General features: G+C 65.8%; 49 protein-coding genes and 3 pseudogenes (1 of these 52 cut by a window edge). 34 read left to right on the top strand and 18 right to left on the bottom strand.

What is annotated here, in order from left to right; genetic code table 11:
- Positions 1–105: 105 nt before the first annotated feature.
- The 3 genes from alr to LXE91_RS16530 all read left to right on the top strand — a co-directional run bounded on the left by alr (position 106) and on the right by LXE91_RS16530 (position 2977).
- Positions 106–1176 (top strand): alanine racemase, encoded by a 1071-nt coding sequence (alr, locus tag LXE91_RS16540; RefSeq protein ID WP_039342660.1) that lies wholly within the window; start codon positions 106–108, stop codon positions 1174–1176.
- Between the two features lie 11 nt (positions 1177–1187).
- Positions 1188–2564, top strand: coding sequence for a DNA repair protein RadA (gene radA / locus LXE91_RS16535; protein ID WP_039342661.1), 1377 nt, complete (start codon positions 1188–1190; stop codon positions 2562–2564).
- A 146-nt stretch (positions 2565–2710) separates the two neighbouring features.
- Positions 2711–2977 carry a DUF2866 domain-containing protein gene (locus LXE91_RS16530; RefSeq protein WP_039342663.1) on the top strand — a complete coding sequence of 89 codons (267 nt, stop codon included), beginning with the start codon at positions 2711–2713 and terminating at the stop codon, positions 2975–2977.
- Between the two features lie 198 nt (positions 2978–3175).
- Here the strand turns inward: LXE91_RS16530 and LXE91_RS16525 are convergent, their stop codons facing one another.
- A complete protein-coding gene (locus LXE91_RS16525) occupies positions 3176–5113 on the bottom strand; it encodes an ATP-binding cassette domain-containing protein (protein ID WP_039342666.1) in 1938 nt (645 codons plus the stop codon).
- Positions 5114–5249: 136 nt separating this feature from the next.
- On the opposite strand from LXE91_RS16525, the gene LXE91_RS16520 reads away from it, so the two are divergent.
- Positions 5250–5729, top strand: coding sequence for a glutathione peroxidase (locus LXE91_RS16520; RefSeq protein WP_039342668.1), 480 nt, complete (start codon positions 5250–5252; stop codon positions 5727–5729).
- Positions 5730–5789: 60 nt separating this feature from the next.
- Here LXE91_RS16520 and cls read toward each other — a convergent pair whose 3' ends face one another.
- The 6 genes from cls to dapC form a co-directional block, all read right to left on the bottom strand.
- Positions 5790–7229, bottom strand: coding sequence for a cardiolipin synthase (gene cls, locus LXE91_RS16515; RefSeq protein ID WP_039342669.1), 1440 nt, complete (start codon positions 7227–7229; stop codon positions 5790–5792).
- A gap of 108 nt (positions 7230–7337) precedes the next feature.
- Positions 7338–8246, bottom strand: coding sequence for a 50S ribosomal protein L3 N(5)-glutamine methyltransferase (prmB, locus tag LXE91_RS16510; protein ID WP_039342673.1), 909 nt, complete (start codon positions 8244–8246; stop codon positions 7338–7340).
- A gap of 11 nt (positions 8247–8257) precedes the next feature.
- On the bottom strand, positions 8258–9397 hold the full coding sequence (gene dapE, locus LXE91_RS16505; protein WP_039342677.1) for a succinyl-diaminopimelate desuccinylase: 1140 nt from the start codon (positions 9395–9397) through the stop codon (positions 8258–8260).
- Between the two features lie 90 nt (positions 9398–9487).
- Positions 9488–9856 carry an ArsC family reductase gene (locus LXE91_RS16500; RefSeq protein WP_039342680.1) on the bottom strand — a complete coding sequence of 123 codons (369 nt, stop codon included), beginning with the start codon at positions 9854–9856 and terminating at the stop codon, positions 9488–9490.
- On the bottom strand, positions 9856–10683 hold the full coding sequence (gene dapD / locus LXE91_RS16495) for a 2,3,4,5-tetrahydropyridine-2,6-dicarboxylate N-succinyltransferase (RefSeq protein WP_006478479.1): 828 nt from the start codon (positions 10681–10683) through the stop codon (positions 9856–9858). The genes LXE91_RS16500 and dapD overlap by 1 nt, the downstream gene beginning before the upstream one ends.
- A 43-nt stretch (positions 10684–10726) precedes the next feature.
- Complete coding sequence (gene dapC / locus LXE91_RS16490; RefSeq protein ID WP_039342690.1) at positions 10727–11959, bottom strand: succinyldiaminopimelate transaminase; 1233 nt, start codon at positions 11957–11959, stop codon at positions 10727–10729.
- Positions 11960–12118: 159 nt separating this feature from the next.
- On the opposite strand from dapC, the gene LXE91_RS16485 reads away from it, so the two are divergent.
- The 5 genes from LXE91_RS16485 (at position 12119) to def (ending at position 20830) form a co-directional block, all read left to right on the top strand.
- Complete coding sequence (locus tag LXE91_RS16485; RefSeq protein WP_039342693.1) at positions 12119–13060, top strand: DMT family transporter; 942 nt, start codon at positions 12119–12121, stop codon at positions 13058–13060.
- A 139-nt stretch (positions 13061–13199) separates the two neighbouring features.
- Complete coding sequence (smc, locus tag LXE91_RS16480) at positions 13200–16712, top strand: chromosome segregation protein SMC (RefSeq protein ID WP_039342887.1); 3513 nt, start codon at positions 13200–13202, stop codon at positions 16710–16712.
- Between the two features lie 85 nt (positions 16713–16797).
- On the top strand, positions 16798–18081 hold the full coding sequence (locus LXE91_RS16475) for a cell division protein ZipA C-terminal FtsZ-binding domain-containing protein (RefSeq protein ID WP_039342696.1): 1284 nt from the start codon (positions 16798–16800) through the stop codon (positions 18079–18081).
- Positions 18082–18224: 143 nt separating this feature from the next.
- Positions 18225–20300 carry an NAD-dependent DNA ligase LigA gene (ligA, locus tag LXE91_RS16470; RefSeq protein WP_039342699.1) on the top strand — a complete coding sequence of 692 codons (2076 nt, stop codon included), beginning with the start codon at positions 18225–18227 and terminating at the stop codon, positions 20298–20300.
- Positions 20297–20830, top strand: coding sequence for a peptide deformylase (gene def / locus LXE91_RS16465; RefSeq protein ID WP_039342702.1), 534 nt, complete (start codon positions 20297–20299; stop codon positions 20828–20830). Before ligA ends, def begins: the two co-directional genes overlap by 4 nt.
- An 81-nt stretch (positions 20831–20911) precedes the next feature.
- On the opposite strand, the gene LXE91_RS16460 is transcribed toward def, so the two are convergent.
- From LXE91_RS16460 to LXE91_RS16450, 3 genes and pseudogenes are all read right to left on the bottom strand, one after another.
- Positions 20912–22912: a pseudouridine synthase gene (locus tag LXE91_RS16460; protein ID WP_076841621.1), complete on the bottom strand. Its 2001-nt coding sequence runs from the start codon at positions 22910–22912 to the stop codon at positions 20912–20914.
- Between the two features lie 16 nt (positions 22913–22928).
- Positions 22929–23771 (bottom strand): annotated as a pseudogene (locus LXE91_RS16455) ([protein-PII] uridylyltransferase); the annotation flags it as partial.
- Positions 23772–23800: 29 nt separating this feature from the next.
- Positions 23801–24520: an enhanced green fluorescent protein gene (locus tag LXE91_RS16450; RefSeq protein WP_031943942.1), complete on the bottom strand. Its 720-nt coding sequence runs from the start codon at positions 24518–24520 to the stop codon at positions 23801–23803.
- Between the two features lie 286 nt (positions 24521–24806).
- Between LXE91_RS16450 and rhaS the strand changes: the two genes are divergently transcribed.
- Together rhaS and rhaR are read left to right on the top strand one after the other, a co-directional pair.
- The gene (gene rhaS, locus LXE91_RS16445) at positions 24807–25643 is read left to right on the top strand and encodes an HTH-type transcriptional activator RhaS (protein WP_000217137.1); all 837 of its coding nucleotides are present in this window, start codon (positions 24807–24809) and stop codon (positions 25641–25643) included.
- Entirely contained in the window at positions 25627–26565 is a 939-nt protein-coding gene (gene rhaR / locus LXE91_RS16440; RefSeq protein WP_000863142.1) for an HTH-type transcriptional activator RhaR, read from the top strand. Before rhaS ends, rhaR begins: the two co-directional genes overlap by 17 nt.
- A gap of 458 nt (positions 26566–27023) precedes the next feature.
- On the opposite strand, the gene LXE91_RS16435 is transcribed toward rhaR, so the two are convergent.
- The gene (locus LXE91_RS16435) at positions 27024–27227 is read right to left on the bottom strand and encodes a hypothetical protein (RefSeq protein ID WP_481622968.1); all 204 of its coding nucleotides are present in this window, start codon (positions 27225–27227) and stop codon (positions 27024–27026) included.
- A gap of 238 nt (positions 27228–27465) precedes the next feature.
- Between LXE91_RS16435 and LXE91_RS16430 the strand changes: the two genes are divergently transcribed.
- Entirely contained in the window at positions 27466–27702 is a 237-nt protein-coding gene (locus LXE91_RS16430) for a trimethoprim-resistant dihydrofolate reductase DfrB2 (RefSeq protein WP_015060228.1), read from the top strand.
- 60 nt (positions 27703–27762) lie between these two features.
- Here the strand turns inward: LXE91_RS16430 and LXE91_RS16425 are convergent.
- Positions 27763–29508: pseudogene (locus LXE91_RS16425) on the bottom strand ([protein-PII] uridylyltransferase); the annotation flags it as partial.
- A 46-nt stretch (positions 29509–29554) separates the two neighbouring features.
- A complete protein-coding gene (map, locus tag LXE91_RS16420; RefSeq protein ID WP_012328760.1) occupies positions 29555–30370 on the bottom strand; it encodes a type I methionyl aminopeptidase in 816 nt (271 codons plus the stop codon).
- 378 nt (positions 30371–30748) lie between these two features.
- On the opposite strand from map, the gene rpsB reads away from it, so the two are divergent.
- From rpsB to LXE91_RS16340, 16 genes are all read left to right on the top strand, one after another.
- Positions 30749–31489: a 30S ribosomal protein S2 gene (gene rpsB, locus LXE91_RS16415; RefSeq protein WP_006752149.1), complete on the top strand. Its 741-nt coding sequence runs from the start codon at positions 30749–30751 to the stop codon at positions 31487–31489.
- A 162-nt stretch (positions 31490–31651) separates the two neighbouring features.
- Positions 31652–32533, top strand: a complete 882-nt coding sequence (gene tsf, locus LXE91_RS16410) for a translation elongation factor Ts (protein WP_039342713.1) — start codon at positions 31652–31654, stop codon at positions 32531–32533.
- A gap of 163 nt (positions 32534–32696) precedes the next feature.
- Positions 32697–33410, top strand: coding sequence for a UMP kinase (gene pyrH / locus LXE91_RS16405; protein WP_011352459.1), 714 nt, complete (start codon positions 32697–32699; stop codon positions 33408–33410).
- Between the two features lie 91 nt (positions 33411–33501).
- A complete protein-coding gene (gene frr / locus LXE91_RS16400) occupies positions 33502–34062 on the top strand; it encodes a ribosome recycling factor (RefSeq protein WP_039342717.1) in 561 nt (186 codons plus the stop codon).
- A 49-nt stretch (positions 34063–34111) separates the two neighbouring features.
- Positions 34112–34894, top strand: coding sequence for a polyprenyl diphosphate synthase (uppS, locus tag LXE91_RS16395; RefSeq protein WP_006478494.1), 783 nt, complete (start codon positions 34112–34114; stop codon positions 34892–34894).
- On the top strand, positions 34888–35709 hold the full coding sequence (locus tag LXE91_RS16390; RefSeq protein ID WP_039342721.1) for a phosphatidate cytidylyltransferase: 822 nt from the start codon (positions 34888–34890) through the stop codon (positions 35707–35709). The genes uppS and LXE91_RS16390 overlap by 7 nt, the downstream gene beginning before the upstream one ends.
- Before the next feature lie 15 nt (positions 35710–35724).
- The gene (locus LXE91_RS16385; RefSeq protein WP_039342723.1) at positions 35725–36921 is read left to right on the top strand and encodes a 1-deoxy-D-xylulose-5-phosphate reductoisomerase; all 1197 of its coding nucleotides are present in this window, start codon (positions 35725–35727) and stop codon (positions 36919–36921) included.
- An 11-nt stretch (positions 36922–36932) separates the two neighbouring features.
- Positions 36933–38303 (top strand): RIP metalloprotease RseP, encoded by a 1371-nt coding sequence (gene rseP / locus LXE91_RS16380; protein WP_039342725.1) that lies wholly within the window; start codon positions 36933–36935, stop codon positions 38301–38303.
- Positions 38304–38364: 61 nt separating this feature from the next.
- Complete coding sequence (gene bamA, locus LXE91_RS16375; RefSeq protein WP_039342727.1) at positions 38365–40674, top strand: outer membrane protein assembly factor BamA; 2310 nt, start codon at positions 38365–38367, stop codon at positions 40672–40674.
- A 64-nt stretch (positions 40675–40738) separates the two neighbouring features.
- Positions 40739–41236: an OmpH/Skp family outer membrane protein gene (locus tag LXE91_RS16370; protein ID WP_039342730.1), complete on the top strand. Its 498-nt coding sequence runs from the start codon at positions 40739–40741 to the stop codon at positions 41234–41236.
- A gap of 16 nt (positions 41237–41252) precedes the next feature.
- Complete coding sequence (gene lpxD / locus LXE91_RS16365; protein ID WP_039342733.1) at positions 41253–42332, top strand: UDP-3-O-(3-hydroxymyristoyl)glucosamine N-acyltransferase; 1080 nt, start codon at positions 41253–41255, stop codon at positions 42330–42332.
- 129 nt (positions 42333–42461) lie between these two features.
- The gene (gene fabZ / locus LXE91_RS16360) at positions 42462–42929 is read left to right on the top strand and encodes a 3-hydroxyacyl-ACP dehydratase FabZ (protein WP_011352450.1); all 468 of its coding nucleotides are present in this window, start codon (positions 42462–42464) and stop codon (positions 42927–42929) included.
- A gap of 58 nt (positions 42930–42987) precedes the next feature.
- On the top strand, positions 42988–43776 hold the full coding sequence (gene lpxA, locus LXE91_RS16355; RefSeq protein WP_039342737.1) for an acyl-ACP--UDP-N-acetylglucosamine O-acyltransferase: 789 nt from the start codon (positions 42988–42990) through the stop codon (positions 43774–43776).
- Positions 43777–43779: 3 nt separating this feature from the next.
- Positions 43780–44949, top strand: a complete 1170-nt coding sequence (gene lpxB, locus LXE91_RS16350; RefSeq protein ID WP_039342739.1) for a lipid-A-disaccharide synthase — start codon at positions 43780–43782, stop codon at positions 44947–44949.
- Positions 44946–45590 carry a ribonuclease HII gene (rnhB, locus tag LXE91_RS16345; protein ID WP_039342741.1) on the top strand — a complete coding sequence of 215 codons (645 nt, stop codon included), beginning with the start codon at positions 44946–44948 and terminating at the stop codon, positions 45588–45590. The genes lpxB and rnhB overlap by 4 nt, the downstream gene beginning before the upstream one ends.
- Complete coding sequence (locus LXE91_RS16340; protein WP_039342745.1) at positions 45587–46369, top strand: TrmH family RNA methyltransferase; 783 nt, start codon at positions 45587–45589, stop codon at positions 46367–46369. The genes rnhB and LXE91_RS16340 overlap by 4 nt, the downstream gene beginning before the upstream one ends.
- A 105-nt stretch (positions 46370–46474) precedes the next feature.
- Here the strand turns inward: LXE91_RS16340 and ppsR are convergent, their stop codons facing one another.
- Positions 46475–47290 (bottom strand): posphoenolpyruvate synthetase regulatory kinase/phosphorylase PpsR, encoded by an 816-nt coding sequence (gene ppsR, locus LXE91_RS16335; RefSeq protein WP_006483812.1) that lies wholly within the window; start codon positions 47288–47290, stop codon positions 46475–46477.
- 376 nt (positions 47291–47666) lie between these two features.
- Between ppsR and ppsA the strand changes: the two genes are divergently transcribed.
- The 3 genes and pseudogenes from ppsA to LXE91_RS16320 all read left to right on the top strand — a co-directional run bounded on the left by ppsA (position 47667) and on the right by LXE91_RS16320 (position 51722).
- The gene (gene ppsA, locus LXE91_RS16330; RefSeq protein WP_039342751.1) at positions 47667–50066 is read left to right on the top strand and encodes a phosphoenolpyruvate synthase; all 2400 of its coding nucleotides are present in this window, start codon (positions 47667–47669) and stop codon (positions 50064–50066) included.
- A gap of 253 nt (positions 50067–50319) precedes the next feature.
- A pseudogene (locus tag LXE91_RS16325) lies at positions 50320–50753 on the top strand (NfeD family protein).
- 33 nt (positions 50754–50786) lie between these two features.
- Positions 50787–51722, top strand: coding sequence for an SPFH domain-containing protein (locus tag LXE91_RS16320; RefSeq protein ID WP_039342757.1), 936 nt, complete (start codon positions 50787–50789; stop codon positions 51720–51722).
- A 251-nt stretch (positions 51723–51973) separates the two neighbouring features.
- Here LXE91_RS16320 and smpB read toward each other — a convergent pair whose 3' ends face one another.
- Entirely contained in the window at positions 51974–52420 is a 447-nt protein-coding gene (smpB, locus tag LXE91_RS16315) for an SsrA-binding protein SmpB (RefSeq protein ID WP_039342760.1), read from the bottom strand.
- A gap of 98 nt (positions 52421–52518) precedes the next feature.
- Here smpB and LXE91_RS16310 point away from each other — a divergent pair, with 98 nt between their 5' ends.
- Positions 52519–52956 (top strand): type II toxin-antitoxin system RatA family toxin, encoded by a 438-nt coding sequence (locus LXE91_RS16310; RefSeq protein ID WP_039342762.1) that lies wholly within the window; start codon positions 52519–52521, stop codon positions 52954–52956.
- A gap of 4 nt (positions 52957–52960) precedes the next feature.
- Positions 52961–53284 (top strand): RnfH family protein, encoded by a 324-nt coding sequence (locus tag LXE91_RS16305; protein ID WP_039342764.1) that lies wholly within the window; start codon positions 52961–52963, stop codon positions 53282–53284.
- Positions 53285–53336: 52 nt separating this feature from the next.
- On the opposite strand, the gene LXE91_RS16300 is transcribed toward LXE91_RS16305, so the two are convergent.
- From LXE91_RS16300 to LXE91_RS16290, 3 genes are all read right to left on the bottom strand, one after another.
- Positions 53337–54320, bottom strand: a complete 984-nt coding sequence (locus LXE91_RS16300; RefSeq protein WP_039342766.1) for a DMT family transporter — start codon at positions 54318–54320, stop codon at positions 53337–53339.
- A gap of 136 nt (positions 54321–54456) precedes the next feature.
- The gene (locus LXE91_RS16295; protein ID WP_039342892.1) at positions 54457–55143 is read right to left on the bottom strand and encodes a Vgb family protein; all 687 of its coding nucleotides are present in this window, start codon (positions 55141–55143) and stop codon (positions 54457–54459) included.
- A gap of 31 nt (positions 55144–55174) precedes the next feature.
- Positions 55175–56395 carry a DNA-binding protein gene (locus LXE91_RS16290; protein ID WP_039342768.1) on the bottom strand — a complete coding sequence of 407 codons (1221 nt, stop codon included), beginning with the start codon at positions 56393–56395 and terminating at the stop codon, positions 55175–55177.
- A 114-nt stretch (positions 56396–56509) separates the two neighbouring features.
- Between LXE91_RS16290 and LXE91_RS16285 the strand changes: the two genes are divergently transcribed.
- A protein-coding gene (locus LXE91_RS16285) for a DUF899 domain-containing protein (protein ID WP_039342770.1) crosses the window boundary here: on the top strand, positions 56510–57259 show its 5' portion. 15 nt of this gene lie beyond the right edge of the window; the window shows 750 of its 765 coding nt (coding positions 1–750); it begins with the start codon at positions 56510–56512; its stop codon lies off the right edge, out of view.

Here is a 57259-nt window from a genome sequence, read left to right as displayed (position 1 = left end):
AATTCGGACTAGCAAGATTCCCCGATCGTTCCGCAAATTGTCGGCTTCAGTGCTCAAAAGGCGCGGTAAGCTGATGATTCGCAAGCGTCTTTACGTAAATTTCCCATGCCGCGCCCGATCTCCGCCACCATCCATACCGCCGCTCTCGCGAACAATCTCTCCGTCGTCCGCCGCTTTGCCGGCCCGTCCAAGGTCTGGGCGGTCGTCAAGGCCAACGCGTACGGTCACGGTCTCGCGCGTGTGTTTCCCGGCCTGCGCGGCACTGACGGCTTCGGCCTGCTGGACCTCGACGAGGCCGTCAAGCTGCGCGAGCTCGGCTGGGCCGGCCCGATCCTGCTGCTCGAAGGGTTCTTCCGCTCGACCGACATCGACGTGATCGACCGCTATAGCCTGACGACGACCGTCCACAACGACGAGCAGATGCGGATGCTGGAAACGGCGCGGCTGTCGAAGCCCGTCAACGTGCAGCTCAAGATGAACAGCGGGATGAACCGGCTCGGCTACGTGCCGGAGAAATACCGTGCCGCGTGGGAGCGCGCCCGTGCGTGCCCCGGCATCGGCCAGATCACGTTGATGACCCATTTTTCGGATGCGGACAACGAGCGCGGCGTCGCCGAGCAGCTCGCGACGTTCGAGCGCGGCGCGGAAAGCATCGCCGGCGCGCGCAGCCTCGCGAACTCCGCGGCCGTGCTGTGGCATCCGGATACCCACTTCGACTGGGTGCGCCCGGGGATCATCCTGTACGGCGCGTCGCCGTCCGGGCTGTCGTCCGACATCGCCGATACCGGGCTGAAGCCCGCGATGACGCTCGCGTCCGAGCTGATCGCGGTGCAGACGATCGGGAAGGGCCAGGCCATCGGCTATGGCTCGACGTTCTCCGCGCAGGCGCCGATGCGGATCGGCGTGGTCGCGTGCGGTTACGCGGACGGCTATCCGCGGGTCGCGCCCGAAGGCACGCCCGTGATCGTCGACGGCATCCGCACGCGGATCGTCGGTCGCGTATCGATGGACATGATCACCGTCGACCTGACCCCGTGCCCGCAGGCCGGTGTCGGCGCGCGCGTCGAGCTGTGGGGGAACGCGCTGCCGATCGACGACGTCGCCCGCCATTGCGGCACGATCGGCTACGAGCTGATGTGCGCGGTCGCCGGCCGCGTGCCCGTGCGCGCGGAATAAGGGCGTCGCGCGTGGCCAAACAGAAAACCGTATACGTCTGCAGCGAGTGCGGCGGACAGACCCCGAAGTGGCAGGGCCAATGCCCGTCGTGCCAGGCCTGGAACACGCTGGTTGAATCGGTCGCCGAATCGCCCGCTGCCCATCGTTTCCAGTCGCTCGCGAAGCGGGCGCCCGTCCAGCGTCTCGTCGACATCGAAGCGGCCGACGTGCCGCGCTTCTCGACCGGCATCGGCGAATTCGACCGCGTGCTCGGCGGCGGGCTGGTCCCGGGCGGCGTCGTGCTGATCGGCGGCGATCCGGGCATCGGCAAGTCGACGCTGCTGCTGCAGTCGCTCGCGGACATCGCGAGCGCGCGGCGCGCACTCTATATCAGCGGCGAGGAATCGGCCGCGCAGATCGCGTTGCGCGCGCAACGGCTTGCGCTGCTCGACGGCGGTGCGCCGGCGGATGAGCTGAAGCTGCTCGCCGAGATCCAGCTCGAGAAGATCCAGGCCGCGATCGACGCGGAACGGCCGGACGTGGCCGTGATCGACTCGATCCAGACCGTCTATTCGGAAGCGCTCACGTCGGCGCCGGGCTCGGTCGCGCAGGTGCGCGAGTGCGCGGCGCAGCTCACGCGCATCGCGAAGCAGTCGGGCACCGCGATCATCATGGTCGGGCACGTGACGAAGGAGGGCAACCTGGCCGGCCCGCGCGTGCTCGAGCACATCGTCGATACCGTGCTGTACTTCGAAGGCGACACGCATTCGTCGTTCCGGCTCGTGCGTGCGTTCAAGAACCGCTTCGGTGCGGTCAACGAACTCGGCGTGTTCGCGATGACCGAGCGCGGTCTGCGCGGCGTCGCGAATCCGTCCGCCCTGTTCCTGTCGCAGCACGAGCAGGTCGTGCCCGGCTCGTGCGTGCTCGTCACGCAGGAAGGCACGCGTCCGCTGCTCGTCGAAATCCAGGCGCTCGTCGATACGGCGCATGTGCCGAACCCGCGCCGGCTCGCGGTCGGCCTCGAGCAGAACCGGCTCGCGATGCTGCTCGCGGTGCTGCACCGGCACGCGGGCATCGCGGCCTTCGACCAGGACGTGTTCCTGAATGCCGTGGGCGGCGTGAAGATCACCGAGCCGGCCGCCGACCTCGCGGTGCTGCTGGCGATCCATTCGTCGATGCGCAACAAGGCGCTGCCGAAGGGGCTGATCGTGTTCGGCGAAGTCGGGCTGGCGGGCGAGATCCGGCCGTCGCCGCGCGGGCAGGAACGGCTGCGCGAGGCGGCGAAGCTCGGTTTTACGTCCGCGCTGATTCCGAAGGCGAATGCGCCGAAGCAGCCGATCGAAGGGCTGAACGTGATGGCCGTCGATCGGCTCGAACAGGCGATCGACCGCGTGCGCGATCTCGAATGAGCGGCCCGGCAGGCGTCCGGGCCATGGGCGCGGGCGATCTGTCGCGTAATTCACTGTAAAGAATATGTAGGGTCATGTAACCCGCCGGACATCGCTTTTCCCTATCCTTTGCCGGATTGTCGAACCGCGCAATGCGAAGGGAACCTATGTTGAAATCGTACGGGGAAGCGCCGAGCGGACGCCTTTACAACCTGCGTGGCTGCCGCGTGTCGGAGCCGATTCGCCAGCCCTGGGGCGGCGGATGCCGGATCGTTGAATGGATCGACGACGAGGGGCGCCTGGCGCGCAAGGTCGTGTCCGAAGACGTGACGGAAGCGGAAGTCGCTGCGGCGATCCGGCGGCCGACCGAAGGGCGCCGGCACCTGATGGGCGACGACGAGCAGATGCCGCGCGACACGTTGCCGCGACGCTGAGCCGGCCGGCGCGGCGAATCGGGTGGCTGCGGCAATGAATGAACAGGCCGGGCCGGTGCGCCCGGCCTTGTCGTATCCGGGCCCGCCGAGGGCCGGATGGTCGGTCGAGGCGCTGCGATGCCCCCCAAGGGCGGCGGCGGGGAGCCAGCCGGCACGGCGGGCCGGCTGGCGTATCGGCCGGCCGCGCCGCGACGGCGGTCAGCCGATCTGCTCGAGCTCTTCCTGCGCGGCGAGCCAGTCGGCCTCGACTGTTTCGAGACGCGTGTTGACGTCCCCGAGCTTGCGGATCGCGTCGGTCAGTTCCGTCTTGCGCTCGGCTTCGTAGCTCGCCGGATCGGCGACGAATGCGTCGAGGCGCGCCTTCTCCGCGTGCAGCGTCTCCATTTCCTTTTCGAGCTTCGTGATGCGCGTCTGCAGCGGCTTCTTCAGCACCGACAGGCGCTGCCGTTCCTCGGCGGCCTGACGCTTCTGGTCCTTGCGGTTGGCCGCGGCACCTGCACCTGCACCCGAAGAAGCCGCGCTGTCGGCCTTCGCGGCCGCGCGCTGCTCGGCCGCGTGCTGCAGCAGCCAGTCGCGGTAGTCGTCGAGGTCGCCGTCGAACGGCTGCAGCCGGTGCTTCGCGACCAGCATGAACTGGTCGGTCGTCGCGCGCAGCAGATGACGGTCGTGCGAGACGAGGATCAGCGTGCCTTCGAACTGCGCGAGCGCCATCGTCAGCGCATGGCGCGTTTCGAGGTCGAGGTGGTTGGTCGGTTCGTCGAGCAGCAGCAGGTTCGGCTTCTGCCAGATGATCAGCGCGAGCGCGAGGCGTGCCTTTTCACCGCCCGAAAACGGCCCGACCGGGGTGGTCGCCATGTCGCCCGAGAAGTTGAAGCCGCCGAGGAAGTCGCGCAGCTCCTGTTCGCGCGTGTCGGGCGCGAGCCGCGCCAGGTGCGCGAGCGGCGAATCGTCCTCGCGCAGCGTTTCGAGCTGGTGCTGCGCGAAATAGCCGATCGTCAGCCCCTTGCCGTCGCGGACATGCCCCGACAGCGGCGCAAGCGTGCCGGCCAGCGTCTTGATCAGCGTCGACTTGCCCTGGCCGTTCGCGCCGAGCAGGCCGATGCGCTGGCCGTTCTGGATCGACAGCGCGACGCGCTCGACGATCGGAATTTCCGCTCCGCCGTCGGCGTGATAACCGCAGCGGACGTCTTCCATCACCATCATCGGATTCGGCGCGGCATCGGGCGTGCGGAATTCGAACGTGAACGGCGATGCGATGTGCGCAGGCGCGATCAGCTCCATCTTCTCGAGCGCCTTCATCCGGCTCTGCGCTTGCTTCGCCTTGGTCGCCTTGGCCTTGAAGCGGTCGACGAAGCTCTGCAGGTGCTCGATCGTCTTCTGCTGCTTTTCGTAGGCGCTTTGCTGCAGCGCCAGTTGCTGCGCGCGCAGCACTTCGAACTGCGAGTAGTTGCCGCCATAGCGCTTCACCTGGCGGTTTTCCAGATGCAGCGTGACGTTGCAGATCGAATCGAGGAATTCGCGGTCGTGCGAAATCACGACGAGCGTGCCGGGGTAGCGGTGCAGCCAGTCTTCGAGCCAGACGATCGCGTCGAGGTCGAGGTGGTTCGTCGGTTCGTCGAGCAGCAGCAGGTCGGAGCGGCACATCAGCGCCTGCGCGAGATTCAGGCGCATGCGCCAGCCGCCGGAGAAGCTGGCGACGGATTCGCGCGTCTGCGCGAGCGTGAAGCCGAGGCCGAGCAGCAGCGCCTCGGCGCGGGCAGGCGCGGTGTAGCCGTCGGCGTCGGCGAACGCCGCGTGCGCGTCGGCTTCGGCAGCGCCGTCATGCGCGGCGGACGCGGCGGCGATGCGGGCCTCGATCTCGCGCAGCGCGGCGTCGCCGTCGAGCGTGTAGTCGAGCGCAGAGCGGTCGACCGCGGGCGTTTCCTGCGACACATGGGCGATCCGCCACGACGGCGGCATCGAGAAATCGCCGCCGTCCGAGTGCAGCTCGCCGCGCAGGACCGAGAACAGGGTCGACTTGCCGGCGCCGTTCGCGCCGATCAGGCCGGCTTTCTCGCCGGGATTGAGCACGAAGGAGGTCGACTCGAACAGCGGCTTGGTGCCGCGCGCAAGGCTGAACTGATTGAAACGGATCACGGCGGAAATGACTGGCCAAAACCGCTATTCTAGACTGCGTGCCGCTCGCGCCGGGCATTGGCCGTTCGGCGGATGTCGCAACGGGGCAATTTCGCCTAGACTCCACGTCGATCCGGTTTCGTAAAAGGAGTGCCCGATGTCCACCCTGTATTCGTTCAGCGCAGAGACGCTTGCCGGCGCGCCGGCCTCGCTCGACGCGTATCGCGGCAAGGTGCTGCTGATCGTCAACACCGCGAGCGAGTGTGGCTTCACGCCGCAGTACGCGGGCCTGCAGAAGCTGTACGACCAGTACGCGGCGCGCGGCTTCTATGTGCTCGGCTTCCCGTGCAACCAGTTCGGCAAGCAGGAGCCCGGCGACGCCACGCAGATCGGTGCGTTCTGCGAGCGCAACTACGGCGTCACGTTCCCGATGTTCGCGAAGATCGACGTGAAGGGCGACCATGCGCATCCGCTGTACCGCTACCTGACCGACGAGGCGCCCGGCATTCTCGGCCTCAAGGCAATCAAGTGGAATTTCACGAAATTCCTGGTCGATCGTGATGGGCGCATCGTCAAGCGCTATGCGCCGTCGACCAAACCGGAAGAAATCGCCGCGGATATCGACAAGCTGCTCTGACGCCGGCCGGCGGCGTTCACCGCGCCGGTGCGGATCGCACGGGCGCCGCCACCTCGGCCGTTAGAGGATCGGTGCGAACAGCCGCGCGACGTGCATCGCGATGCGCCGCCAGGCGGGCGACCGGCGGTATTCGTTCGCATCGACCTCGTACGCCTGCGCGAAATCGGCATCGAGCATCGTCTCGACTTCGTCGGCGAACGTGCGGTCGACGGTCAGCACCATGATCTCGAAATTGAGGCGGAACGAGCGATTGTCCAGATTCGCGCTGCCGATCGCCGCCGCGATGCGGTCGATCAGCACGACCTTCTGGTGCAGGAAGCCGGGCCGGTAGCGGAACACCTTGACGCCCGCATCGACCAGGTCGCGCGCGTACAGCTTCGACGCTTCGAATACCACGTAGTGATCGCGCCGGCTCGGGATCAGGATACGCACGTCGACGCCGCGCATCACGGCGAGCTTCAGTGCGGAAATCACGGCTTCGTCGGGGACGAGGTACGGCGTGGTGATCCAGACCCGCTCGCGCGCGGCGTTGATCGCCTCGACGAAGAACAGCGAGCCCGTCTCCTGCTTGTCGGCAGGCCCCATCGGCACCGCGAGGCAATGCATGCTGTCGCCGGGCTGCGCGGGCGGCGGCAACGCGAGCGGCGGCAGCTTCTGCGTGGCCCAGTGCCAGTCTTCGGCGAACACGTACTGGATGCTCGCGACCACCGGGCCGCGGATCTCGATGTGCGTGTCGCGCCACGGCGACAGGCGCGGCTTCGCGCCGAGATACTCGACGCCGACGTTGTGGCCGCCGACGAACGCGCAATTGCCGTCGACGACGACGATCTTGCGGTGGTTGCGGAAGTTGAGCTGGAAGCGGTTGACGAACTTCCGGTTGGTTGCGAACGGGTGAACCTCGACGCCGCCCCGGCGCAACGTGTCGACGTAGCTGTGCGGCAGGTCGAAGCTGCCGATGCTGTCGTACAGCAGGCAGCAACGCACGCCGGCCGCCGCGCGCGCGAGCAGCGAGTCGCGCAGCATCCGGCCGAGCGCATCGTCGCGCACGATGAAGAACTGCACCACCACGTAGTCACGCGCGGCGTCGATAGCCGCCAGGATCGCCGAGAACGTCGCATCGCCGTTCACGAGCGTGCGCACCGAATTGCCGCCGAGGAACGGCATGCCGCCGAGCCGCGTGAGCGCGAGCACCGCGGCCTGGCCGATCGCGTCGGCGGCCGGCCCGTCGGTGGCGTCGGTCGCGAGCCAGGGCGAGCGCGGTGTGTGCATGCGCAACATTTCCAGCTCGTGGCGCCGGGCGTCGACGTAGCCGGAGAACTTGCTGCGGCCGAGGAACAGGTACGGAACGAGCGTCAGGTACGGCATGGCCGCGAGCGAGACGGCCCACGCGATCGCGCCTTGCGACGTGCGCGTGTTCATGATTGCGTGGAACGCCGCAACAATCCCGAGCACGTGGATGGTCAGGATCAGGGTGCCGAGATGTAGCCAGTCGAGGGTCATGGGCGCGTGACGGACTCCTGAGGTCGCGCGGCCGGGCGGCCGCCTACGCGCATCTTACCCAACCGTGCGGCGCAACGGTGCACCGCACGGTGGGCGAGCCGGAAAGGCTCAGGCCTTGCGGGGCAGGTCCGACGCCTGGATCAGGAACACGGCGTCGTCGCCCGCGCTGGTGGGCAGCCACGTGAGTTCGAGGCCGCCGAACGCGGCTTCGACGTTTTCGCGCTCGTTGCCGATCTCGACGACGAGCACGCCGTCGTCGTGCAGCCAGCGATGGGCCTCGGCGACGATACGTCGCACGATGTCCATCCCGTCATCGCCGCCCGCGAGCGCCATCTCCGGCTCGTGCCGATACTCGGGCGGCAGCGCGGCCATCGACGATGCGTTCACGTACGGCGGGTTCGTCAGGATCACGTCATAGCGCGAGCCCGGATCGGTGCGGAACGCGGGCAGCGGCGCGTAGAGGTCGCCGCGGTGCAGCCCGATACGGTCTTCGAGGCCGTAGTCGCGCACGTTGATCTCGGCGACTTCGAGCGCCTTGTCGGACAGGTCGACCGCGTCGATCTCGGCGTTCGGGAACGCGCTCGCCGCGAGGATCGCGAGGCAGCCGGAGCCCGTGCACAGCTCGAGCACCGCGCCGACCTGCTCGGGATCGGCGACGTACGGCTGCAACCCGTCGTCGAGCAGCTCGCCGATGAACGAGCGCGGCACGATCACGCGTTCGTCGACGTAGAAGCGGTGGCCATGCATCCACGCTTCATGCGTGAGGTACGCGGCCGGCACGCGGTCGGTCGCGCGCCGTTCGATCACGGCGAGCACGGCCGCGATTTCGTCGGGCAGCAACCGCGCGTCGAGGAACGGCTCGAGCGTGTCGAGCGGCAGATCGAGCGTGCGCAGCACGAGGTAGGCCGCTTCGTCGTATGCATTGTCGGAGCCGTGGCCGAACGCGAGCTTGGCCTTCGAGAAGCGCGTGACCGCGTAGCGCAGCAGGTCGCGAACTGTGGCAAAAGGTGTCGTCATGCGAGGCTCCATCAGGCGATCAGTTGTTCGAGCACGCGGCGGTACACGTTCTTCAGCGGGTCGACGAAGCGCACTTCGATGTGCTCGTCGATCTTGTGGATGCTGCCGTTCGGCGGGCCGAACTCGATGACCTGCGGGCAGATGCGCGCGATGAAACGGCCGTCCGACGTGCCGCCCGTGGTCGACAGTTCGGTCGTGATGCCGGTCTCGGCGCGGATCGCGTTTTCCAGCGCGCCCGACAGCTCGCCGCGCGGCGTGAGGAACGGCAGGCCGCTCACCGACCATTTCAGCGTGTATTCGAGGCCGTGCTTGTCGAGGATCGCGTGCACGCGCGCCTGCAGGCCCTCGACCGTGCTGGCGGTCGAGAAGCGGAAGTTGAACAGCAGGTCGGCATGGCCGGGGATCACGTTGGTCGCGCCGGTGCCGGCGTGCAGGTTCGACACCTGCCAGGTGGTCGGCGGGAAGTATTCGTTGCCTTCGTCCCACTGCTCGGCGGCAAGCTCGGCGAGCGCCGGCGCGAGCAGGTGGATCGGGTTCTTCGCGAGGTGCGGATACGCGATGTGGCCCTGCACGCCCTTGACGACCAGTTCGCCCGACATCGAGCCGCGACGGCCGTTCTTCACGACATCGCCGAGCTCGGTGGTCGACGTCGGCTCGCCGACGATGCAGTAGTCCATGCGTTCGCCGCGCGCTTCGAGCAGCTCGACGACCTTCACGGTGCCGTCGGTGGCGGGGCCTTCTTCGTCGCTCGTGATCAGGAACGCGATCGCGCCGCGATGGCCGGGATGCGCTGCGACGAATTCCTCGGACGCGACGACGAACGCCGCGAGCGACGTCTTCATGTCGGCCGCGCCGCGGCCGTACAGCTTGCCGTCGCGATGGGCGGGGATGAACGGCGGCGAGCTCCACTGCTCGAGCGGGCCGGTCGGCACGACGTCGGTGTGGCCCGCGAACGCGAGCAGCTTGCCGTCGCGGCCGTCGGTGCCGCGCTTGACGGCCCACAGGTTGGTCACGCCGTGCGACGCGATGGTCTCGCATTCGAAGCCGAGCGCCGTGAGGCGCTCGGTCATGATCTGCTGGCAATGCTGGTCGTCGGGCGTCACGGACGCGCGGGCGATCAGCTGTTCGGTAAGGGCTAGGGTGGCGGACATGGTTCGGACCACTTTCGATAAAAAATGCCGGCGCGGTGGCCGGCAGCGACAAGACGTCGGGCTGCGCCGACAGGCGCAGCACGGGCAGCCCTATGCGGCAAACAGCGCCGCGTATTGATCGGCCACGAAGCCGAGCGATTTCACGCGGCCGTTGATCACCAGCACGGGGCGCTTGATGACCGACGGCTTGTGGATCATCAGCGCGACCGCGCCGGCCTTCGTTTCGGCGGCCGCCTTCATCGCGTCGTCCAGGCCGCGCCACGTCGTGCCGCGCTTGTTGACGAGCGCGTCGAGCGACACGTCCTTCAGCCAGTCCTCGACGAGCGGTGCGCTGACACCGAGCTTCTTGAAGTCGTGAAACTCGAATTCGACGCCGTGATCGTCGAGCCACACGCGGGCCTTCTTCACGGTGTCGCAGTTCGGAATGCCGTAGACGACCACGGTGTGCGGCTTCGCCATCAGTCGCCTCGCAGCAGCTCGTTCAGGCCGACCTTCGCGCGCGTCTTCGCGTCGACCTTCTTGACGATCACCGCGCAGTACAGGCTGTGCGAGCCGTCCTTCGACGGCAGGTTGCCGGCGACGACGACCGAGCCGGCCGGGATGCGGCCGTAGCTGACTTCGCCCGTCTCGCGGTCGTAGATCTTGGTGCTCTGGCCGAGGTACACGCCCATCGAGATCACCGAGTTTTCCTCGACGATCACGCCTTCGACGACTTCCGAGCGTGCGCCGATGAAGCAGTTGTCTTCGATGATGACCGGGTTCGCCTGCAGCGGCTCGAGCACGCCGCCGATGCCGACGCCGCCCGACAGGTGCACGTTCTTGCCGATCTGTGCGCAGGAGCCGACCGTTGCCCACGTGTCGACCATCGTGCCTTCGTCGACGTATGCGCCGATGTTGGTGTACGACGGCATCAGCACGACGTTCTTCGCGATGAACGAGCCGCGGCGCGCGATGGCCGGCGGAACGACGCGGAAGCCGCCCGCGGCGAAATCTTCAGCGGTGTAGTTCGCGAACTTCGACGGCACCTTGTCGTAGAACTGCGAGTAGCCGCCGGCGGGCATCGGCGCGTTGTCCTCCAGGCGGAACGACAGCAGCACGGCCTTCTTCAGCCACTGGTGCACGGTCCAGTTGCCGTCGATCTTCTCGGCCACGCGCAGCGCGCCTTTGTCGAGCTGCTCGATCGCGTGCGCGACGGCTTCGCGGACGTCGGCCGGTGCGGCCTTCGGCGACAGCTCGGCGCGGTTTTCCCAGGCGGTATCGATGATTTGCTGAAGTTGTTGCGACATGTTCGTTTTCGCAGGAGATGGATGGAATTGATCGGATGAACGATTACCGCGCGAGAGAGCGGCAGAAATCGACGATGCGTTGCGCGCCCTCGACGCATTCGGGGGTGCCCGCGACGAGCGCGATCCGGATGAAATCGCGGCCCGGATTCGTGCCCTGCGCATCACGCGCCAGGTACGAGCCGGGCAGAACCGTCACATTATAGTCGGCGTACAGGCGGCGGGCGAACTCGGTGTCCGACAGGCCGGTGCGCGACACGTTGGCCCACAGATAGAAGGCCGCGTCGGGCAGCTTCACGTCGATCACGTCGGCGAGCATCGGGGTGACGGTATTGAACTTCTGCAGGTACAGCGCGCGGTTCTCGCGCACATGCGCCTCGTCGTTCCACGCGGCGATGCTCGCGTGCTGCCAGACCGGCGAGAGCGCCGCGCCGTGATACGTGCGGTACAGCAGGAATTTCTTCAGCAGTGCCGCGTCGCCGGCGACGAAGCCCGAGCGCATGCCCGGCACGTTCGAGCGCTTCGACAGGCTCGACAGCATCACGAGCCGCTCGAAGCCGCGGCCGAGGCGGTGCGCGGCCTCGAGGCCGCCGAGCGGCGGCGCCGCTTCGTCGAAATAGATTTCCGAATAGCACTCGTCGGACGCGATCACGAAACCGTGGCGGTCGGACAGCGCGAACAGCTCGCGCCAGTCGTCGAGCGTCAGCACGGCGCCGGTCGGGTTGCCCGGCGAGCAGACGTACAGCAGTTGCGTGCGCGCCCAGACTTCGTCGGGCACGGACGCGTAGTCGCACGCGAAGTTGCGGGCCGGGTCGCTGTTCGCGAAATAGGGTTCGGCACCGGCCAGCAGCGCCGCGCCTTCGTAAATTTGATAGAAAGGATTCGGACAGAGTACGATCGCCTTCTCGCCCTGTTCGGTCGGGCGCGCGTCGATCACCGTCTGCGCAAGCGAGAACAGCGCCTCGCGCGACCCCGACACGGGCAGCACCTGCGTGGCCGGATCGATGGCCGGCAGCCCGTAGCGGCGCTCGAGCCAGTGCGCGATCGACGTGCGCAGCGCGTCCGAGCCGGCAGTGGCCGGGTACGACGCGAGACCGTCGAGCGCGGCCACCACGGCGTCGCGGATCAGCGCCGGAGTCGCATGTTTGGGCTCGCCGATGCCGAAGCTGATCGGTTTGAGGGCGCCGGAGGGCGTCACGTCCTTGAACAGGGCGCGCAGCTTTTCGAAGGGATAGGGCTGGAGCGAGTCGAGTCGAGGGTTCACGGGCGAAGCGGCCATCGCGGCCGGTTGGAGCGAAAGAAGCGGCGGGCGCGCCGCGCGGCTGCGAACGGACGCCGATGGCGCGCGGGTCGCAACGGACGATTATAGCGTGACGGAATGCGGTCACGGCCTGCCGGAACGGCGGCCGGGCCGGTCGAATAAGGGGTATTGAACCAAATGAACAACGCGGTACGCGGCAGCCTGCCGACGCTGGCCATCCTGATCGGCGCGTCGGTATGGGGCCTGATCTGGTATCCGCTGCGGATCCTGGCGTCGCTCGGCGTGACGGGCACGCTGGCGAGCGCGCTGACGAGCCTCGTCGCCTTCCTGTTCGTGATCGTTGCGCGACACCGCACGATCTCGACGCTGCGCTGGCACTGGGTGTTGCCCGGCATCGCGGTGACGGCCGGCGTGACGAACCTCGGGTTCGTATGGGGCACGATCCACGGCGAAGTGCTGCGCGTGATGCTGCTGTTCTACCTGACTCCCGCGTGGACCGCGATCTACGCGCACTTCCTGCTGCGCGAGCGGCTGACCTGGGCCGGCGCGGGGCTCGCGGCGCTGTCGATCGGCGGCGCGATGCTGATGCTGTGGTCGCCGGCGCTCGGCCTGCCGCTGCCGGCCACCCCGGCCGAATGGGCCGGGCTCGCGGCCGGGTTGAGCTTCGCGATGAGCAACGTGCTCGTGATCAAGGCGAGCCGCGAGCTGCCGGAGATGCGCGCGGAGATGCGTACTGCGACGCTGTTCGGCGGCGCGGCCGTGTTCGGCGCGATCGCGTCGCTGTTCGAGGGCATACCGGCTGCGCCGGCGGGCGGCCACCTCGGCACGGCCGCGCTGATCATCGTCGCGATCGGCGTGACGATGGCGTCGAACAACCTGCTCGTGCAATACGGGCTGGCGCGCGTGCCGGCGAACCGTGCGTCGATCATCATGCTGTTCGAGATCGTGATCACCGCGCTGTCGGCATGGGTGTTCGCGAACGAGCTGCCGACCGCGCGCGAGTGGGCGGGCGGCGCGTGCATCGTGCTGGCGACGCTGCTGTCGAGCCGGGTCCATCGCGCCGCGCCGGCACCGGACAAACCCGGCGACGGTCGGGACGGCGCACGCGCGATGGTATGATGGAAGCCGTTTGCGGGGCCCAACGCTGTATGCGCGCGGCCCCGCTTTTGAATTCCGGGGCGCATCGCGCGCATGGGCCGTCGGGCCTCGCGCAGTGCGGCTCCGTCCGTTTCACACCTTCTTCACATCCGATACCGCCGTGCGTCTGAGCTCGATCAAACTCGCTGGCTTCAAATCCTTTGTCGATCCCACGCATTTCCAGGTTCCGGGCCAGCTTGTCGGCGTGGTGGGCCCGAACGGGTGCGGCAAGTCCAACATCATCGATGCCGTGCGCTGGGTGCTCGGCGAGTCGCGCGCTTCCGAGCTGCGCGGCGAATCGATGCAGGACGTGATCTTCAACGGCTCGACCGCCCGCAAGCCCGGCAGCCGGGCCAGTGTCGAACTGATCTTCGACAACTCCGACGGCCGCGCGGCCGGCCAGTGGGGCCAGTACGGCGAGATCGCCGTGAAGCGCGTGCTCACGCGCGACGGCACGTCGAGTTACTACATCAACAACCTGCCGGCGCGCCGCCGCGACATCCAGGACATCTTCCTCGGCACCGGCCTCGGGCCGCGTGCGTACGCGATCATCGGGCAGGGCATGATCGCCCGGATCATCGAGGCGAAGCCGGAAGAGCTGCGCGTGTTCCTCGAGGAAGCCGCGGGCGTGTCGAAGTACAAGGAACGCCGCCGCGAAACCGAGAACCGCCTGCACGACACGCGCGAGAACCTGACGCGCGTCGAGGACATCGTCCGCGAACTCGGCGCGAACCTCGAGAAGCTCGAGGCGCAGGCCGTCGTTGCCACCAAGTACAAGGAACTCGTCGCCGACGGCGAGGAGAAGCAGCGCCTGTTGTGGCTGCTGCGCAAGAACGAGGCCGCCGGCGAGCAGCAGAAGCAGCAGCGCGCGATCGAGCAGGCGCAGATCGACCTCGAGGCGCAGACGGCAAAGCTGCGCGAGGTCGAGGCGCAACTCGAGACGCTGCGCGTCGCGCATTACTCGGCAAGCGACGCGATGCAGGGCGCACAGGGTTCGCTCTACGAAGCGAATGCCGAGGTGAGCCGCCTCGAAGCCGAGATCAAGTTCATCGTCGAATCGCGCAATCGCGTGCAGGCGCAGATCGCCGCACTGAATGCACAGCGCGAGCAATGGCGCGCGCAGGCCGAGAAGGCGCAGGACGAGCTCGAGGAAGCCGAGGATGCGCGCGCGATGGCCGACGAGAAGGCCGCGCTCGCCGAAGACAACGCCGCCGCGAAGCACGACGCGCTGCCGGCGCTCGAAGCGAAGTGGCGCGATGCGCAGGCGCAGCTCAACGACGAGCGCGCCCGGATCGCGCAGACCGAACAGTCGCTGAAGCTCGAAGCCGCGCACCAGCGCAACGCCGATCAGCAGCTCCAGCAGCTTCAGCAGCGCCATGAGCGCCTGAAGAGCGAAGCGGGCGGGCTCGACGCGCCGGACGAGGCGCAGCTCGAGGAGCTGCGCATGCAGCTCGCCGAGCAGGAAGAGATCCTGGCCGAAGCGCAGGCGCGCCTCGCCGACGCGCAGGAAACGGTGCCGCGCCTCGATGGCGAGCGCCGTGCCGCGCAGGAGCGCGTGCAGGCCGAGGCCGCGCAGATCCACCAGCTCGAGGCGCGTCTCGCCGCGCTGAAGCAGCTGCAGGAAAACGTGCAGACCGAAGGCAAGGTGCAGCCGTGGCTCGACAAGCACGAGCTCGGCGCGCTGCCGCGTCTGTGGAAGAAGTTGCATGTCGAAGCGGGCTGGGAAGCCGCGCTCGAAGCCGTGCTGCGCGAGCGCCTCGCCGCGCTCGAAGTGTCGAATCTCGACTGGGTGAAGGCTTTTGCCACCGACGCACCGCCTGCCAAGCTCGCGTTCTACGCACCGCCCGCGGCCGGTGAACCGCCGGCGGCCGTGGCCGGCCTGCGTCCGGTGCTGTCGCTCGTGCGCATCGACGATGCGGGCATCCGCGCGGTGCTGAACGATTGGCTCGGCAACGTGTACGTCGCCGACGACGTCGCACAGGCGCTTGCGACGCGCGCGCAGCTGCCGGCAGGCGGCGCGTTCGTCGTCAAGGCCGGCCATATCGTCACGCGTGTCGGCGTGCAGCTGTATGCGGCCGATTCGGAGCAGGCCGGGATGCTGGCCCGCCAGCAGGAAATCGAAAACCTGACGCGCCAGGTGCGTGCGCAGGCGCTGCTCGCCGACGAGGCGCGCACGGCCGCTGTCCGCGCGGAAGCCGCGCACACGCAGGCCACGCAGGCGCTCGGCGACGTGCGGGCGCAGGCCGAGCGCGCGACGCAGCGCGTGCACGCGCTGCAGATGGACGTACTGAAGCTCGCGCAGGCGCACGAACGTTACACGCAGCGCAGCACGCAGATCCGCGAGGAACTCGAGGAAATCGGCGCGCAGATCGAAGAGCAGCGCGCGATGCGCGCGGAGTCGGAAGCGAATTTCGAGCGTTTCGACGGCGAACTTGCCGAACTGCAGGCGCGCTTCGAGGACAACCAGCTCGCCTTCGAAGCACTCGACGAGTCGCTGACGCAAGCACGTCAGGAAGCGCGTGACCTGGAGCGCGGCGCGAACGACGCGCGCTTCGCCGCACGCAATGCCGTGACGCGGATCGACGAACTCAAGCGCAGCATCCAGGTCGCGCACGAGCAGAGCGAGCGCGTCGCCGCGTCGCTCGAAGACGCACGCGCCGAGCTCGAGACGATCAACGAACAGACCGCGCACACGGGCCTGCAGGACGCGCTCGAGATTCGCGCGGTGAAGGAAGAGGCGCTGCAGGCCGCGCGGATCGAACTCGACGACCTGACCGCGAAGCTGCGCGCGTCGGACGAGCAGCGGCTCGTCGCCGAGCGCTCGCTGCAGCCGCTGCGCGACCGCATCACCGAGTTGCAGTTGAAGGAGCAGGCCGCGCGCCTGTCGGTCGAGCAGTTCGCCGAGCAACTGACGACCGCCGAGGTCGACGAGGAAGCGCTGCGCGAGAAGCTCACGCCTGATCTGAAGCCGTCGTACCTGCAGGGCGAGGTCACGCGCCTGAACAACGCGATCAACGCGCTCGGCCCGGTGAACATGGCCGCGCTCGACGAGCTGAAGGCCGCGAGCGAGCGCAAGGTGTTCCTCGACGCGCAGTCGGCCGACCTGATCGACGCGATCACGACGCTCGAGGACGCGATCCACAAGATCGACCAGGAAACCCGCACGCTGCTGCAGGGCACCTTCGACGAGGTCAACCGTCACTTCAGCGACCTGTTCCCGCGCCTGTTCGGCGGTGGCCAGGCGAAGCTGATCATGACGGGCGACGAAATCCTCGACGCCGGCGTGCAGGTGATGGCGCAGCCGCCGGGCAAGAAGAACGCGACGATCCACCTGCTGTCGGGTGGCGAGAAGGCGCTGACCGCGACCGCACTGGTGTTCGCGATGTTCCAGCTGAACCCGGCGCCGTTCTGTCTGCTCGACGAGGTCGACGCGCCGCTCGACGACGCGAACACCGAGCGTTTCGCGAATCTCGTGCGCGCGATGTCCGACAAGACGCAGTTCCTGTTCATCTCGCACAACAAGATCGCGATGGAAATGGCGCAGCAGCTGATCGGCGTGACGATGCAGGAGCAGGGCGTGTCGCGGATCGTTGCGGTGGACATGGAAACCGCCGCGGGTTTTGCCCAGAATTGACGTTTGACGAAACCGGACCGCGTTCGCGCGGCGCATGGGCGCCCGTTCGCGGTTCCGACGAACAAGAATTGCTGATGGAGCGTGCATGGACGAGTTGACACTCGGTTTGATCGGCGCGGGCGCCGTCGTGGTGGGCGGCGTCGTGGTCTACAACGCATGGCAGGGCGCGAAGGTGCGGCGCAGGATGCCGCGCCCGATGCCGGAGGAGGCGGCCGAGGCGATGAACCGCCCCGAACGCGAGGAAGAATTGCCGTTCATCGAGCCGGTGCGCCAGCCGGTGCGGCGCGAGCCCGCGGCACCGACCCCGGCGGCCGCCACGGGCGGCACGCCGGCCGAAGTCGCGCGCGTCGAGCCGACGTTCGGTGGAGCGGCACCTGCCGACACGCCGGCCGATCTGCAGGCCGAGGCGACCGGCGTCGATGCACCGGCCGAGTCGGTCGCGCCGGTTGCCGGCGAAGCAGCTGCGCCGGCTTCCGCGCACGACACGCACGCTGAACCGGCCGAGCCGGCCGAACCCGTGCTGCCGGCCGCCACGACGATCTCGTCGGCCCCGCCGGCGATCGTCGACCGCCGGATCGACTGCATCGTGCCGATCCGCCTCGGCGGGTTGCTGCCGGGCGACAAGATCCTGCCGGCCGCGCAGCGGCTGCGCCGCGCGGGCAGCAAGCCCGTGCACATCGAAGGCAAGCCGGAAGGCGGCCAGTGGGAGTTGCTGCAGAACGGCGTGCGCTACGAGGAACTGCGCGCGGCCGCGCAGCTCGCGAACCGCAGCGGTGCGCTGAACGAACTCGAGTTCTCCGAATTCGTGACGGGTGTCCAGCAGTTCGCCGACGCGATCGACGGCGCGCCGGAATTCCCGGACATGATGGAAACGGTCGCGATGGCGCGCGAGCTCGACGCGTTTGCCGCGCAATGCGACGCGCAGCTGTCGATCAACGTGATGTCGGACGGCGCGCCGTGGTCGGCGAACTACGTGCAGGCGGTCGCGTCGCAGGACGGGCTGCTGCTGTCGCGCGACGGCACGCGTTTCGTGAAGCTCGACGCGAAGCAGAATCCCGTGTTCATGCTGCAGTTCGGCGACACGAACTTCCTGCGCGACGACCTCACGTACAAGGGCGGCAACATGATCACGCTGGTGCTCGACGTGCCGGTCGCCGAAGAGGACATCCTGCCGTTCCGGCTGATGTGCGACTACGCGAAATCGCTGTCCGAGCGGATCGGCGCGCGGGTCGTCGACGATTCGCGGCGGCCGCTGCCGGAATCGACGCTGGTCGCGATCGATCAGCAACTGATGAAGCTGTACGCGAAGCTCGAGGAAGCCGGCATCCCGGCCGGTTCGCCGGTCACGCGCCGCCTCTTCAGCCAGTAACGCGCGCTCGGCGGGCGGCGGCTTTCGGCGCCGTGCTTGTGTGCGCTGCAGCGGGCCCGCGCGGCATGCATCGTGTGCCCCCGCTGCGGCGTCAAACTGAGATAATCGGAAATCCGATTTTTCAGAACGACTCTGCCGCCAGCATGGCCCGAACCCAAGCCGAACCGCCAGCCAGCCAGCCCGACGTGCGCGCCGCGTGGCTGCGCGATCAACTCGAGCAGGCGAACTACGCCTACTACGTGCTCGACCAGCCGGATCTGCCCGACGCGGAATACGACCGGCTGTTCCGCGAACTGCAGCAGCTCGAAGCCGACCATCCCGAACTCGTGACGCCCGATTCGCCGACGCAGCGTGTCGGCGGCGAGGCGGCCGGCGGTTTCACGCCGGTCGTCCATGACGCACCGATGCTGTCGCTGAACAACGGCTTCGCCGACGAGGACATCGTGGCATTCGACAAGCGTGTCGCCGATGCGCTCGACAAGACGACCGATCTCGCCGGCTCGGTGACGGAGCTCGTCGAATACGCATGTGAACTGAAGTTCGACGGTCTCGCGATCTCGCTGCGCTACGAGCGGGGCGTATTCGTCCAGGCGTCGACGCGCGGCGACGGGACGACGGGCGAGGACGTGACCGAGAACGTGCGCACGATCCGCTCGATTCCGCTGAAGCTGAAGGGCAAGAACGTGCCGGCCGTGCTCGACGTGCGCGGCGAGGTGCTGATGTTCAAGCGCGATTTCGCACGCCTGAACGAACGCCAGCGCGCGGCCGAGCAGCGCGAATTCGCGAACCCGCGCAACGCGGCGGCCGGCAGCCTGCGCCAGCTCGACTCGAAGATCACCGCGCAGCGCCCGCTGTCGTTCTTCGCGTACGGGATCGGCGTGCTTGACGGGATGCCGATGCCCGATACGCACAGCGCGCTGCTCGACTGGTACGAGTCGCTCGGCCTGCCCGTGAACCGCGAGCGCGCGGTCGTGCACGGCGCCGAAGGCTTGCTCGGCTTCTTCCGCAAGGTCGGCGAGAAGCGCGAGTCGCTGCCGTACGATATCGACGGCGTCGTGTACAAGGTCAACCGGCGCGACGAGCAGGAGCGCCTCGGCTTCGTGTCGCGCGCGCCGCGCTTTGCGCTCGCGCACAAGTTCCCCGCGCAGGAAGCACTGACCAAGCTCGTCGCGATCGACGTGCAGGTCGGCCGCACCGGCGCGATCACGCCGGTCGCGCGTCTGGAGCCCGTGTTTGTCGGCGGCGCGACCGTGACCAACGCGACGCTGCACAACGAGGACGAGGTGCGCCGCAAGGACATCCGGATCGGCGATACCGTGATCGTGCGCCGCGCGGGCGACGTGATCCCCGAGGTGGTCGGCGCGTTGCTCGACCGGCGGCCGGCCGATGCGGCCGAATTCGTGATGCCGACCGAATGCCCGGTGTGCGGCTCGAAGATCGAGCGCCTGCCGGACGAGGCGATCGCGCGCTGCACGGGCGGGCTGTTCTGCCCGGCGCAGCGCAAGCAGGCGCTGTGGCACTTCGCGCAGCGTCGCGCGCTCGACATCGACGGGCTCGGCGAGAAGATCATCGACCAGCTCGTCGAGCTGAATCTCGTGCGCACGCCGGCCGACCTGTTCAATCTCGGCTTCGCGACGCTCGCCGAGCTCGACCGGTTCGCCGAGAAGTCGGCGCAGAATCTGCTCGACTCGCTCGAGAAGGCGAAGCACACGACGCTCGCGCGCTTCATCTACGGGCTGGGCATCCGTCACGTGGGCGAATCGACCGCGAAGGATCTCGCGAAGCATTTCGGCTCGCTGACGCCGATCATGGATGCATCGATCGAAGAGCTGCTCGAAGTCAACGACGTCGGGCCGATCGTCGCCGAGTCGCTGCACCAGTTCTTCGCGGAAGAGCACAACCGGACCGTGATCGAGCAGTTGCGCGCGCCGGGCAAGGTGACGTGGCCGGAAGGGCCGCCCGCGCCGAAGGCGCCGCAGGGCGTGCTGGCCGGCAAGACGGTCGTGCTGACGGGCACGCTGCCGACGCTCACGCGCGATGCCGCGAAGGAAATGCTCGAAGCGGCGGGCGCGAAAGTGGCCGGCTCGGTATCGAAGAAGACGGATTACGTGGTCGCGGGCGCCGAAGCCGGCAGCAAGCTCGCGAAGGCCGAGGAACTCGGCATCCCCGTGCTGGACGAAGACGGCCTGCACCAACTCCTGGAGGGTAATACGCCATGATTCGCGAGATCCTGAAGATGGGCGATCCGCGCCTGCTCGAAGTCGCCAAGCCGGTCGAGCGGTTCGATACACCCGAACTGCACGAGATCGTCGCGGACATGTTCGAGACGATGCACCACGCGAACGGCGCCGGCCTGGCCGCGCCGCAGATCGGCATCGGGCTGCAGATCATCATCTTCGGCTTCGGCAACAACAACCGCTACCCGGACGCGCCGCCGGTGCCGGAGACGGTGCTGATCAACCCGAAGATCGAGTACCTGCCGCCGGACATGGAAGAGGGCTGGGAAGGCTGCCTGTCGGTGCCGGGCATGCGCGGCGTCGTCAGCCGCTACGCGAAGGTGCGCTACAGCGGCTTCGACCAGTACGGCGAGAAGATCGACCGCGTGGCCGACGGTTTTCACGCACGCGTCGTGCAGCACGAATACGATCACCTGATCGGCAAGCTGTATCCGATGCGGATCACCGACTTCACGCGCTTCGGCTTCACGGAAGTGCTGTTCCCGGGGCTCGATCCGGCTTCCGACGATTGATTGGCCGACTTCTCGCAGACAAGAAAAAAGCCCGCTTGCGCGGGCTTTTTCATTGCGTGGCGCACATGGGTGCGCCCGCGATCAGAACGTCTCGTCGGCGGACAGATAGCGCCATTGACCCTGCGGCAGTGCGCCGAGCATCACGCGGCCCATCCGGATGCGCTTCAGGCCGATCACGTCGAGGCCCACCAGCTCGCACATGCGACGGATCTGGCGCTTCTTGCCTTCGCGCAGCACGAAGCGCAACTGCTCGCCGTTCTGCCAGCTCACCATCGCGGGCTTCAGCGCGACGCCGTCGAGCTCGAGGCCGTGGCGCAGCTTCGCGAGCGATTCCGCAGGGAAGTGCTGGTCGATGTCGATGAGCCGTTCGCCGAAGCGCACGCGCACCAGGTACTCCTTGTCGATGTCCGATTGCTCGCCGATCAACTGCTTCGCGATCACGCCGTTCTGCGTCAGCACGAGCAGGCCGGTCGAATCGATGTCCAGGCGGCCGGCCGGCGCGAGCGCGTGCAGGTGCTGCGGCGAGAAGCGCACCGGCGAATGGTCGCCGCTCCAGCGGTTCGCGCGCGTGATCAGCACGGCCGCGGGCTCGTAGCCGTCTTCCGCCTGACCGGACACGTAGCCGACCGGCTTGTGCAGCAGGATCGTGACTTGTGCTGCCTGCGCGGCGCTCGCGCGTTCGTCGATCTCGATCTTCTGGTCCGCGCGCACCTTGGTGCCGAGCGTGTCGATGCGTTTGCCGTCGACGAGGACCCAGCCCTTTTCGATCCATTCGTCGGCTTCGCGGCGCGAGCACATGCCGAGCTCGGACATCCGTTTCGACAGGCGCATCAGACCCGATTCGTCACCGTAGTCGACGTCGGCGGCGGCGCGCTTGACCGGTTGCGCGGTCTTGACCGCGCCGAACGAGCGACGCTCGCCGTCGCGTGCGGGGCGGACCGGGCGGTCGCCGAAGCTGCGCTTCGCACCTTCGCCGGCGGGCTTGTCGCGATATGACGGGCGCTTGCCGTCGTCGGCGCCTGCGCGGCGCGGGCGGGCATCGTCATCACGGCGCGGCGGGCGATCGGACGACGTGCGGCGGTCGCCGAAGCTGCGCTTCGCGCCTTCACCGGCTGCCTTGTCGCGATACGGTGCGCGTGCGTTGCCTTCACTGGAACCTGCACGACGCGGCCGTGAGTCGTCATCGCGGCGGGGCGGGCGATCGGAAGACGTACGACGGTCGCCGAAGCTGCGTTTTGCACCTTCACCACCTGCGTTGTCGCGATACGGTGCGCGTTCACCGCCTTCTCCACCCGCGCGACGCGGCCGCGCATCGTCATCGCGGCGAGGCGGGCGATCCGACGACGTGCGACGGTCACCGAAGCTGCGTTTCGCGCCTTCACCGGATGCGTTGTCGCGATACGGTGCGCGTGCGCCGCCTTCGCCACCTGCGCGACGCGGCCGTGCATCGTCATCACGGCGGGGCGGACGATCGGACGACGTGCGACGGTCACCGAAGCTGCGCTTCGCGCCTTCACCGCCGGCGTTGTCGCGATACGGTGCGCGTGCGCCGCCTTCGCCACCTGCTCGGCGCGGCCGTGCATCGTCATCACGGCGGGGCGGGCGATCCGACGACGTGCGACGGTCGCTGAAGCTGCGTTTCGCGCCTTCCCCGGATGCGTTGTCGCGATACGGTGCGCGTGCGCCGCCTTCGCCACCTGCACGGCGCGGCCGTGCGTCGTCATCGCGGCGCGGAGGACGATCCGACGACGTGCGACGGTCGCCGAAGCTGCGCTTCGCGCCTTCGCCTGACGCGTTGTCGCGATAAGGGGCGCGCGTGCCGCGTTCCGCACCGCCGTCACGCGGCGCACGCTTGGCCGGTGCGCGATCCGCGCCCGGGCGCTCGGCGCCCGCGGCAGCGCGCGGCTTGAACGTGCGTTCGCCGGCGGCGGCCGGGGGCGCCTTCTTCGGCCGGGCCGGCTTGTCGCCGGCGGGAGGCGTAGCGGGACGCACCGCCTTGCGGGCGACGAGGCTGCCGGAGCGGACAGGGGCGCGGGTCGGCGACGCCGGCTTCGGATTCTTGACGGTTAATTTGGTGCGCATAAACGCTGGAATTCATTCAGACTGCGATCGCACGCAGCAATTCGGTTTCGAGCTGGATCTGCAGGCGGTTGTCGGACAGGCCGGCACCCGCGAGCAGAAAGATGTCCTCGACGCGTTCGCCGAGCGTGTTGATCCGCGCCGCGTGGACGCCGATCCGATGCTCGGCGAGTACGCGCGCGATCGAATAGAGAAGGCCCGGCCGGTCGTTGGCCGACACGGACAGGATGTAGTACTGGCCGCGCTCGTCTGCCCGCAGGTCGACGCGCGGCGTGATCGGAAACGTCCGGGACAGCCTCGACAGGCGGCCCTTGGACGGCTCCGGCAGCGGTGCGGTTTCGGTGAGCCGCGACGCGAGTTGCTGCTCGACGAGATTCGCGATGTCGCGATACCGCACGTCACGTTCGGTCTGCGTGACGATGAAGTTGTCGAGCGCATAGCCGTGCCGCGTCGTGCTGACGCGTGCGTCGAGCACCGACAGCCCGTTGCGGTCGAAATACGCGCAGATGCCCGCGAACAGGTCGGGGCGATCCTTCACGTACACGAGCACCTGCAGCGCGTCGCCGATCGGCGACGGCCGCGCGCGGACGATCGCGGTTTCGGCATTCACGTGCCGGTACAGCACGCGTGTCTGCCACGCGATGTCGGCCGCGTCGTGACGCAGGAAGAAGCCGACATCGAGCTGATCCCACAGTGCGCGATGCGCGTCGTCGGGCACGGTCTCGAGACGCAGCAGCGCGAGCGCCTGCTCCTGCCGCGACTTCAGCTCGGAATGCGCGTCGGGGCTGGCCCCACCGAGCACCGCGAGCGTGATGCGGTAGAGGTCCTCGAGCAGCTTGCCCTTCCACGTGTTCCATACCTGTCTCTTGATCAGATCTGGCCGCCTAGGCCTTACTTGTACAGCTCGTCCATGCCGAGAGTGATCCCGGCGGCGGTCACGAACTCCAGCAGGACCATGTGATCGCGCTTCTCGTTGGGGTCTTTGCTCAGGGCGGACTGGGTGCTCAGGTAGTGGTTGTCGGGCAGCAGCACGGGGCCGTCGCCGATGGGGGTGTTCTGCTGGTAGTGGTCGGCGAGCTGCACGCTGCCGTCCTCGATGTTGTGGCGGATCTTGAAGTTCACCTTGATGCCGTTCTTCTGCTTGTCGGCCATGATATAGACGTTGTGGCTGTTGTAGTTGTACTCCAGCTTGTGCCCCAGGATGTTGCCGTCCTCCTTGAAGTCGATGCCCTTCAGCTCGATGCGGTTCACCAGGGTGTCGCCCTCGAACTTCACCTCGGCGCGGGTCTTGTAGTTGCCGTCGTCCTTGAAGAAGATGGTGCGCTCCTGGACGTAGCCTTCGGGCATGGCGGACTTGAAGAAGTCGTGCTGCTTCATGTGGTCGGGGTAGCGGCTGAAGCACTGCACGCCGTAGGTCAGGGTGGTCACGAGGGTGGGCCAGGGCACGGGCAGCTTGCCGGTGGTGCAGATGAACTTCAGGGTCAGCTTGCCGTAGGTGGCATCGCCCTCGCCCTCGCCGGACACGCTGAACTTGTGGCCGTTTACGTCGCCGTCCAGCTCGACCAGGATGGGCACCACCCCGGTGAACAGCTCCTCGCCCTTGCTCACCATATGTGATCCTGCTGAATTTCATTACGACCAGTCTAAAAAGCGCCTGAATTCGCGACCTTCTCGTTACTGACAGGAAAATGGGCCATTGGCAACCAGGGAAAGATGAACGTGATGATGTTCACAATTTGCTGAATTGTGGTGATGTGATGCTCACCGCATTTCCTGAAAATTCACGCTGTATCTTGAAAAATCGACGTTTTTTACGTGGTTTTCCGTCGAAAATTTAAGGTAAGAACCTGACCTCGTGATTACTATTTCGCCGTGTTGACGACATCAGGAGGCCAGTATGACCGTATTACATAGTGTGGATTTTTTTCCGTCTGGTAACGCGTCCGTGGCGATAGAACCCCGGCTCCCGCAGGCGGATTTTCCTGAACATCATCATGATTTTCATGAAATTGTGATTGTCGAACATGGCACGGGTATTCATGTGTTTAATGGGCAGCCCTATACCATCACCGGTGGCACGGTCTGTTTCGTACGCGATCATGATCGGCATCTGTATGAACATACCGATAATCTGTGTCTGACCAATGTGCTGTATCGCTCGCCGGATCGATTTCAGTTTCTCGCCGGGCTGAATCAGTTGCTGCCACAAGAGCTGGATGGGCAGTATCCGTCTCACTGGCGCGTTAACCACAGCGTATTGCAGCAGGTGCGACAGCTGGTTGCACAGATGGAACAGCAGGAAGGGGAAAATGATTTACCCTCGACCGCCAGTCGCGAGATCTTGTTTATGCAATTACTGCTCTTGCTGCGTAAAAGCAGTTTGCAGGAGAACCTGGAAAACAGCGCATCACGTCTCAACTTGCTTCTGGCCTGGCTGGAGGACCATTTTGCCGATGAGGTGAATTGGGATGCCGTGGCGGATCAATTTTCTCTTTCACTGCGTACGCTACATCGGCAGCTTAAGCAGCAAACGGGACTGACGCCTCAGCGATACCTGAACCGCCTGCGACTGATGAAAGCCCGACATCTGCTACGCCACAGCGAGGCCAGCGTTACTGACATCGCCTATCGCTGTGGATTCAGCGACAGTAACCACTTTTCGACGCTTTTTCGCCGAGAGTTTAACTGGTCACCGCGTGATATTCGCCAGGGACGGGATGGCTTTCTGCAATAACGCGAATCTTCTCAACGTATTTGTACGCCATATTGCGAATAATCAACTTCGTTCTCTGGCCGAGGTAGCCACGGTGGCGCATCAGTTAAAACTTCTCAAAGATGATTTTTTTGCCAGCGACCAGCAGGCAGTCGCTGTGGCTGACCGTTATCCGCAAGATGTCTTTGCTGAACATACACATGATTTTTGTGAGCTGGTGATTGTCTGGCGCGGTAATGGCCTGCATGTACTCAACGATCGCCCTTATCGCATTACCCGTGGCGATCTCTTTTACATTCATGCTGACGATAAACACTCCTACGCTTCCGTTAACGATCTGGTTTTGCAGAATATTATTTATTGCCCGGAGCGTCTGAAGCTGAATCTTGACTGGCAGGGGGCGATTCCGGGATTTAACGCCAGCGCAGGGCAACCACACTGGCGCTTAGGTAGCATGGGGATGGCGCAGGCGCGGCAGGTTATCGGTCAGCTTGAGCATGAAAGTAGTCAGCATGTGCCGTTTGCTAACGAAATGGCTGAGTTGCTGTTCGGGCAGTTGGTGATGTTGCTGAATCGCCATCGTTACACCAGTGATTCGTTGCCGCCAACATCCAGCGAAACGTTGCTGGATAAGCTGATTACCCGGCTGGCGGCTAGCCTGAAAAGTCCCTTTGCGCTGGATAAATTTTGTGATGAGGCATCGTGCAGTGAGCGCGTTTTGCGTCAGCAATTTCGCCAGCAGACTGGAATGACCATCAATCAATATCTGCGACAGGTCAGAGTGTGTCATGCGCAATATCTTCTCCAGCATAGCCGCCTGTTAATCAGTGATATTTCGACCGAATGTGGCTTTGAAGATAGTAACTATTTTTCGGTGGTGTTTACCCGGGAAACCGGGATGACGCCCAGCCAGTGGCGTCATCTCAATTCGCAGAAAGATTAAATGCATTTGGTAACGAATCAGACAATTGACGGCTTGACGGAGTAGCATAGGGTTTGCAGAATCCCTGCTTCGTCCATTTGACAGGCAGGTACCCCCCCATGTCAGCCGTTAAGTGTTCCTGTGTCACTCAAAATTGCTTTGAGAGGCTCTAAGGGCTTCTCAGTGCGTTACATCCCTGGCTTGTTGTCCACAACCGTTAAACCTTAAAAGCTTTAAAAGCCTTATATATTCTTTTTTTTCTTATAAAACTTAAAACCTTAGAGGCTATTTAAGTTGCTGATTTATATTAATTTTATTGTTCAAACATGAGAGCTTAGTACGTGAAACATGAGAGCTTAGTACGTTAGCCATGAGAGCTTAGTACGTTAGCCATGAGGGTTTAGTTCGTTAAACATGAGAGCTTAGTACGTTAAACATGAGAGCTTAGTACGTGAAACATGAGAGCTTAGTACGTACTATCAACAGGTTGAACTGCTGATCTTCAGATCCTCTACGCCGGACGCATCGTGGCCGGGGTTCGAAATCGATGAGCTCGCACGAACCCAGTTGACATAAGCCTGTTCGGTTCGTAAACTGTAATGCAAGTAGCGTATGCGCTCACGCAACTGGTCCAGAACCTTGACCGAACGCAGCGGTGGTAACGGCGCAGTGGCGGTTTTCATGGCTTGTTATGACTGTTTTTTTGTACAGTCTATGCCTCGGGCATCCAAGCAGCAAGCGCGTTACGCCGTGGGTCGATGTTTGATGTTATGGAGCAGCAACGATGTTACGCAGCAGGGCAGTCGCCCTAAAACAAAGTTAGGCAGCCGTTGTGCTGGTGCTTTCTGATAGTTGTTGTGGGGTAGGCAGTCAGAGCTCGATTTGCTTGTCGCCATAATAGATTCACAAGAAGGATTCGACATGGGTCAAAGTAGCGATGAAGCCAACGCTCCCGTTGCAGGGCAGTTTGCGCTTCCCCTGAGTGCCACCTTTGGCTTAGGGGATCGCGTACGCAAGAAATCTGGTGCCGCTTGGCAGGGTCAAGTCGTCGGTTGGTATTGCACAAAACTCACTCCTGAAGGCTATGCGGTCGAGTCCGAATCCCACCCAGGCTCAGTGCAAATTTATCCTGTGGCTGCACTTGAACGTGTGGCCTAAGCGAGCTCTTAATTAATTTAAATCTAGACTAGTGCGGCCGCACTTGTGTATAAGAGTCAGGTTCCATACCTTCGGGCTCGTGCCGCGGATATCGGCGACGGTCAGCAGGTACAGCGCGGTGAGGTAACGCTCGTTGCCGACGACTTCGGCGAAGCGCTTGACGACCTCAGGGTCGCTCGTGTCCTGCTTTTGCGCGACCTGGCTCATCGTCAGGTGATGCTGGACGAGCCACACGATCAGCGCCGCATCGTCGCCGGCGATGCCGTGCTCGCGGCAGAAGCGCCGTGCGTCGGCCATCCCGAGCGTCGAGTGGTCGCCGCCGCGACCCTTCGCGATGTCGTGGAACAGCGCGGCGACATACAGCACCCACGGGCGCTCGAAGTTGCCGATCAACTGGCTGCAGAACGGATATTCGTGCGCGTGCTCGGCCACCGCGAAGCGGCGGATGTTGCGCAACACCATCAGGATGTGCTGGTCGACCGTGTACACGTGGTACAGGTCGTGCTGCATCTGGCCGACGATGCGGCGGAAGTTCAGCAGGTAGCGTCCGAGCACGCTCGTCTGGTTCATCAACCGGAACGCGTGCGTGATCCCTTCGGGTTGCTGAAGGATCCGCATGAACGTGTCGCGGTTCTGCGGATCGCGGCGCCACGTGTTGTTCATGATCTCGCGCGAGTTGTACAGCGCGCGCAGCGTGCGGGCGGACAGGCCCTTCACGCCGCGGGTCGTCTCGTACAACAGGAATGCTTCGAGGATCGCGTCGGGGTGGCGTTCGAACACGCCGTCGTCGACGATCTCGAGCATGCCCTGCTTCTCGACGAAGCGGTCGGGCGACAGCACGCGCGTGATGCCGCTCGTCGCGGGGAACAGTTGCGCCTCGATGTTCTGGATCAGGATCGTGGCGAGCTGCGTGACGGCTTTCGCGGCCCAGTAATAGCGGCGCATCAGCTGTTCGCTCGCGCGCTTGGCCTGCGTCGGCTGGTAGCCGAAGCTCTCGGCGGCCTGCGTCTGCAGGTCGAACACGAGCATGTCCTGGCGGCGGCCCGCGATCACGTGCAGCCGCGCGCGCAGCGTTTTCAGGAAACCTTCGTTGCGGCGCAGCTCGCGCGCTTCACGATCGGTGATGAGGCCGCGCGTGTCGAGTTCGCGCCAACTGCTGCCGAAACCGGCCGCGCGCGCGATCCACAGGATTGTCTGCAGGTCGCGCAGCCCGCCGGGGCTTTCCTTCACGTTCGGTTCGAGGCTGTACGGCGTGTCCTGGCACTTCGCGTGGCGCTGGCGCATCTCGAGCACCTTCGCGGTGAAGAACGCGCGGGCGTCGAGCGCCTCGCGGTAGCGCACCGTGAAGCGCTCGAACAGCGCGGTGCTGCCGACGATTCGGCGTGCTTCCAGCAGCGAGGTCTGCACCGTGACGTCCTGCGACGCCTCCTCGATGCACTGCGCGACCGTGCGCACGCTGCTGCCGATCTCGAGGCCGAGATCCCACGCCATGCCGATGAAGCGCTCGATGCGCCCGTCGAGGGCCGGATCGTGCGCATCGGGCAGCAGCACGAGGATGTCGACGTCGGAATAGGGCGCGAGCTCGCCGCGCCCGTAGCCGCCGACGGCGACGAGCGCGAGCGTCGCGGGCAGGCCGCAGTCGTCCCACACGCGCTTCAGCGCTTCGTCGGTGAGTTTCGACAGCGCGTGCATCAGCGACGCGACGTTCGCCGCGCGGCGAAAGCGCTCGAGCATCTCCGTCTTGGCGGCCTTGAATTCGGCGCGCCGCGACAGCGCTTCGGGCGGGGGGGCAGCGTGAGCGCTCATGGGCGGCCGTTCAGGTGCAAGGTGGGGCGGGCTGGCGCGACGGCGCTCAGACGGCGGCGGCCGGTTGTGCGAACACGGGGCGCGCCGGCGTGCCGGCCGACACGGTCAGCACCTCGTAGCCGGTTTCGGTGACGAGCACCGTGTGCTCCCACTGCGCCGACAGGCTGCGGTCGCGCGTCTTGACCGTCCACTGGTCGGGCATCGTGCGAATGTCGCGCTTGCCGGCGTTGATCATCGGCTCGATCGTGAAGATCATCCCGGCCTTCAGTTCGATGCCGGTGCCCGGGCGGCCATAGTGAACGACCTGCGGATCTTCGTGGAACACCGTGCCGATGCCGTGGCCGCAGTATTCGCGCACGACGCTGTAGCCCTGCGCTTCCGCGTGCTTCTGGATCGCGTAGCCGATGTCGCCGAGGTGCGCGCCCGGCTTGACCTGGTCGATGCCGAGCCACATGCATTCGTAGGTGGTCTGCACGAGGCGCTTCGCGAGGATCGAACCCTCGCCGACGATGAACATGCGGCTCGTGTCGCCGAAGTAGCCGTTCTTGATCACGGTGATGTCGATGTTCAGCGCATCGCCGTTCTTGATCACCTTCTCGCCCGGAATGCCGTGGCAGATCACGTCGTTGACCGAAATGCAGGTGGCTTTCGGGTACGGCGGATAGCCGGGCGGCTGGTAGTTCAGCGGCGCCGGGATCGTGCCCTGTTCGTTGAGCATGAACTCGTGACAGAGGCGGTCGAGTTCGGCGGTCGTGACGCCCGCGACGACGTGCGGCGTGATGAAGTCGAGCACTTCGCTCGCGAGACGGCAGGCGACGCGCATCTCGGCGATATCGTGTTCGTTTTTGAGCGTAATAGCCATCGAGGTATGCCTGGAATGCGGTGAATTGACGGATTATCGCACCTTCTGGCAGGCGTCGCAGCCCCTGCCGGCGGTGCGGATGCGGGTTTTCGCGGATTGTCCGGCCGGTTGCCGCGCGGCAAGCGAAAGTGGTGAGCGACTTGAGAGCGGACAAATCGGCGTGCTATACTCTTTGGCTAAGTCGATATCCAATTGCCGAGCTTGCCCCATGTTGGGGCGGGATCGCGGATGTAAGGCTTGCGGCACGGGCGTTTGCACGTGTCGAATCGCAAGCCGGCGCAACCAGGGTGCCGGCCGCGCGAAATTCGCGCCCTTCGGGGTGGGATCGCGCGGCGGTACGGCGGCCGGCTTAAGACCCAACCCTCGTGGAGAATTTACATGGCAGTTACGATGCGCCAAATGCTGGAAGCGGGTGTCCACTTCGGTCACCAGACGCGCTTCTGGAACCCGAAGATGGCTCCGTTCATTTTCGGTCACCGCAACAAGATTCACATCATCAACCTCGAAAAGACGCTGCCGATGTTCACGGACGCACAGAAGTACGTGCGCCAGCTGGCAGCGAACCGCGGCACGATCCTGTTCGTCGGCACGAAGCGTCAATCGCGTGACACGATCGCCCAGGAAGCGCAGCGCGCAGGCATGCCGTTCGTCAACGCACGCTGGCTCGGCGGCATGATGACCAACTTCAAGACGCTGAAGGTGTCGATCAAGCGCCTGAAGGACATGGAAGCTGCAGTCGAGGCAGGCGAGCTCGAAAAGATGAGCAAGAAGGAAGCGCTGCTGTTCGAACGCGAAATCGCCAAGCTGCAAAAGTCGATCGGCGGCGTGAAGGACATGGGCGGCATTCCGGACGCGATCTTCGTCGTCGACGTCGGTTACCACAAGATTGCCGTCACCGAAGCGAACAAGCTGGGCGTGCCGGTCATCGCCGTGGTCGATACGAACCACTCGCCGGAAGGTGTGGATTACGTGATCCCGGGTAACGACGACTCGAGCAAGGCAGTCGCGCTGTACGCTGAAGGCGTGGCCGACGCGATCCTCGAAGGCCGTGCGAACGCGGTCAACGAAGTGGTCCAGGCCGCACGCGGCGACGACGAGTACGTCGAGGAAAACGCGTAACTGGCCCCGAGCCGGCGCAAAAAGGGGGCTCTCAACAGGCCCCCTTTTTTTAAGCTTGTGCGCCGGACCTGATTGCGCCGAATGGGTGCGGGTCCGGAAACGAATCTCGGCCGTTCGCGTCCAAGCGGGCGGCGTTGTGAATACAGACTCAAGGAGCGAATGATGGCGGCAATTACCGCAAGCATGGTGGCAGAACTGCGCGCAAAGACCGACGCACCGATGATGGAGTGCAAGAAGGCGCTGACGGAAGCCGACGGCGACCTGGCCAAGGCTGAAGAGCTGCTGCGCGTCAAGCTCGGCAACAAGGCGAGCAAGGCGGCATCGCGCGTGACGGCAGAAGGCGTCGTCGCATCGTTCGTCGGCGGCAACGCAGGCTCGCTGGTCGAACTGAACTGCGAAACCGACTTCGTCGCGAAGAACGACGACTTCCTCGCATTCTCGAAGACGGTTGCAGAGCTCGTCGCGACGCAAAACCCGGCCGACGTGGCTGCGCTGTCGGCGCTGCCGCTGGAAGGCTCGACGGTCGACGCAGTGCGCCTCGCACTGGTCGGCAAGATCGGCGAGAACGTCTCGATCCGCCGTTTCGTCCGTTTCGAAACCGCGAACAAGATCGCAACGTACCTGCACGGCGCGCGTATCGGCGTGATCGTCGAGTACACGGGCGCGGACGAGCAGGTCGGCAAGGACGTCGCGATGCACATCGCGGCCATGAAGCCGGTCGCGCTGTCGTCGGCAGACGTCCCGGCGGAGCTGATCGACACGGAACGCCGCGTGGCCGAGCAGAAGGCTGCGGAATCGGGCAAGCCGGCTGAAATCGTCGCGAAGATGGTCGACGGTAGCGTCCAGAAGTACCTGAAGGAAGTGTCGCTGCTGAACCAGACGTTCGTGAAGAACGACAAGCAGACGATCGAGCAGATGCTGAAGGCAGCGGGTGCCGCAGTGCAGAAGTTCGCACTGTTCGTCGTCGGCGAAGGCATCGAGAAGCGTCAGGACGACTTCGCCGCCGAAGTGGCCGCGCAAGTCGCAGCAGCAAAGCAGCAGTAAGCCGTAAGCAGTCAGGCAGTATCCGCGGCGGGCGTCCGCTCCGCCGCGGTCGGCGCCGCCGCCGGCCGGCCGGGAAACCCGGTCCGACCGTCGGCGCTTGCCCGAATCAGTATTTCGCCCCTACAGTTCGTGGTTGTCATCCTCTCGTCGCTCGGAAGCCCCTATGTCCAATGCCTATAAACGCGTCCTCCTCAAACTCTCCGGCGAAGCGCTGATGGGCGACGATGCCTTCGGCATCAATCGCGCGACGATCGAACGGATGGTGGCCGATATTGCCGAAGTCGTGCGTCTCGGTACGCAGCTCGCGGTCGTGATCGGTGGCGGTAATATTTTCCGCGGTGTCGCGGGTGGCGCGGCCGGCATGGATCGCGCGACGGCGGACTACATGGGGATGCTCGCGACGATGATGAACGCGCTGGCGCTGCAGGACGCGATGCGCCACGCCGGCATCGAGGCGCGTGTGCAGTCCGCGCTGCGGATGGACCAGGTCGTCGAGCCGTACATCCGGCCCCGCGCGATCCGCCAGCTCGAGGAAGGCCGCGTCGTGATCTTCGCGGCCGGTACGGGCAACCCGTTCTTCACGACGGACACGGCCGCCGCGCTGCGCGGTTCGGAGGTGGGCGCCGAGGTCGTATTGAAGGCGACCAAGGTCGATGGCGTATATTCTGCCGATCCGAAGAAGGATCCGTCGGCCACGCGTTACACGACGATCACTTTCGACGAGGCGATCAGCCGCAACCTGCAGGTGATGGACGCGACGGCCTTTGCGCTGTGCCGCGACCAGAAGCTGCCGATTCGCGTGTTTTCGATCAACAAGCCGGGCGCGCTCAAGCGCATCGTGCTGGGCGAGGACGAAGGTACGCTCGTCCACGTGTAAACTCCCGCGGATGCGGGTCATCGGCCGCGGCGCACCCGATGCGCCGGGCAGGGCCCGTGTTCTTTGAAGGTTAGAAGGTTCGGAGGTTGAAATGAGTGTCGCTGATACCAAGAAGGGCGTCGAGCAAAAGATGCAGCGCTCGATCGAAGCGTTCAAGAACGATCTGGCAAAGATCCGTACGGGCCGTGCACACACCGGTCTGCTCGATCACGTGCAGGTCGACTACTACGGCTCGATGGTGCCGATCTCGCAGGTCGCCAACCTGACGCTCGTCGATGCGCGCACGATCGGCGTGCAGCCGTGGGAAAAGAACATGGTCGCGAAGGTCGAGAAGGCCATTCGCGAAGCCGACCTGGGCCTGAACCCGGCCACCGCCGGCGACCTGATCCGCGTGCCGATGCCCGCGCTGACGGAAGAGCGCCGCCGCGAGCTGACCAAGGTCGTCAAGAGCGAAGGCGAAACGGCCAAGGTCGCGATCCGCAACCTGCGCCGCGACGCGAACGAAGCGCTCAAGAAGCTCGTGAAGGACAAGGAAATCTCGGAAGACGACGAGCGTCGTGCAAGCGACGACGTGCAGAAGCTGACCGACAAGCACGTTGCCGAAATCGACAAGCTCGTGCAGAGCAAGGAAGCCGAGATCATGACGGTCTGACGACCGTCCTCGCGCGCCGCCTTCTTCCCGCATTACTGTCTCAACGGCCATGACCTATACCAGCTCTACCGTTCGCGTGCCTGACGTCGGCGTCGTGCCGCGTCACATCGCGATCATCATGGACGGCAACGGCCGTTGGGCGACCGAACGCCGCTTGCCGCGCGTCGCGGGGCACACCCGCGGCGTCGATGCCGTGCGGGCGGTGGTCGAAGGCTGCGCGCGCGCCGGCGTCGAATACCTGACGCTGTTCGCGTTCAGTTCGGAGAACTGGCGCCGTCCGAACGACGAAGTGTCGTTCCTGATGCGCCTCTTCATCACCGCGCTCGAGCGCGAGGTCGGCAAGCTTCACGCGAACGGGATCCGCCTGCGTGTCGTCGGCGATCTCGACCGCTTCGAGCCGCGCATCCGCGAACTGATTCGCCGCGCCGAAACCAAGACGGCGCGCAATACCCGTCTCACGCTCACCATCGCGGCCAACTACGGCGGCCGGTGGGACATCCTGCAGGCGACGAAGAAGCTCGTCGAGCAGGCCGTGCGCGAGGGTCGCGAGGTCGAAGTGACCGAGGACGCGTTCGCGCCGCACCTGGCGATGGCCTATGCGCCGGAGCCCGATCTCTTCATCCGTACCGGTGGCGAGCAGCGCGTCAGCAACTTCCTGCTGTGGCAGCTCGCGTACGCCGAATTCTATTTCACCGACAAATACTGGCCGGATTTCGACGGCGCGGCACTGGCCGACGCCATGGCGTCGTATACGGAGCGCGAACGCCGTTTCGGCCGCACGAGCGCACAGCTCGAACCGCAATCGCAGAACGCCGACTCCCTTTCATGCTGAAAACCCGTGTGATCACGGCGATCGTGATGCTGGCGGTGCTGCTGCCGGTGACGCTGTTCGCGCCGCTCACCGCGTTCGGCGCGCTGATCGGCGTCGTGCTCGTGTTTGCCGCGTGGGAATGGGCGCGCCTGCTCAAGCTCGGCGGCGCCGGCCCGGTCGTCTATGCGGTCGTCGCGGCGCTGGCGCTGGCGGCAACGGCGCCGCTCGGCGTCAGTGCGGCTTCGTCCCGTCCCCTTTTCATGGCGGCCGGCGTGTTCTGGCTGCTGGTCGGCCCGTTCACGCTGCGGCGCAAGCCGGTGCTCGCGGGCGGCGTATGGCGGCCGTTCCTGCTGGCGGCCGGGCTCGTGGTCTTTGCGGCCTGCTGGCATGCGCTCGTCGCGGCGCGCGCGCAGGGCGTGCCGTTCGTGCTGTCGCTGCTTCTGGTCGTCTGGCTTGCCGATATCGGCGCATACTTCGCGGGCAAGGCCTTCGGAAAGCGTAAACTGGCCATCACGATCAGCCCCGGCAAGAGCTGGGAAGGCGCGATCGGTGGCTGGCTCGCCGTGATGGTCGTCGCCGGTGTCGCGATGGCCGCGCATGCGTTCGAGCCGACCCTGCTTTCCGCGTTCGCCGTGCGCTACGGGATGCCCGGCGCATGGGCCGCACTGACGCTGCTGGTCGCATACAGCGTGATCGGCGACCTGTTCGAGTCGTTGCTGAAGCGGCAGGCGGGCGTGAAGGATTCGAGCGGACTGCTGCCGGGCCATGGCGGCGTGCTCGACCGTGTCGACGCGCTGCTGCCGGTGCTGCCGCTCGCGATGCTGCTGCTTGGTTAAACCACTAATTCTGTTATGCAAAATCGCCTGACATTGCTCGGTTCCACGGGCTCGATCGGAGACAGCACGCTCGACGTGGTCGCGCGTCATCCCGAGCGCTTCTCGGTCTATGCGCTGACCGCACACCGCAACGGCGACAAGCTCGTCGAGCAATGCCTGCGCTTCGCGCCCGAGGTGGCGGTGGTCGGCGATGCCGAGACGGCCGCGCACGTCGACGCGAAACTGCGCGCGGCGGGCAGCAAGACGACCGTGCTGTACGGGCCGCAGGCGCTCGTCGACGTGTCGAAGAGCGATGGCTGCGACACGGTGGTCGCGGCGATCGTCGGAGCGGCCGGCATGGCGCCGAGCCTCGCGGCCGCGCGCGCCGGCAAGCGCATCCTGCTCGCGAACAAGGAGGCGCTGGTGATGTCGGGCGCGATTTTCATGGACGCCGTGCGCGACCATGGCGCGATCCTGCTGCCGGTCGACAGCGAACACAACGCGATCTTCCAGTGCATGCCGCGCGACGCGGCCGAGCACGGCGGGATCTCGAAGATCATCCTGACCGCATCGGGCGGCCCGTTCCGCACGCGCGAACCGGCCACGCTCGTCGACGTGACGCCGGACGAAGCGTGCAAGCACCCGAACTGGGTGATGGGCCGCAAGATTTCGGTCGATTCCGCGACGATGATGAACAAGGGCCTCGAGGTGATCGAGGCGCACTGGATCTTCGGGCTGCCGGGCGAGCGCATCGACGTGCTGATCCACCCGCAGAGCGTGATCCATTCGCTCGTGTCGTATCGCGACGGCTCGGTGCTCGCCCAGCTCGGCAACCCCGACATGCGCACGCCGATCGCGCACGCGCTCGCGTTCCCCGAGCGTGTCGATGCGGGTGTCGAGCAGCTCGATCTCGCGCAGATCGCCCAGCTGTCGTTCGAGAAGCCCGACTACGCGCGCTTCCCGTGCCTCGCGCTCGCGCTGAAGGCGCTTGACGAAGGCGGCATCGCGAGCGCCGCATTGAACGCGGCGAACGAAGTCGCGGTCGAAGCGTTTCTCGAGCGCCGCATCGGCTTCATGGCGATTGCGGCGACGGTCGACGCCGTGCTCAACACGCTGCCGAACCGCACGCCCGACGGGCTCGAGGATGTCCTGGCGGCGGATGCCGAGGCACGCCGCCTCGCCGCCGAAATCATTGCGAAAGCGCCTGCGCCACGCGTGGAGCGTACTGTCTGAATGGGGTGCTCATGAACGTGCTGGTCGAACTGATCGCGTTTGCGGTGGCGATCGGGGTGCTGGTCGTCGTGCATGAGTACGGACACTATCGCGTCGCGCGCTGGTGCGGCGTGAAGGTGCTGCGTTTCTCGATCGGCTTCGGCCAGCCCGTCGCGCGCTGGGTTAGCCGCAGGACGGGCACCGAGTGGACGCTGTCGGCACTGCCGCTCGGCGGCTACGTGAAGATGCTCGACGAGCGTGATCCCGGCCCCGGCATCCCGCCCGAGGAACTCGGCCAGGCCTTCAACCGGCAATCCGTCTACAAGCGCATCGCAATCGTCGCGGCCGGGCCGATTGCCAATTTCCTGTTGGCAATCGTGCTGTTTTCCGTCGTATTCGCCACCGGCGTAACCGAGCCGGCCGCGATCGTCGCACCGCCAGCCACCGGCACGGTGGCGGCGCGCGCGGGCTTCGACGGCAGCGAGAAGGTCGTGTCGATCCGCAACGCGCAGGGCGGCGAGGCCGAGCCGGTGCGGTCCTGGTCGGACCTGCGCTGGAAGCTGCTGGCGGCCGCGTTCGATCACCGCGAGATCGTGCTCGGCGCACGCGACGGCAACACGACGTTCGATTTCCGCGTCGATCTCCGCAATGTTCCTGAAAGTCAGCTCGACGACGATTTCATGGCCCATCTGGGCTTCGAGGCCGGCGGCGGGACGTTGTCGGTCGCGTCCGTCCAGCCCGGCAGCGCGGCGGAGCAGGCGGGCCTGAAGCCCGGCGACAAGCTGGTCGCGCTCGACGGCAAGCCGATCGGCGGCGCGTCGCGCTTCATCGATTTCGTGAAACACCATGCGGGCAAGCCGCTCGACCTGCAGATCGAGCGTGACGGCGCCGCGCGGACGGTGTCGATCGTGCCGCAGGTGCAGCGCGACGACGAATCTGGGCAGGAGGTCGGCCGGATCGGCGCGGCGCTGTCGATGCATGCGCCGTCCGTCGACGTGCGATACGGGCCGATCGAGAGCCTGCAGCTTGGCGCGCACCGGACGTGGGACATCTCCGTGTACTCGCTGAAGATGTTCGGGCGCATGATCACGGGCAACGCGTCGCTGAAGAACCTGTCCGGCCCGGTGACGATCGCGGACTACGCGGGCAAGAGTGCGCGGCTCGGTCCGTCGGCGTTCCTGTCCTTCCTCGCCCTTGTCAGCATTAGCCTTGGCGTCCTGAACTTGTTGCCGATTCCCGTTTTGGACGGGGGGCATCTGTTATATTATGCGGTTGAAGCCGCGACCGGGAAAGCCGTCTCGGAGCGCTGGCAGCTGATTCTGCAAAGAGCCGGGTTGATCTGCATCGTCGCATTGTCGGCGATCGCGCTGTTCAACGATCTGGCTCGGTTAATCCATTTCTGAAGCGTCAGGCGGCGGCCGCTGGGCAGCCGCCTGATTTGATGCAGCTAAATATTGGGGATGCATGTTGTTCAAACCTCATCGCTTTGTACCTAAGACAGTTGCAGCGGCCGCGCTCGCCGCGCACGGCCTCGCGGCCCATGCAGCGGCACCGTTCGTGGTGCAAGACATCAAGATCGAGGGGCTGCAGCGCGTCGAAGCGGGTTCGGTGTTCGCCTACCTGCCGATCAAGCAGGGCGATACCTTCACGGACGACAAGGCATCCGAAGCAATCCGCGCGCTGTACGCGACGGGCTTCTTCAACGACGTACGCATCGCCACGCAGGGCAACGTCGTGATCGTGCAGGTGCAGGAGCGTCCGGCCATCGCGTCGATCGACTTCACCGGCACGAAGGAATTCGACAAGGACAACCTGACGAAGGCGCTGCGCGCAGTCGGCCTCGCCGACGGCCGCTACTACGACAAGGCGCTCGTCGACAAGGCGGAGCAGGAGCTCAAGCGCCAGTACCTCACGCGCGGCTTCTACGCGGCCGAGGTCAAGACGACGATCACGCCGGTCGACGCGAACCGCGTGTCGATCCTGTTCGCGGTGGCCGAAGGCCCGAGCGCGAAGATCCGCCAGATCAACTTCATCGGCAACAAGGCGTTCAGCACCAGCACGCTGCGCGACGAAATGCAGCTGTCGACGCCGAACTGGTTCTCCTGGTACACGAAGAACGACCTGTACTCGAAGGAAAAGCTCACGGGCGACCTCGAGGCGGTGCGCTCGTACTACCTGAACCGCGGCTATCTCGAGTTCAACATCGATTCGACCCAGGTGTCGATCTCGCCCGACAAGAAGGACATGTACCTGACGGTCACGCTGCACGAAGGCGAGCCGTACACGGTGTCGGGCATCAAGCTGTCGGGCAACCTGCTCGATCGCGAAGCCGAACTCAACAAGCTGATCAAGATCAAGCCGGGCGACCGCTTCTCGGCCGAAAAGCTGCAACAGACCACCAAGTCGATCGTCGACAAGCTCGGTGAGTACGGCTACGCATTCGCGACCGTCAACGCGCAGCCGGACATCGACCAGGCGAACCACAAGGTGAACCTGAACCTCGTCGTCGATCCGAGCCGCCGCGTGTACGTGCGCCGCATCAACGTCGTCGGCAACACGCGCACGCGCGACGAAGTGGTGCGCCGCGAAATGCGTCAGCTCGAAAGCTCGTGGTTCGATTCGAACCGCCTCGCGCTGTCGAAGGATCGCGTGAACCGTCTCGGCTACTTCACCAACGTCGACGTGACGACGGTGCCGGTCGAAGGCACGAACGACCAGGTCGACGTGAACGTGAAGGTCGACGAAAAGCCCACCGGCGCGATTACGCTGGGCGCGGGCTTCTCGTCGACGGACAAGGTCGTGCTGTCGGCCGGCGTGTCGCAGGACAACGTGTTCGGTTCGGGTACCAGCCTGTCGGTGAACGTCAACACCGCGAAGAGCTACCGTACGCTGACCGTCACGCAGGTCGACCCGTACTTCACGGTCGACGGCATCAAGCGGATCACGGACGTCTACTACCGCACGTACCAGCCGCTCTACTATTCGACGAGCTCGAGCTTCCGGATCATCAGCGCGGGCGGCAACCTGAAGTTCGGCATCCCGTTCTCGGAAGTCGACACCGTCTACTTCGGCGCGGGCTTCGAGCAGAACCGTCTCGACGTCGATTCGAACACGCCGCAGAGCTACCAGGATTACGTGAACCAGTTCGGCCGCGTGTCGAACACGGTGCCGCTGACGGTCGCGTGGTCGCGCGACGCGCGTGACAGCGCGCTGATTCCGAGCCGCGGCTACTTCACGCAGGCGAACATGGAGTACGGCGTGCCGGTCGGCAAGATCCAGTACTACAAGGCCGACCTGCAGGCCCAGTACTACTATTCGTTCTCGCGCGGCTTCATCCTGGGCCTGAACCTGCAAGGCGGCTACGGTAACGGTATCGGCAACCCGTACCCGATCTTCAAGAACTACTACGCGGGCGGTATCGGCTCCGTGCGTGGCTACGAGCCGAGCTCGCTGGGCCCGCGCGACACGAAGACGAACGACCCGATCGGCGGTTCGAAGATGGTCGTCGGCAACATCGAACTGACGTTCCCGCTGCCGGGCACGGGCTACGACCGCACGCTGCGCGTGTTCACGTTCCTCGACGGCGGTAACGTATGGGGCAACGCGCCGGGCGGTACGAGTACGGGCGCCAACGGCCTGCGTTACGGCTATGGTGTGGGTCTCGCGTGGATCTCGCCGATCGGCCCGCTGAAGCTGAGCCTCGGCTTCCCGCTGCAGAAGCACGAAGGCGACCAGTACCAGAAATTCCAGTTCCAGATCGGAACGGCGTTCTGATCGAACGCATGACAACAGCAACGAGAGGGTAATTTTGCTAACCGGTAAGTTTTCGAAACGAGTGATGTGCGCGCTGACCGTTGCGCTGGCCTTGGGCGCGGCAACGGCGCACGCACAGGACGTCGCCCGCATCGCGGCGGTCAATTCGGATCGGATCCTGCGCGAGTCGGTGCCCGCGAAGGCGGCGCAGACGAAGCTCGAAGCCGAGTTTGCGAAGCGCGACAAGGATCTGCAGGATCTGGCGGCGCGCCTGAAGTCGATGTCCGATTCGCTGGACAAGAACGGCGCGTCGCTGTCGGCGGCCGACCGCGCGCAGAAGCAGCGTGATCTCGCCCAGCTCGATACCGACTTCCAGCGCAAGCAGCGCGAGTTCCGCGAAGACCTGAACCAGCGACGCAACGAGGAGCTGGCGGCCGTGCTCGAGCGGGCGAACAAGGTCATCAAGCAGATCGCCGAGCAGCAGAATTACGACCTGATCGTGCAGGAAGCCGTGTACGTCAGCCCGCGCATCGACATCACCGACAAGGTGCTCAAGGCGCTCGCGTCCGGCTCGGCGAACTGAACGGAGCAGACGACGAATGGCATTGACGCTTGAGGCACTCGTAAAGCGGTTCGGCGGCGAGATCGCCGGCGACGCACAGTGCACGGTCGGCGGCCTCGCGCCGCTCGACCAGGCAGGCCCGCAGCAACTCGCGTTCCTCGCGAACCCGAAGTACCTGTCGCAGGTCGAGACGACCCGCGCCGGCGCGGTGCTGATCGCGCCGAAGGATCTGGAAAAGCTGGGCGCGGCCGCAAGCGGCCGCAACTTCATCGTGACGCCGAATCCGTACGCGTACTTCGCGCGCGTCGCGCAGATGTTCATCGATCTCGCCACGCCGCCGCGCGCGGCCGGCGTGCATCCGAGCGCGACGATCGATCCGGCCGCGCAGGTCGCCGCGAGCGCGGTGATCGGCCCGCACGTGACGGTCGAGGCCGGCGCGGTGATCGAAGACGGCGTGCAGCTCGACGCGAACGTGTTCATCGGCCGCGGCACGACGATCGGCGCGGGCTCGCACCTGTACCCGAACGCGTCGGTGTACCACGGCTGCAAGGTCGGCCCGCGCGCGATCATTCATGCGGGCGCCGTGATCGGCTCCGACGGCTTCGGCTTCGCGCCGGATTTCGTCGGCGACGGCGACGCGCGCACCGGCAGCTGGGTCAAGATCCCGCAGGTCGGCGGTGTCACGATCGGCCCGGACGTCGAGATCGGCGCGAACACGACGATCGACCGCGGCGCGATGGCGGATACCGTCATCGACGAATGCGTGAAGATCGACAACCAGGTGCAGATCGGCCACAACTGCCGGATCGGCGCCTACACGGTGATCGCCGGCAGCGCCGGGATCGCGGGCAGCACGACGATCGGCCGCCACTGCATGATCGGCGGCGCGGCCGGGATCGCCGGCCACGTGACGCTCGGCGACTATGTCATCATCACCGCGAAATCGGGCGTATCGAAGTCGCTGCCGAAGGCCGGCATTTATACCAGCGCGTTCCCGGCCGTCGACCACGGCGAGTGGAACAAGAGCGCCGCGCTCGTGCGCAACCTCGACAAGCTGCGCGAGCGCATCAAGGCGCTCGAAGCCGCGCTCGCCGCCCAGGGCGGCACGGACGCCTGAGCGCATCATGCGAGACCTCGAACCGGGTACGGCCAGCGCAACCGGCCCGGTTTGCCAGACTGGGCCGCACGACGGCCCGCTTCAGCCTTTGCATCACCACCGCGCAGCCTCTGCGTGAGACGAACCATCATGAGCACTGAAAAAATCAATCTCGACATCCACAAGATCCTCACGCTGCTGCCGCATCGCTACCCGATTCTGCTCGTCGATCGCGTGCTCGAACTCGAACCGCACAAGGGCATCAAAGCGCTGAAGAACGTGTCGATCAACGAGCCGTACTTCCAGGGGCATTTCCCGAAGCGGCCGGTGATGCCGGGCGTGCTGATCCTCGAGGCGCTCGCGCAGGCTGCGGCGCTGCTGACCTTCTCGGAAGAGCAGCCGAAGGATCCGGAGAACACGCTGTACTACTTCGTCGGGATCGACGGCGCGCGCTTCAAGCGTCCGGTCGAGCCGGGCGACCAACTGATTCTGAACGTGACGTTCGAACGCTACATCCGCGGTATCTGGAAGTTCAAGGCGGTGGCGGAAGTGGACGGCAAGGTGGCGGCGGAAGCCGAACTGATGTGCACGGTCAAGACGACCGACGTGGCGCCCTGAGCGACGCGGCACGGACAGGCAACGCAACGCGACACATCACATCGAGAGGCAACGGCGCATGACCAGGATTCATCCCACCGCGATTGTCGAACCGGGCGCGCAGATCGACGAATCGGTCGAGATCGGCCCGTACGCGATCGTCGGTCCGCACGTCACGATCGGCGCGCGTACGACGATCGGCTCGCACAGCGTGATCGAAGGCCATACGACGCTCGGCGAGGACAACCGCATCGGCCATTACGCGTCGGTCGGTGGTCGTCCGCAGGACATGAAGTACAAGGACGAGCCGACGAAGCTCGTGATCGGCAGCCGCAACACGATCCGCGAATTCACGACGATCCACACGGGCACCGTGCAGGACGGCGGCGTGACGACGCTCGGTGACGACAACTGGATCATGGCCTATGTGCACATCGGTCACGACTGCACGGTCGGCAGCCACGTGATCCTGTCGAGCAACGCGCAGATGGCAGGCCACGTCGAGATCGGCGACTGGGCGATCGTCGGCGGGATGTCGGGCGTCCACCAGTTCGTGCGCATCGGCGCGCACTCGATGCTGGGCGGCGCATCGGCGCTCGTGCAGGACATTCCGCCGTTCGTGATCGCGGCAGGCAACAAGGCCGAACCGCACGGGATCAACGTCGAAGGGCTGCGCCGGCGCGGTTTCTCGCCCGACGCGATCTCCGCGCTGCGCAGCGCGTACCGCCTGCTGTACAAGAACGGCCTGTCGCTCGAGGAAGCGAAAGTGCAGTTGCGTGAGCTGGCGGCGGCGGGCGGCGACGGCGACGCACCCGTGAAGGCGCTCGTCGAGTTCATCGACGCGTCGCAACGCGGCATCATCCGCTAAGCGATGCCGCTTCCGACCACTCAGCTCCGGCTCGCGATGGTGGCCGGCGAACCGTCGGGCGACCTGCTCGGCGCGTCGCTGCTCGGCGGGCTGCGCGAGCGGCTGCCGGAATCGGCCCAGTACTACGGGATCGGCGGCCCGCGAATGATCGCACACGGCTTCGACTCGCACTGGCAGATGGACAAGCTGACCGTGCGCGGCTATGTCGAGGCGTTGGGCCAGATTCCCGAGATCCTGCGGATTCGCGGCGAGCTGAAGCGCCAGTTGCTCGCCGAGCGGCCGGACGCGTTCATCGGCGTCGATGCGCCCGATTTCAACTTCAACGTCGAACAGGCGGCGCGCGACGCGGGCATCCCGTCGATCCACTTCGTGTGCCCGTCGATCTGGGCATGGCGCGGCGGCCGGATCAAGAAGATCGCGAAGTCCGTCGATCACATGCTGTGCCTGTTTCCGTTCGAACCGGCGATTCTCGACAAGGCAGGCGTTGCGTCGACCTACGTCGGCCATCCGCTCGCCGACGAGATTCCGCTCGAGCCCGACACGCACGGCGCGCGCATCGCGCTCGGATTGCCGGCCGACGGCCCGGTGATCGCCGTGTTGCCGGGCAGCCGGCGCTCGGAAATCGCACTGATCGGCCCGACGTTCTTCGCGGCAATGGCGCTGATGCAGCAGCGCGAGCCCGGCGTACGGTTCGTGATGCCGGCGGCCACGCCCGCGCTGCGCGCGCTGCTGCAACCGCTCGTCGATGCCCATCCGCAGCTCGCGCTGACGATCACCGACGGCCGCTCGCAGGTTGCGATGACGGCTGCCGACGCGATCCTCGTGAAGAGCGGCACGGTCACGCTGGAAGCCGCGCTGCTGAAGAAGCCGATGGTGATCTCATACAAGGTGCCCTGGCTGACCGGGCAGATCATGCGGCGGCAGGGTTACCTGCCGTACGTCGGCTTGCCGAACATCCTGGCGGGGCGCTTCGTCGTGCCCGAGCTGCTGCAGCATTTCGCGACGCCCGAGGCGCTTGCCGATGCGACGCTCACGCAGCTGCGCGACGACGCGAACCGTCGCACGCTGACCGAAGTCTTTACCGAAATGCATCTTTCGCTGCGGCAGAACACGGCTGCGAAGGCGGCCGAAGCGGTCGTGCGCGTGCTCGAACAACGCAAGGGGCGCGCATGACCGCAGTACGTGCACCACGCCGCCGTGCGTCGAGCGACGTGCAGGGCGGTTTCGATTTCAGCCGTCCCGACGAGATCGTCTGCGGCGTCGACGAAGCGGGCCGCGGCCCGCTCGCGGGGCCGGTGGTGGCCGCCGCGGTGATTCTCGATCCGGCGCAGCCGATCGACGGGCTCGACGATTCGAAGGCGCTGTCCGCGAAGAAGCGCGATGCGCTGTACGAGCTGATCGTCGCGCGCTCGCTGTCGTATTGCGTTGCATCGGCGAGCGTCGACGAGATCGACACGCTGAACATCCTGCACGCGACGATGCTCGCGATGAAGCGCGCGGTCGAGGGCCTGTCGATCCTGCCGACGCTTGCGCAGATCGACGGCAACCGTTGCCCGACGCTGACGGTGCGTGCCGAGGCGATCGTCAGTGGCGATGCGCTCGTGCCGAGCATCTCGGCCGCGTCGATTCTCGCGAAGGTCTCCCGTGACCGCATGCTCGTCGACCTGCACGAGCGTTTCCCCGTGTACGGCTTCAACGTGCATGCGGGCTACGGCACCGTGAAACACCTTGCCGCCCTGCGCGAGCACGGCCCGTGCGAAGCCCATCGGCGGTCGTTCGCGCCGGTTCGTGCGGCACTCGACCTGATTCGATGAAAAGCATTACTTCCCGCGACAACCCGCTGTACAAGCGCCTGAAGGCGCTCGCGGGTTCGACGTCCCATCAGCGCCGCGGCGGCCAGGCGCTGCTCGAAGGATTCCATCTCGCGAGCGCGTACCTCGACACGGGCGCGACGCCCGAGCTGTGCGTCACGACCGAAGGCGCGCTCGGCCACGCCGAGGCCCAGGCGATCGTCGCGCGCATCGATTCACAACGGATCGTCACGCTGCCCGATGCGTTGTTCGGGCAGTTGTCGAACGTGGTCAACGGCGTCGGCTTCCTGCTGCTCGTCGACCGGCCGGCACAGCCGCTGCCCGAGCGCGTGACGCAGTCGTCGGTCGTGCTCGACGGCGTGCAGGACGCCGGCAACGTCGGCTCGATCCTGCGCAGTGCGGCGGCCGCCGGCGTGCGCCACGTGTTCTGTGCGCCGGGTACCGCGTACGCATGGTCGTCGAAGGTGCTGCGCTCGGGCATGGGCGCGCATTTCCTGCTGTCGATCCACGAAGATGTCGAAGCCGGTGCGCTCGCCGCGCGTCTCGACGTGCCGGTCGCGCTGACCGATTCGCACGGCGCGCAGGCGGTCTACGACTGTGACCTGTCGGGGCCCGTTGCATGGGTGTTCGGCAACGAGGGTGCCGGGGTATCGGCGTTCTGGCGTGACGCGGCCACGCATCGCGTGACGATCCCGCAGCCGGGCGGGATGGAGTCGCTGAACGTCGCGGCCGCGGCCGCGGTCTGCCTGTTCGAGCAGGTGCGCCAGCAGCGGCGTGGGTGACGCCGCCCCCGTGCTTGGTTCGCACCATTGAAAAAGGCCGCGTTCGACGCGGCCTTGTTGTATCCGGCGGCGGCCAGGCGGCCGCGAGCGCACCAGCGCTCAGGCTCAATACGACTGCCGGTCGAGGCGGATTTCCTGCAGGATCGTCGTCGCGATTTCCTCGATCGACTTGTGCGTCGACGACAGCCACTTGATCCCCTCGCGGCGCATCATCGCTTCGGCTTCGTTGATCTCGTAGCGGCAGTTCTCGGGCGCCGCGTACTTGCTGCCCGGCCGGCGCTCGTTGCGGATCTCGGACAGGCGCTGCGGGTCGATCGACAGCCCGAACAGCTTCTCGCTGTACGGCGACAGCGCCGACGGCAGCTTGCCGCGCTCGAAATCCTCCGGAATCAGCGGATAGTTTGCCGCCTTCACGCCGTACTGCATCGCGAGATACAGGCTCGTCGGCGTCTTGCCGCTGCGCGACACGCCGACGAGGATCACGTCGGCTTCCGACAGGTTGCGGTTCGACTGGCCGTCATCGTGTGCGAGCGAGAAGTTGATCGCCTCGATCCGGGTCTTGTATTCCTCGGTGTCCGCGTTCTGGTGGCCGCGGCCCATCGCGTGGCTCGACTTGAGCTCCAGTTCCTGCTCGAGCGGTTCGACGAAGCGCTGGAACATGTCGAGCACGAGCGCGTTCGAGCGCTTGACGATGTCGTTCGACTCGCTGTCGACGAGCGTCGTGAACACGATCGCGCGGCGGCCGTCGTGCACGGCGGCCTCGTTGATCTTCTCGACGGTCGCATAGGCCTTGTCGAGCGAATCGACGAACGGCACGCGCACGAGGCGGAATTTCTGGTCGAACTGGGAGAGGATCGAATGCGCGAAGGTTTCGGCAGTGATCCCGGTGCCGTCGGAGACGATGAATACGGTAGGCAGCATGAATCTGGGCGTCGAGCGTGAAGGGCGGTTGCGCGGGCGGCTGGAGGTTCGCCTCCAGACGCAGTGACAAGGTCGCGCCACATCCGGCAGCCGGCACGGTAGAATAGCGGCAACCTGTTGGATAAGCAATTGCGGGGGCAGGGCGCGAACGGCGCCCCGGGGTTCTCCGCTCGATTCCAAAATTCCCGGCAAGTTTGGCGATTTGTCTGAAAATATCGCCCTTCTGCCGGGATTTTTGCAAATCGGGTCGGAAGATAATCCGCCGCTGCGATTGTTTCTCCAACAGGTTGCGCAAGACGCGCCGCGCCTTTTTGCAAGCGCCCGCGTCCAAGCCCACTTGCGCAATCGAGCATTTTTTTCACACTTAGGGGCTTGTATGACTAACGCAGCAAACGTCGCAAAGGACCAGGCGTATGTAATTCCGTTCGAGCAGTTGCGGATGACCGATGTGGAGATCGTCGGCGGCAAGAATGCGTCGCTGGGCGAAATGATCAGCCAGCTTTCCGAAGCAGGCGTTCGCGTACCCACCGGTTTCGCCACGACCGCGCTCGCGTTCCGCGATTTCCTCAAGCACAACGACCTTACCGACCGCATCGCCAAGCGTCTCGAGTCGCTCGACATCGACGACGTGAAGGCGCTCGCCGAAGCCGGCGCCGAAATCCGCAAGTGGATCGTCGATGCGCCGCTGCAGGCACGTCTCGAGCAGGAAATCCGTGAGCAGTTCGACATCCTGAAGAACAGCTCGCCGGGCGAGCTGTCGTTCGCCGTGCGTTCGTCCGCTACCGCGGAAGACCTGCCCGACGCATCGTTCGCCGGCCAGCAGGAGTCGTACCTGAACGTCGTCGGTATCGAGGACGTGCTCGACCGCATGAAGCACGTGTTCGCGTCGCTGTACAACGACCGCGCGATCTCGTATCGCGTGCACAAGGGCTTCACGCACGCGGAAGTCGCCCTGTCGGCCGGCGTGCAGCGCATGGTCCGCTCGGACGTCGGCGCGGCCGGCGTGATGTTCACGATCGACACCGAATCGGGCTTCAAGGACGCCGTGTTCATCACGTCGAGCTACGGCCTGGGCGAAACCGTCGTGCAGGGCGCAGTGAACCCGGACGAGTTCTACGTGTTCAAGACGACGCTCGCCCAGGACAAGTACCCGATCATCCGCCGCTCGATCGGCTCGAAGCTGATCAAGATGGAATTCACGCAGCCGGGCGAGCCGGGCCGCGTGAAGACGGTCGACGTGCCGCACGAGCAGCGCAACCGCTACTCGATCACCGACGAGGACGTGATCGAGCTGGCGAAGTACGCGGTCATCATCGAGAAGCACTACCAGCGTCCGATGGACATCGAGTGGGGCAAGGACGGCCGCGACGGCAAGATCTTCATCCTGCAGGCACGCCCGGAAACCGTGAAGAGCCAGGCGAGCGGCAAGGCCGAGCAGCGCTTCAAGCTGAAGGGCCAGTCGCAGGTGCTGGCAACGGGCCGTGCGATCGGCCAGAAGATCGGTGCGGGCCCCGTGCGCGTGATCCAGGATCCGTCGGAAATGGAACGCGTGCAGCCGGGCGACGTGCTGGTGGCCGACATGACCGACCCGAACTGGGAGCCGGTGATGAAGCGTGCAGCCGCGATCGTCACGAACCGTGGCGGCCGGACCTGCCACGCGGCGATTATCGCGCGTGAACTCGGCGTGCCGGCAGTCGTCGGCTGCGGCGACGCGACCGACATCCTGAAGGACGGCGCGCTCGTCACCGTGTCGTGCGCGGAAGGCGACGAAGGCAAGATCTACGACGGCCTGCTCGAGACGGAAGTCACGGAAGTGCAGCGCGGCGAACTGCCGGAAATCCCGGTCAAGATCATGATGAACGTCGGCAACCCGCAGCTCGCGTTCGACTTCTCGCAACTGCCGAACGGCGGCGTGGGTCTCGCGCGTCTCGAGTTCATCATCAACAACAACATCGGCGTTCACCCGAAGGCGATCCTCGAGTACCCGAACATCGACCAGGATCTGAAGAAGGCCGTCGAGAGCGTCGCGCGCGGTCACGCATCGCCGCGTCAGTTCTACGTCGACAAGCTGACGGAAGGTGTCGCGACGATCGCGGCGGCGTTCTATCCGAAGCCCGTGATCGTGCGTCTGTCCGACTTCAAGTCGAACGAGTACAAGAAGCTGATCGGCGGTTCGCGTTACGAGCCGGACGAGGAAAACCCGATGCTGGGCTTCCGCGGCGCGTCGCGTTACATCGCTGAAGACTTCGCGCAGGCGTTCGAGATGGAGTGCCGTGCACTGAAGCGCGTGCGCGACGAGATGGGCCTGACCAACGTCGAGATCATGGTGCCGTTCGTGCGGACCGTGAAGCAGGCGGAGCGTGTCGTCGGCCTGCTCGAGAAGTTCGGCCTGAAGCGCGGCGAAAACGGCCTGCGCCTCGTGATGATGTGCGAAGTCCCGACCAACGCGATCCTCGCCGAAGATTTCCTGCAGTTCTTCGACGGTTTCTCGATCGGCTCGAACGACCTCACGCAGCTCACGCTCGGCCTCGACCGCGATTCGGGCATGGAATTGCTGGCTGTCGACTTCGACGAACGCGACCCGGCCGTCAAGTTCCTGCTGAAGCGCGCGATCGATACCTGCCGCAAGATGGGCAAGTACGTCGGCATCTGCGGCCAGGGCCCGTCCGATCATCCGGACTTCGCGCAATGGCTGACGGACGAAGGCATCGTGTCGATCTCGCTGAACCCCGACACGATCATCGATACGTGGCAGGCGCTCGCCAACCGGAAGTAACGGTCGGTAACTTGCCATCGACGAAGGAGCGGCGCTGCTGCTCCTTCAGTGAAGGCAAATTGCAAGGTTCATGCTATAAACACCCCGGTAGATACCGGGGTGTTTTTGTTTGTCGGTACGAACCGGGCTGCCCCAGGCGTGCCGGCCGCTCTCTCGGGCGCCACGAACAAATCGATCCGGAACAGCGCTTCAGCGCGTATTCTGGTTCCATGCCACGCAAGTGAACGTGGGAGATGTTTTTCTGGAGACCGCAATGATGTCGGGGCATCTGTTCTGGTGGGTCGCGGTGGGCGTGCTGGTCGTGGCCGAGTTGCTGACGGGCACGTTCTACCTGCTGATGATCGCGCTCGGCTTTCTCGCGGGCGGGCTGCTGCAGCTGGCCGGTTTCGCGCCGCACGTGCAGTTCGGTGCGGCGGGGTGGTCGCGATCGTCGCGATGATCGTGTTGCGGCGTTCGGGGCTCGGCCGCAAGCAGAAGCGCGACACGTCGACGAATCCCGACGTCAATCTCGATATCGGCGCGACCGTTACGGTCGACGCGTGGCGTGACGGCCGCGCGCGCGTGCAGTACCGCGGCGCCGACTGGGACGTCGAGCTCGAGAACGGCGAGCGCGACGATGCGCACGTGTACCAGGTAAGTGCCGTGCGCGGCAATTGTCTCGTGGTCGTGGCGAAACCCGCGGGCTGATCGCCCGCCGATACAACAAGGAGGGAATATTTCATGGATTCGCTGATCATCTGGGTGGTCCTGCTCGTCATCGCGATCGTGATCGTGTCGAAGACGGTGAAGATCGTGCCGCAGCAGCATGCGTGGGTGCTCGAGCGCTTCGGGCGCTATCACGCGACGCTGTCGCCCGGTCTCAATATCGTGCTGCCGTTCGTCGATCGCATCGCCTACCGGCACGTGTTGAAGGAAATCCCGCTCGACGTGCCGAGCCAGGTCTGTATCACGCGCGACAACACGCAGCTGCAGGTCGACGGCGTGCTGTACTTCCAGGTGACCGATCCGATGAAGGCGTCGTACGGGTCGAGCAACTTCGTGCTCGCGATCACGCAGCTCGCGCAAACGACGTTGCGCTCGGTGGTCGGCAAGCTCGAACTCGACAAGACGTTCGAGGAGCGCGACTTCATCAACCACAACATCGTGTCGGCACTCGATCAGGCCGCGGCGAACTGGGGCGTGAAGGTTCTGCGCTACGAGATCAAGGACCTGACGCCGCCGAAGGAAATCCTGCACGCGATGCAGGCGCAGATCACCGCGGAGCGCGAAAAGCGTGCGCTGATTGCCGCTTCCGAAGGCCGCAAGCAGGAGCAGATCAATCTCGCGTCGGGTGCGCGCGAAGCAGCGATCCAGAAATCCGAAGGCGAGCGGCAGGCCGCGATCAACCAGGCGCAGGGCGAGGCCGCCGCGATTCTGGCGGTGGCTGAAGCGAACGCGCAAGCGATCCAGAAGATTGCGAACGCGATGCAATCGCAGGGCGGGATGGACGCGGTGAACCTGAAGGTCGCCGAGCAGTATGTCAGCGCGTTCTCGAATCTCGCGAAGCAGGGCAACACGCTGATCGTGCCGGCGAATCTGTCGGATCTCGGCACGGCGATCTCGTCGGCGCTGACGATCGTCAAGAGCGCGGGGGCCGCCTCGGGCGGGAAGGCGTGAGTCCGGGTTTGCGCGGTTCGCTTGCGGCCGCCGTGTGCGCTCCGTGTGCGCTCCGTGTGCGGCGAATCGTCGCGCAGCCGGGGTGTGGATGACGCTCGTGCGGCTCCATAGCCGGACCCTTGCTTCGGCCGAAACGGGCGGCGTGGCGCGCCGCGTGTCGCCCTTGTAGCCGGCACGCCCGATTCCCCGAGCCCAAAGCAACACGGCCCGCTTCGAGCGGGCCGTGTCGTTTGTGATGCGTATCGCGCAGGTCAGGTGCCGGCGCGCATGATGCGTGCCTTTTCGCGTTCCCAGTCGCGCTTCTTCTCGGTTTCGCGCTTGTCGTGCAGCTTCTTGCCCTTCGCGAGCGCGATGTCGCACTTCACGCGGCCGCCCTTGTAGTGGAAGTTCAGCGGCACGAGCGTGTAGCCGCGCTGCTCGACCTTGCCGATCAGTTTCTTGATTTCCTCGCGGTGCAGCAGCAGCTTGCGCGTGCGAACCGGGTCGGGCGTGATGTGGGTCGAAGCCTCGGGCAGCGGGCTGATATGGGTACCGATCAGGAAGATCTCGGCGTGCTTGATCACGACGTAACCTTCCCTGATCTGGCCGCGCCCGGCGCGCAGCGCCTTGACTTCCCAGCCCTCCAGCACGAGCCCCGCCTCGTAGCGTTCCTCGATGTGATAATCGAAGTGCGCTTTCCTGTTGTCGATGATGCTCATGAAAGGATCGGGCCAACTCGTTTAAAATCACGATTTTAGCAAAGCGGGGCGGGAATCGCCCGGCTTGCGTTCTCACTTTGAGCGATGCCGCGCGATTTATGGCAGATGTCCAGAAAACCGTATTGATCCGTCATTCGGCGGAACAGATGTTCGACCTTGTCACCGACGTGGCCGACTACCCCAATTTCCTGCCCTGGTGCGGCGGCGTCGAGGTTCGCCGTCAGGACGAGAGCGGGATGGAAGCGCGCATCGACATCAACTTCAAGGGCATCAAGCAGCATTTCGCGACGCGCAACACGCAGCAGCGCCCGACGCGGATCGACATGGAGTTCACCGACGGCCCGTTCAGGAAGTTCACGGGCTCGTGGCGCTTCACGGCACTGCGCGCCGATGCCTGCAAGATCGAATTCGCGCTGCACTACGAGTTCTCGAGCATCCTGCTCGAGAAGATCATCGGGCCCGTGTTCAGCCACATCGCCAACACGTTCGTCGATTCGTTCGTGAAGCGTGCCGACCAGCGCTACGGGAAGGGGTGACGCGATGCTGTCGATCGAAGTCTGCTACGCGCTGCCGGATCGCCAGACGCTGATTCCTCTGTCGCTGCCCGAAGGGGCGACCGTTCGTTCGGCGATCGATGCGAGCGGCGTGCTCGCGCTGCACCCGGAAATCGATCTCGCGAACGCGAAGACGGGCGTGTACGGCAAGCTTGCGCCGCTCGACGCGCCGCTCGCCGACCACGACCGCGTCGAGATCTACCGTCCGTTGATCGTCGATCCGAAGCTCGCGCGCCAGCGGCGCGTCGACAAGTCGCGCCGCGACGGCTCCATCGAGGGCCGCAAGTGGATGCACAAGGACGCGCGCTGACGCGCCGTTCCGCGGCTTTCGTCCCGATTCGTTCGATCGAACGCCGCGGCGCTCAGTGGGCCGCAGCGTTCGCGTTCGCCGGCGTGCGTCCCGACGTATCGCCGCCGGCGGGCGTGTCGCCGTGCTGCCGCACCGATCCGTAGACACCCGCGAGCAGCAGCACCAGCGCGGCGATCTCGAGTGCATGCGGCATCCGCTGGTCGTACACGAACGCGTAAAGCATCGCGAACACGGTTTCGAACACGATCAGCTGGCCCGACAGCGTGAGCGGCAGCCGCTTCGACGCGGCATTCCACAGCCCGTTGCCGAGCCACGATGCGCCGATCGCGAGTACGAGGTTCAGCAGCCAGAACAGCTGCCAGCGCGATGCAGGCACCGCCGCCTGCACGGAGCCGGCCGGCAGTGCGACGATCGCGATCCAGACGAGCCCGCCGATCAGGCCCGTCACGACACCCCACAGCACCGACCACTCGTTGCCGCCGAAATGATGATGGCGTTGCAGATAGCGTGCGTTCGCGACCGCATACCAGGTCCAGCTCGCGAGCGCGCCGGCCGCGCAGGCGATGCCGGCGAGCTTCTGGCCGAGCGTCGTCGCATGTGCGGCCTCGGACGTGAACAGGTCGACGTTGATGCAGACGATGCCCGCGATCACCAGCGCGAGCGGGGCCGCGAGCCGCCGCAACGGCACGGCGCCGTGGTCGCCGAGGCCCGCGAGCGTGACCGTGACGGGCAGCACGCCGACGATCAGCGAACTGGGCGCGATGCCGATCAGGTGCACGGCGCCGGACAGCAGCATGTAGTACGCGACGTTGCCGACGACGGCGAGCCTGACCAGCGCGACGAGATCCTCACGGGTCAGCCGCGCGAGCAGCGAGCGGGCGGCCGGCAGCGCGGCCGCCAACGACACGAGGCCGTACATCGCGTAGCGGCCGGCGCTCAGCAGCAGCGGCGAGAAGTCGGTCAGCAGCCGCGGAACGAGAAACACCATGCCCCACAGGGCACCTGCCAGGACACCATAGACCACACCGCGTTGCATCGACCGCTCCGAACACATGACTGACGAGCGCGCATCTTAGCGACGCGGCCGCGACGTCGTCTTGTTCATTCCTGCACTCGGCGCAGGGCGGCGCGCAGGCGCGCTGCGCCCGGGAGCGATCACCGCAGGCTGCGGATCATTCGTCGGCCGAATCGGGCGACGCGCCCGCGTTGTTGCCCGACACCCCGGCCCGCGCGGGCCGGCGCACGGCGCGCAACGTGCCGCTGTTGCCGCCGCCGCAGTAGAAGCGGTCGTGGCCGTCGGATTCGAGCCCCGATACGCCGACGCCTGCTGGCATGTCGATCTGCTCGAGCACCTGGCCGGTGCGCGGATCGATGTGCCGCAGGTCGGCCTGGTCGGCTTCCCAGGTGCCGTGCCACAGCTCGCCGTCGACCCACGTCACGCCGGTGACGAAGCGGTTCGATTCGATCGTGCGCAGCACGGCGCCCGTTTGCGGATCCACCTGATGAATCTTGCGTTCGCGGTACTGGCCGACCCACAGCGCGCCTTCGGCCCAAGCCAGCCCGGAATCGCCGCCGTTGCCGGGGGCGGGGATCGTCGCGAGTACGCGGCCCGATTCGGGATCGATCTTCTCGATGCGGTCCTCGACGATCTGGTACAGGTGGCGGCCGTCGAACGCCGTGCCCGCATGCGCGGCGACGTCGAGCGAGCGGACGGTCGTGCCGCGTTCCGGGTCGAGCGCATTCAGCTTGTCGCCGGACGCGTACCACACGTACTGCCCGTCGTACGTGACGCCGTGTACGCCGTCGACGCCCGGAAACGGGCCGTATTCGCGAAGGATGTCTGCACGGGAGCGCTTCATGTTCGTCACCTCGTCGTTCGTTGAGGTCATCCTAATCGCCCGGCAGCGGGGCAGGGAGTAACAAGGTCGTCGCGAAACCGGGCAGCGGCGGCGTCATCCAGCGGCGCGCGCGGCCGCGCCCCAGCGCCTGGACTTTGCCCGCTTCAGCGAGTGCGTCGAGCGCGCGCTGTACGGTGCGCTGGCTCGCGCCGAGGGCCAGCGCCAGCGCGGAGCTCGACCACGCTTCGCCATCGGCGAGGAGCGCGAGCACGGCTGCGTGGCGATCGTCGACCGGGCGCGCCAGCACGACGGTCTCACGCATGCCGAGTGGTTCGAGCGCAAAGCCGCGTGGCGTGGCGACGACGTTCGCGAGCGGGCGCAGCACCGCGCGCAGCCGGCCGATCTCGACGCGCAGGCGTGCGCGATGCGATTCGTCCGCGTGTTTCGCGCGGAACGCGACGGCGACGAGCGCGTTGCGTGACACGTCCACCGGCCATGCCTCGCCCAGCGCGCGGGCGAGCACGAACAGCACGGGCCGCCGCGCAAGCGACACGGTCGTGCGCGCGTCGCGCACCGCGTGGCGGCACGCATCGACGACGAGTGCATTCGACGCGAACAGTGTTTCGACTTCGTCGAGCGACACGAGCCGTGATGTACCGCGCGCGATGAGGCGCGCGGCCGGTGCGTCGAGCACGCGTGCGGCGGTGTCGACCTCGGCCGTCAGCGCGGCGATGCCGGCGTCGAGGGCCGCTGCGCGTGCTCGGGCGAGCGCAGCGCGGGCCGCGTGCGTGCGGATGCGGCGCATCGCGATGCCGGCCGCGATCAGCTCATGGGCAGCGCGCGATGCGGCCGGCAGCGGCGCGGGATCGAGATTCGCGAGCATCCGTTCGGCATCGTCGAGCCGGCCGATCAGCAGCAGCCGGCGTACGCCGAGATAGCGCGCATGCGCGGCATTGGCGCGGTCGCCGTGCGCGTCGAGCGTCGCGCACGCGGCATCGAGCGCGCGCGTCGGCCAGCGCAGGTCGCGCGACGCGAGCGCAATCTCCGCTTCCGCGACGACGCAGCGCGCACGCGCCACGGCCTCCTTCGCGCCGAACGCACGGGCGGCACCGCGCACGAGTGCGCGAGCACGTTCGAAATCGCCGAGCTGCGCCATCGCGATCCCGCGCAGCGCGAGCGCCGGCGCATCGTCGCGCAGCGCGATACGGTTCAGCGCGCCGAGCGCGTCACCGGCCGCGAGCGCGCGCGCGGCCGCCGTGATCAGCGAATCCATCCGAATCCCGACACACTTGTCACTCCCTCCGGTCCGATGCCCGCCACTAATCTAGCACCACGCACACGGCGCCGGATGCCGTGCCCGGATACCCAACGGAAGGAGGAACCCGCCATGACGGCCCATCTCACCGGAACGCGCGACGAATGGCTGGCCGAGCGGCGCGCGCTGCTCGACGCGGAAAAGGCGCTGACGCGGCAAAGCGACGAACTCGCGCGGCGGCGCCAGGCACTGCCCTGGGTGCGCGTCGACAAGACCTACCGGTTCGACACCGAAGACGGGCAGGCAACGCTCGACGACCTGTTTCGCGGCCGTTCGCAACTGCTCGTCTATCACTTCATGTTCGGCCCCGACTACAAGGCCGGCTGCCCGTCGTGCTCGTCGATCGCCGACGGTTTCGACGGGTTTGCCGTGCACCTGGCGAACCACGACGTGACGCTGGCCGCCGTGTCGCGTGCGCCGCTCGCGAAGCTGCTCGCGTACCGGCAGCGGATGGGGTGGCGCTTTCCGTGGGCATCGTCGGTCGGCAGCGATTTCAACTTCGACTTCAACGTATCGTTCACCGAAACGCAGCAGCGCGCGGGCGACGTCGAGTACAACTACGCGCGTGCCGGTCACGCGATGGACATGGATCCGCCGCCGGCACCCGTCGTGCAGTTCGCGGCGACGTGCGGCACCGACGCGCTCACGTATTCGCTCGACCGGCCGGGGATGAGCGCGTTCGTGCGCGAGGACGGCGCGGTTTATCACACGTACTCCACCTATGCGCGCGGCCTCGACGGGCTCTGGGGGATGTACCAGTGGCTCGATCGCTCGCCGCGCGGGCGCAACGAGACCGGCCCGTGGTGGCGCCGTCATGACGAA

It is taken from the genome of Burkholderia contaminans, from assembly GCF_029633825.1.
Classification (GTDB): domain Bacteria; phylum Pseudomonadota; class Gammaproteobacteria; order Burkholderiales; family Burkholderiaceae; genus Burkholderia; species Burkholderia contaminans.
The sequence above is the reverse complement of the archived record's forward strand: the minus strand, read 5'-3'. Positions and strand labels throughout refer to the sequence as shown.

Coding starts and splice junctions, on each gene's coding strand:
- LXE91_RS16530 (WP_039342663.1), top strand. CDS start 2,711: ATGTTGAAATCGTACGGGGAAGCGCCGAGCGGACGCCTTTACAACCTG.
- LXE91_RS16460 (WP_076841621.1), bottom strand. CDS start 22,912: ATGCGCACCAAATTAACCGTCAAGAATCCGAAGCCGGCGTCGCCGACC.
- ppsA (WP_039342751.1), top strand. CDS start 47,667: ATGACTAACGCAGCAAACGTCGCAAAGGACCAGGCGTATGTAATTCCG.
- dapC (WP_039342690.1), bottom strand. CDS start 11,959: ATGGCCGCTTCGCCCGTGAACCCTCGACTCGACTCGCTCCAGCCCTAT.
- prmB (WP_039342673.1), bottom strand. CDS start 8,246: ATGACGACACCTTTTGCCACAGTTCGCGACCTGCTGCGCTACGCGGTC.
- LXE91_RS16435 (WP_481622968.1), bottom strand. CDS start 27,227: ATGAAAACCGCCACTGCGCCGTTACCACCGCTGCGTTCGGTCAAGGTT.
- LXE91_RS16290 (WP_039342768.1), bottom strand. CDS start 56,395: ATGGATTCGCTGATCACGGCGGCCGCGCGCGCGCTCGCGGCCGGTGAC.
- LXE91_RS16430 (WP_015060228.1), top strand. CDS start 27,466: ATGGGTCAAAGTAGCGATGAAGCCAACGCTCCCGTTGCAGGGCAGTTT.
- LXE91_RS16500 (WP_039342680.1), bottom strand. CDS start 9,856: ATGGCGAAGCCGCACACCGTGGTCGTCTACGGCATTCCGAACTGCGAC.
- dapE (WP_039342677.1), bottom strand. CDS start 9,397: ATGTCCGCCACCCTAGCCCTTACCGAACAGCTGATCGCCCGCGCGTCC.
- LXE91_RS16385 (WP_039342723.1), top strand. CDS start 35,725: ATGCAAAATCGCCTGACATTGCTCGGTTCCACGGGCTCGATCGGAGAC.
- LXE91_RS16370 (WP_039342730.1), top strand. CDS start 40,739: ATGTGCGCGCTGACCGTTGCGCTGGCCTTGGGCGCGGCAACGGCGCAC.
- lpxD (WP_039342733.1), top strand. CDS start 41,253: ATGGCATTGACGCTTGAGGCACTCGTAAAGCGGTTCGGCGGCGAGATC.
- LXE91_RS16300 (WP_039342766.1), bottom strand. CDS start 54,320: ATGCAACGCGGTGTGGTCTATGGTGTCCTGGCAGGTGCCCTGTGGGGC.
- pyrH (WP_011352459.1), top strand. CDS start 32,697: ATGTCCAATGCCTATAAACGCGTCCTCCTCAAACTCTCCGGCGAAGCG.
- LXE91_RS16295 (WP_039342892.1), bottom strand. CDS start 55,143: ATGAAGCGCTCCCGTGCAGACATCCTTCGCGAATACGGCCCGTTTCCG.
- rpsB (WP_006752149.1), top strand. CDS start 30,749: ATGGCAGTTACGATGCGCCAAATGCTGGAAGCGGGTGTCCACTTCGGT.
- LXE91_RS16340 (WP_039342745.1), top strand. CDS start 45,587: ATGAAAAGCATTACTTCCCGCGACAACCCGCTGTACAAGCGCCTGAAG.
- bamA (WP_039342727.1), top strand. CDS start 38,365: ATGTTGTTCAAACCTCATCGCTTTGTACCTAAGACAGTTGCAGCGGCC.
- LXE91_RS16310 (WP_039342762.1), top strand. CDS start 52,519: ATGGCAGATGTCCAGAAAACCGTATTGATCCGTCATTCGGCGGAACAG.
- rseP (WP_039342725.1), top strand. CDS start 36,933: ATGAACGTGCTGGTCGAACTGATCGCGTTTGCGGTGGCGATCGGGGTG.
- LXE91_RS16320 (WP_039342757.1), top strand. CDS start 50,787: ATGGATTCGCTGATCATCTGGGTGGTCCTGCTCGTCATCGCGATCGTG.
- ppsR (WP_006483812.1), bottom strand. CDS start 47,290: ATGCTGCCTACCGTATTCATCGTCTCCGACGGCACCGGGATCACTGCC.
- LXE91_RS16520 (WP_039342668.1), top strand. CDS start 5,250: ATGTCCACCCTGTATTCGTTCAGCGCAGAGACGCTTGCCGGCGCGCCG.
- LXE91_RS16485 (WP_039342693.1), top strand. CDS start 12,119: ATGAACAACGCGGTACGCGGCAGCCTGCCGACGCTGGCCATCCTGATC.
- frr (WP_039342717.1), top strand. CDS start 33,502: ATGAGTGTCGCTGATACCAAGAAGGGCGTCGAGCAAAAGATGCAGCGC.
- def (WP_039342702.1), top strand. CDS start 20,297: ATGATTCGCGAGATCCTGAAGATGGGCGATCCGCGCCTGCTCGAAGTC.
- lpxB (WP_039342739.1), top strand. CDS start 43,780: ATGCCGCTTCCGACCACTCAGCTCCGGCTCGCGATGGTGGCCGGCGAA.
- ligA (WP_039342699.1), top strand. CDS start 18,225: ATGGCCCGAACCCAAGCCGAACCGCCAGCCAGCCAGCCCGACGTGCGC.
- dapD (WP_006478479.1), bottom strand. CDS start 10,683: ATGTCGCAACAACTTCAGCAAATCATCGATACCGCCTGGGAAAACCGC.
- fabZ (WP_011352450.1), top strand. CDS start 42,462: ATGAGCACTGAAAAAATCAATCTCGACATCCACAAGATCCTCACGCTG.
- map (WP_012328760.1), bottom strand. CDS start 30,370: ATGGCTATTACGCTCAAAAACGAACACGATATCGCCGAGATGCGCGTC.
- lpxA (WP_039342737.1), top strand. CDS start 42,988: ATGACCAGGATTCATCCCACCGCGATTGTCGAACCGGGCGCGCAGATC.
- LXE91_RS16475 (WP_039342696.1), top strand. CDS start 16,798: ATGGACGAGTTGACACTCGGTTTGATCGGCGCGGGCGCCGTCGTGGTG.
- uppS (WP_006478494.1), top strand. CDS start 34,112: ATGACCTATACCAGCTCTACCGTTCGCGTGCCTGACGTCGGCGTCGTG.
- alr (WP_039342660.1), top strand. CDS start 106: ATGCCGCGCCCGATCTCCGCCACCATCCATACCGCCGCTCTCGCGAAC.
- smpB (WP_039342760.1), bottom strand. CDS start 52,420: ATGAGCATCATCGACAACAGGAAAGCGCACTTCGATTATCACATCGAG.
- cls (WP_039342669.1), bottom strand. CDS start 7,229: ATGACCCTCGACTGGCTACATCTCGGCACCCTGATCCTGACCATCCAC.
- rhaR (WP_000863142.1), top strand. CDS start 25,627: ATGGCTTTCTGCAATAACGCGAATCTTCTCAACGTATTTGTACGCCAT.
- tsf (WP_039342713.1), top strand. CDS start 31,652: ATGGCGGCAATTACCGCAAGCATGGTGGCAGAACTGCGCGCAAAGACC.
- rhaS (WP_000217137.1), top strand. CDS start 24,807: ATGACCGTATTACATAGTGTGGATTTTTTTCCGTCTGGTAACGCGTCC.
- LXE91_RS16305 (WP_039342764.1), top strand. CDS start 52,961: ATGCTGTCGATCGAAGTCTGCTACGCGCTGCCGGATCGCCAGACGCTG.
- LXE91_RS16390 (WP_039342721.1), top strand. CDS start 34,888: ATGCTGAAAACCCGTGTGATCACGGCGATCGTGATGCTGGCGGTGCTG.
- rnhB (WP_039342741.1), top strand. CDS start 44,946: ATGACCGCAGTACGTGCACCACGCCGCCGTGCGTCGAGCGACGTGCAG.
- LXE91_RS16450 (WP_031943942.1), bottom strand. CDS start 24,520: ATGGTGAGCAAGGGCGAGGAGCTGTTCACCGGGGTGGTGCCCATCCTG.